This window comes from Curvibacter sp. GW821-FHT09D12, assembly GCF_059416245.1.
In genome coordinates this window covers 57,672-113,706 of the sequence record NZ_JBWKOU010000005.1, presented here as the reverse complement: position 1 = coordinate 113,706, position 56,035 = coordinate 57,672, and the positions used below count along the sequence as shown (strand labels likewise).

At 65.4% G+C, this 56,035-nt stretch carries 54 protein-coding genes and 1 riboswitch (2 of these 55 only partly in view); of the genes, 33 read left to right on the top strand and 21 right to left on the bottom strand.

The window, feature by feature from the left end; genetic code table 11:
- Positions 1-1,213 carry the 3' portion of a chaperonin GroEL gene (groL, locus tag AC07PT_RS09955; protein WP_492347346.1) on the top strand. It extends 428 nt beyond the left edge of the window, so the window shows 1,213 of its 1,641 coding nt (coding positions 429-1,641); the start codon falls outside the window, past its left edge; its stop codon occupies positions 1,211-1,213.
- A gap of 90 nt (positions 1,214-1,303) precedes the next feature.
- Here groL and gloA2 read toward each other — a convergent pair whose 3' ends face one another.
- The 6 genes from gloA2 to AC07PT_RS09925 form a co-directional block, all read right to left on the bottom strand.
- A complete protein-coding gene (gloA2, locus tag AC07PT_RS09950) occupies positions 1,304-1,714 on the bottom strand; it encodes an SMU1112c/YaeR family gloxylase I-like metalloprotein (RefSeq protein ID WP_494656588.1) in 411 nt (136 codons plus the stop codon).
- 1 nt (position 1,715) lies between these two features.
- Complete coding sequence (locus tag AC07PT_RS09945; protein ID WP_494656587.1) at positions 1,716-2,789, bottom strand: ABC transporter ATP-binding protein; 1,074 nt, start codon at positions 2,787-2,789, stop codon at positions 1,716-1,718.
- A 12-nt stretch (positions 2,790-2,801) separates the two neighbouring features.
- A complete protein-coding gene (locus AC07PT_RS09940) occupies positions 2,802-3,659 on the bottom strand; it encodes a carbohydrate ABC transporter permease (RefSeq protein ID WP_494656586.1) in 858 nt (285 codons plus the stop codon).
- Positions 3,649-4,527, bottom strand: coding sequence for a carbohydrate ABC transporter permease (locus AC07PT_RS09935; RefSeq protein ID WP_492347350.1), 879 nt, complete (start codon positions 4,525-4,527; stop codon positions 3,649-3,651). The genes AC07PT_RS09940 and AC07PT_RS09935 overlap by 11 nt, the downstream gene beginning before the upstream one ends.
- Before the next feature lie 142 nt (positions 4,528-4,669).
- Entirely contained in the window at positions 4,670-5,935 is a 1,266-nt protein-coding gene (locus AC07PT_RS09930; RefSeq protein ID WP_494656585.1) for a carbohydrate porin, read from the bottom strand.
- Between the two features lie 133 nt (positions 5,936-6,068).
- Complete coding sequence (locus AC07PT_RS09925; RefSeq protein WP_492347352.1) at positions 6,069-7,319, bottom strand: ABC transporter substrate-binding protein; 1,251 nt, start codon at positions 7,317-7,319, stop codon at positions 6,069-6,071.
- A 211-nt stretch (positions 7,320-7,530) separates the two neighbouring features.
- Here AC07PT_RS09925 and AC07PT_RS09920 point away from each other — a divergent pair, with 211 nt between their 5' ends.
- A complete protein-coding gene (locus AC07PT_RS09920; RefSeq protein ID WP_492347353.1) occupies positions 7,531-8,253 on the top strand; it encodes a response regulator transcription factor in 723 nt (240 codons plus the stop codon).
- A 10-nt stretch (positions 8,254-8,263) separates the two neighbouring features.
- The gene (locus AC07PT_RS09915; protein ID WP_492347354.1) at positions 8,264-9,670 is read left to right on the top strand and encodes a sensor histidine kinase; all 1,407 of its coding nucleotides are present in this window, start codon (positions 8,264-8,266) and stop codon (positions 9,668-9,670) included.
- 22 nt (positions 9,671-9,692) lie between these two features.
- Here the strand turns inward: AC07PT_RS09915 and pgi are convergent, their stop codons facing one another.
- Positions 9,693-11,279: a glucose-6-phosphate isomerase gene (gene pgi, locus AC07PT_RS09910; protein ID WP_494656583.1), complete on the bottom strand. Its 1,587-nt coding sequence runs from the start codon at positions 11,277-11,279 to the stop codon at positions 9,693-9,695.
- 65 nt (positions 11,280-11,344) lie between these two features.
- Positions 11,345-12,292, bottom strand: coding sequence for a transaldolase (gene tal, locus AC07PT_RS09905; protein WP_494656582.1), 948 nt, complete (start codon positions 12,290-12,292; stop codon positions 11,345-11,347).
- 158 nt (positions 12,293-12,450) lie between these two features.
- Here tal and zwf point away from each other — a divergent pair, with 158 nt between their 5' ends.
- From zwf to AC07PT_RS09860, 9 genes are all read left to right on the top strand, one after another.
- Positions 12,451-13,956 (top strand): glucose-6-phosphate dehydrogenase, encoded by a 1,506-nt coding sequence (gene zwf / locus AC07PT_RS09900; protein ID WP_492347357.1) that lies wholly within the window; start codon positions 12,451-12,453, stop codon positions 13,954-13,956.
- A 135-nt stretch (positions 13,957-14,091) separates the two neighbouring features.
- Positions 14,092-14,937 carry a MurR/RpiR family transcriptional regulator gene (locus tag AC07PT_RS09895; protein WP_019576476.1) on the top strand — a complete coding sequence of 282 codons (846 nt, stop codon included), beginning with the start codon at positions 14,092-14,094 and terminating at the stop codon, positions 14,935-14,937.
- A 168-nt stretch (positions 14,938-15,105) separates the two neighbouring features.
- Positions 15,106-15,873 (top strand): DUF3047 domain-containing protein, encoded by a 768-nt coding sequence (locus AC07PT_RS09890; RefSeq protein ID WP_494656581.1) that lies wholly within the window; start codon positions 15,106-15,108, stop codon positions 15,871-15,873.
- Positions 15,874-16,039: 166 nt separating this feature from the next.
- Positions 16,040-17,020 carry an ABC transporter permease gene (locus AC07PT_RS09885; protein ID WP_492347359.1) on the top strand — a complete coding sequence of 327 codons (981 nt, stop codon included), beginning with the start codon at positions 16,040-16,042 and terminating at the stop codon, positions 17,018-17,020.
- A complete protein-coding gene (locus tag AC07PT_RS09880; RefSeq protein WP_492347360.1) occupies positions 17,020-18,252 on the top strand; it encodes a M20 aminoacylase family protein in 1,233 nt (410 codons plus the stop codon). Before AC07PT_RS09885 ends, AC07PT_RS09880 begins: the two co-directional genes overlap by 1 nt.
- A 64-nt stretch (positions 18,253-18,316) precedes the next feature.
- Complete coding sequence (locus tag AC07PT_RS09875) at positions 18,317-19,897, top strand: ABC transporter substrate-binding protein (protein ID WP_494656580.1); 1,581 nt, start codon at positions 18,317-18,319, stop codon at positions 19,895-19,897.
- A gap of 68 nt (positions 19,898-19,965) precedes the next feature.
- Positions 19,966-20,877 carry an ABC transporter permease gene (locus AC07PT_RS09870; protein WP_492347362.1) on the top strand — a complete coding sequence of 304 codons (912 nt, stop codon included), beginning with the start codon at positions 19,966-19,968 and terminating at the stop codon, positions 20,875-20,877.
- 22 nt (positions 20,878-20,899) lie between these two features.
- Entirely contained in the window at positions 20,900-21,883 is a 984-nt protein-coding gene (locus AC07PT_RS09865; RefSeq protein ID WP_494656579.1) for an ABC transporter ATP-binding protein, read from the top strand.
- Positions 21,880-22,908 (top strand): ABC transporter ATP-binding protein, encoded by a 1,029-nt coding sequence (locus AC07PT_RS09860; protein WP_492347364.1) that lies wholly within the window; start codon positions 21,880-21,882, stop codon positions 22,906-22,908. The genes AC07PT_RS09865 and AC07PT_RS09860 overlap by 4 nt, the downstream gene beginning before the upstream one ends.
- A gap of 274 nt (positions 22,909-23,182) precedes the next feature.
- On the opposite strand, the gene AC07PT_RS09855 is transcribed toward AC07PT_RS09860, so the two are convergent.
- Positions 23,183-24,322, bottom strand: a complete 1,140-nt coding sequence (locus tag AC07PT_RS09855; RefSeq protein WP_494656576.1) for a porin — start codon at positions 24,320-24,322, stop codon at positions 23,183-23,185.
- Positions 24,323-24,637: 315 nt separating this feature from the next.
- On the opposite strand from AC07PT_RS09855, the gene coq7 reads away from it, so the two are divergent.
- Positions 24,638-25,255 (top strand): 2-polyprenyl-3-methyl-6-methoxy-1,4-benzoquinone monooxygenase, encoded by a 618-nt coding sequence (gene coq7 / locus AC07PT_RS09850; protein WP_027478459.1) that lies wholly within the window; start codon positions 24,638-24,640, stop codon positions 25,253-25,255.
- A gap of 19 nt (positions 25,256-25,274) precedes the next feature.
- On the opposite strand, the gene AC07PT_RS09845 is transcribed toward coq7, so the two are convergent.
- Complete coding sequence (locus AC07PT_RS09845; RefSeq protein WP_492347366.1) at positions 25,275-25,724, bottom strand: OsmC family protein; 450 nt, start codon at positions 25,722-25,724, stop codon at positions 25,275-25,277.
- A gap of 305 nt (positions 25,725-26,029) precedes the next feature.
- Between AC07PT_RS09845 and ilvA the strand changes: the two genes are divergently transcribed.
- Genes ilvA through AC07PT_RS09830 form a run of 3 tightly spaced genes read left to right on the top strand, consistent with a single transcriptional unit; the run spans position 26,030 to position 29,017 of the window.
- Positions 26,030-27,589 (top strand): threonine ammonia-lyase, biosynthetic, encoded by a 1,560-nt coding sequence (ilvA, locus tag AC07PT_RS09840; protein ID WP_492347367.1) that lies wholly within the window; start codon positions 26,030-26,032, stop codon positions 27,587-27,589.
- 22 nt (positions 27,590-27,611) lie between these two features.
- Positions 27,612-28,427 (top strand): adenosylcobinamide-GDP ribazoletransferase, encoded by an 816-nt coding sequence (locus AC07PT_RS09835; RefSeq protein WP_494656575.1) that lies wholly within the window; start codon positions 27,612-27,614, stop codon positions 28,425-28,427.
- Positions 28,424-29,017 carry a histidine phosphatase family protein gene (locus tag AC07PT_RS09830; protein ID WP_494656574.1) on the top strand — a complete coding sequence of 198 codons (594 nt, stop codon included), beginning with the start codon at positions 28,424-28,426 and terminating at the stop codon, positions 29,015-29,017. Before AC07PT_RS09835 ends, AC07PT_RS09830 begins: the two co-directional genes overlap by 4 nt.
- Here AC07PT_RS09830 and AC07PT_RS09825 read toward each other — a convergent pair.
- A complete protein-coding gene (locus AC07PT_RS09825; RefSeq protein ID WP_494656573.1) occupies positions 29,004-29,468 on the bottom strand; it encodes a type II secretion system protein N in 465 nt (154 codons plus the stop codon). The genes AC07PT_RS09830 and AC07PT_RS09825 overlap by 14 nt on opposite strands.
- A 72-nt stretch (positions 29,469-29,540) precedes the next feature.
- Here AC07PT_RS09825 and gspG point away from each other — a divergent pair, with 72 nt between their 5' ends.
- The 16 genes from gspG (at position 29,541) to AC07PT_RS09745 (ending at position 44,133) form a co-directional block, all read left to right on the top strand.
- Positions 29,541-29,981 (top strand): type II secretion system major pseudopilin GspG, encoded by a 441-nt coding sequence (gspG, locus tag AC07PT_RS09820; protein WP_492347371.1) that lies wholly within the window; start codon positions 29,541-29,543, stop codon positions 29,979-29,981.
- A 40-nt stretch (positions 29,982-30,021) separates the two neighbouring features.
- The gene (locus AC07PT_RS09815) at positions 30,022-30,468 is read left to right on the top strand and encodes a pilus assembly FimT family protein (protein WP_494656572.1); all 447 of its coding nucleotides are present in this window, start codon (positions 30,022-30,024) and stop codon (positions 30,466-30,468) included.
- Positions 30,465-30,842, top strand: coding sequence for a type II secretion system minor pseudopilin GspI (gene gspI / locus AC07PT_RS09810; protein WP_494656571.1), 378 nt, complete (start codon positions 30,465-30,467; stop codon positions 30,840-30,842). The genes AC07PT_RS09815 and gspI overlap by 4 nt, the downstream gene beginning before the upstream one ends.
- A 1-nt stretch (position 30,843) precedes the next feature.
- Entirely contained in the window at positions 30,844-31,560 is a 717-nt protein-coding gene (locus AC07PT_RS09805; protein WP_492347374.1) for a PulJ/GspJ family protein, read from the top strand.
- Positions 31,557-32,549: a type II secretion system minor pseudopilin GspK gene (gene gspK, locus AC07PT_RS09800; protein WP_492347375.1), complete on the top strand. Its 993-nt coding sequence runs from the start codon at positions 31,557-31,559 to the stop codon at positions 32,547-32,549. The genes AC07PT_RS09805 and gspK overlap by 4 nt, the downstream gene beginning before the upstream one ends.
- A 73-nt stretch (positions 32,550-32,622) precedes the next feature.
- Complete coding sequence (gene gspL / locus AC07PT_RS09795; RefSeq protein WP_494656570.1) at positions 32,623-33,870, top strand: type II secretion system protein GspL; 1,248 nt, start codon at positions 32,623-32,625, stop codon at positions 33,868-33,870.
- Positions 33,867-34,424: a type II secretion system protein M gene (locus AC07PT_RS09790; protein ID WP_494656569.1), complete on the top strand. Its 558-nt coding sequence runs from the start codon at positions 33,867-33,869 to the stop codon at positions 34,422-34,424. Before gspL ends, AC07PT_RS09790 begins: the two co-directional genes overlap by 4 nt.
- A gap of 18 nt (positions 34,425-34,442) precedes the next feature.
- Positions 34,443-35,282, top strand: coding sequence for a type II secretion system protein N (gspN, locus tag AC07PT_RS09785; protein WP_494656568.1), 840 nt, complete (start codon positions 34,443-34,445; stop codon positions 35,280-35,282).
- Position 35,283: 1 nt separating this feature from the next.
- Entirely contained in the window at positions 35,284-37,497 is a 2,214-nt protein-coding gene (gspD, locus tag AC07PT_RS09780; RefSeq protein WP_494656567.1) for a type II secretion system secretin GspD, read from the top strand.
- 8 nt (positions 37,498-37,505) lie between these two features.
- Positions 37,506-38,894: a GspE/PulE family protein gene (locus tag AC07PT_RS09775; RefSeq protein WP_494656566.1), complete on the top strand. Its 1,389-nt coding sequence runs from the start codon at positions 37,506-37,508 to the stop codon at positions 38,892-38,894.
- 55 nt (positions 38,895-38,949) lie between these two features.
- The gene (locus AC07PT_RS09770) at positions 38,950-39,174 is read left to right on the top strand and encodes an AbrB/MazE/SpoVT family DNA-binding domain-containing protein (RefSeq protein WP_494656565.1); all 225 of its coding nucleotides are present in this window, start codon (positions 38,950-38,952) and stop codon (positions 39,172-39,174) included.
- 9 nt (positions 39,175-39,183) lie between these two features.
- Positions 39,184-39,576 carry a type II toxin-antitoxin system death-on-curing family toxin gene (locus AC07PT_RS09765; protein ID WP_494656564.1) on the top strand — a complete coding sequence of 131 codons (393 nt, stop codon included), beginning with the start codon at positions 39,184-39,186 and terminating at the stop codon, positions 39,574-39,576.
- Positions 39,577-39,632: 56 nt separating this feature from the next.
- On the top strand, positions 39,633-40,859 hold the full coding sequence (gene gspF, locus AC07PT_RS09760) for a type II secretion system inner membrane protein GspF (protein WP_494656563.1): 1,227 nt from the start codon (positions 39,633-39,635) through the stop codon (positions 40,857-40,859).
- A 9-nt stretch (positions 40,860-40,868) separates the two neighbouring features.
- Positions 40,869-41,777, top strand: coding sequence for a 5'-nucleotidase (locus tag AC07PT_RS09755; RefSeq protein ID WP_494656562.1), 909 nt, complete (start codon positions 40,869-40,871; stop codon positions 41,775-41,777).
- 132 nt (positions 41,778-41,909) lie between these two features.
- Entirely contained in the window at positions 41,910-42,305 is a 396-nt protein-coding gene (locus AC07PT_RS09750; RefSeq protein ID WP_494656561.1) for an EF-hand domain-containing protein, read from the top strand.
- 46 nt (positions 42,306-42,351) lie between these two features.
- Positions 42,352-44,133 carry an ABC transporter ATP-binding protein/permease gene (locus AC07PT_RS09745; RefSeq protein WP_494656560.1) on the top strand — a complete coding sequence of 594 codons (1,782 nt, stop codon included), beginning with the start codon at positions 42,352-42,354 and terminating at the stop codon, positions 44,131-44,133.
- 56 nt (positions 44,134-44,189) lie between these two features.
- On the opposite strand, the gene AC07PT_RS09740 is transcribed toward AC07PT_RS09745, so the two are convergent.
- Both AC07PT_RS09740 and AC07PT_RS09735 read right to left on the bottom strand, forming a co-directional pair.
- A complete protein-coding gene (locus AC07PT_RS09740; RefSeq protein WP_492347385.1) occupies positions 44,190-45,218 on the bottom strand; it encodes a porin in 1,029 nt (342 codons plus the stop codon).
- Between the two features lie 345 nt (positions 45,219-45,563).
- Positions 45,564-47,294, bottom strand: a complete 1,731-nt coding sequence (locus tag AC07PT_RS09735; RefSeq protein WP_494656559.1) for a serine/threonine protein kinase — start codon at positions 47,292-47,294, stop codon at positions 45,564-45,566.
- Between the two features lie 241 nt (positions 47,295-47,535).
- Here AC07PT_RS09735 and AC07PT_RS09730 point away from each other — a divergent pair, with 241 nt between their 5' ends.
- Entirely contained in the window at positions 47,536-48,462 is a 927-nt protein-coding gene (locus tag AC07PT_RS09730) for a 23S rRNA (adenine(2030)-N(6))-methyltransferase RlmJ (RefSeq protein ID WP_494656558.1), read from the top strand.
- A gap of 31 nt (positions 48,463-48,493) precedes the next feature.
- Here AC07PT_RS09730 and AC07PT_RS09725 read toward each other — a convergent pair whose 3' ends face one another.
- From AC07PT_RS09725 to AC07PT_RS09690, 8 genes are all read right to left on the bottom strand, one after another.
- Positions 48,494-49,036, bottom strand: coding sequence for a septal ring lytic transglycosylase RlpA family protein (locus AC07PT_RS09725; RefSeq protein WP_494656557.1), 543 nt, complete (start codon positions 49,034-49,036; stop codon positions 48,494-48,496).
- Between the two features lie 4 nt (positions 49,037-49,040).
- A complete protein-coding gene (gene metF, locus AC07PT_RS09720) occupies positions 49,041-49,928 on the bottom strand; it encodes a methylenetetrahydrofolate reductase [NAD(P)H] (RefSeq protein ID WP_492347389.1) in 888 nt (295 codons plus the stop codon).
- On the bottom strand, positions 49,925-50,713 hold the full coding sequence (locus AC07PT_RS09715) for a TlyA family RNA methyltransferase (RefSeq protein ID WP_492347390.1): 789 nt from the start codon (positions 50,711-50,713) through the stop codon (positions 49,925-49,927). Before AC07PT_RS09715 ends, metF begins: the two co-directional genes overlap by 4 nt.
- Positions 50,714-50,880: 167 nt before the next feature.
- Positions 50,881-52,314 carry an adenosylhomocysteinase gene (ahcY, locus tag AC07PT_RS09710; RefSeq protein WP_492347391.1) on the bottom strand — a complete coding sequence of 478 codons (1,434 nt, stop codon included), beginning with the start codon at positions 52,312-52,314 and terminating at the stop codon, positions 50,881-50,883.
- Between the two features lie 64 nt (positions 52,315-52,378).
- Positions 52,379-52,457: riboswitch (S-adenosyl-L-homocysteine riboswitch) on the bottom strand.
- Positions 52,458-52,809: 352 nt separating this feature from the next.
- The gene (locus AC07PT_RS09705) at positions 52,810-53,757 is read right to left on the bottom strand and encodes a sugar kinase (protein WP_494656556.1); all 948 of its coding nucleotides are present in this window, start codon (positions 53,755-53,757) and stop codon (positions 52,810-52,812) included.
- A gap of 16 nt (positions 53,758-53,773) precedes the next feature.
- Positions 53,774-54,157, bottom strand: a complete 384-nt coding sequence (locus AC07PT_RS09700) for a RidA family protein (RefSeq protein WP_492347447.1) — start codon at positions 54,155-54,157, stop codon at positions 53,774-53,776.
- An 81-nt stretch (positions 54,158-54,238) separates the two neighbouring features.
- Complete coding sequence (locus AC07PT_RS09695) at positions 54,239-55,735, bottom strand: N-acyl-D-amino-acid deacylase family protein (RefSeq protein WP_494656555.1); 1,497 nt, start codon at positions 55,733-55,735, stop codon at positions 54,239-54,241.
- Positions 55,735-56,035 carry the 3' portion of a GntT/GntP/DsdX family permease gene (locus AC07PT_RS09690; protein WP_492347394.1) on the bottom strand. The gene runs 1,052 nt beyond the window's last position, so 301 of the gene's 1,353 nt are visible here — the last part of the coding sequence; its start codon lies beyond the right edge, outside the window — the gene reads right to left on this strand; the stop codon is at positions 55,735-55,737. Before AC07PT_RS09690 ends, AC07PT_RS09695 begins: the two co-directional genes overlap by 1 nt.

Sequence of the window (56,035 nt, the reverse complement as noted above, 5' to 3'; positions counted from 1 at the left end):
AATCGCTCAAGTCGGCTCGATCTCGGCCAACAGCGATTCGTCCATCGGCCAGATCATCGCTGACGCGATGGACAAGGTCGGCAAGGAAGGCGTGATCACCGTGGAAGACGGCAAGTCGCTGAACAACGAACTCGACGTCGTTGAAGGCATGCAGTTCGACCGCGGCTACCTGTCGCCCTACTTCATCAACAACCCGGAAAAGCAAGCCGCTTTGCTGGACAACCCCTTCGTGCTGCTGTTCGACAAGAAGATCAGCAACATCCGCGACCTGCTGCCGACCCTGGAGCAAGTGGCCAAGTCGGGCCGTCCGCTGCTGATCATCGCTGAAGAAGTCGATGGCGAAGCCCTGGCGACCCTGGTGGTGAACACCATCCGTGGCATCCTGAAGGTGGTGGCCGTGAAGGCTCCTGGCTTCGGCGACCGTCGCAAGGCCATGCTGGAAGACATCGCCATCCTGACCGGCGGCAAGGTCATCGCTGAAGAAGTTGGCCTGTCGCTCGAAAAGGTGACCCTGGCTGACCTGGGCCAAGCCAAGCGCATCGAAGTGGGCAAGGAAAACACCACCATCATCGACGGCGCCGGCGCTGCTGCTGACATCGAAGCCCGCGTGAAGCAAATCCGCGTGCAGATCGAAGAAGCCACCAGCGACTACGACCGCGAAAAGCTGCAAGAACGCGTGGCCAAGCTGGCCGGCGGCGTGGCCGTGATCAAGGTGGGTGCTGCCACCGAAGTCGAAATGAAGGAAAAGAAGGCCCGCGTTGAAGACGCCCTGCACGCCACCCGCGCTGCTGTGGAAGAAGGCATCGTGGCCGGTGGTGGCGTGGCTCTGCTGCGCGCCAAGCAAGCTGCTGGCGAGATCAAGGGCGACAACGCCGATCAAGACGCCGGCATCAAGCTGATCCTGAAGGCCATCGAAGCCCCCCTGCGCGAAATCGTGTACAACGCCGGCGGCGAGCCGAGCGTGGTCGTGAACGCCGTGCTGAATGGCAAGGGCAACTACGGCTTCAATGCTGCCAACGACACCTATGGCGACATGATCGAAATGGGTATCCTGGATCCGACCAAGGTGACCCGCACCGCGCTGCAAAACGCCGCATCGGTGGCTTCGCTGCTGTTGACCACCGAGTGCATGGTGGCCGAAGCTCCGAAGGACGAGTCCGCAGCTCCGGCCATGCCGGGCGGCATGGGCGGCATGGGCGACATGGGCATGTAATGCCTGCCTGAGCCTTCCAGCTCCAAACAAAAAGGGCCGCAGCGATGCGGCCCTTTTTTTGTGCCTGATCGATCAGGCTTGTTCCGATGATCAGACCGGCTGCACCAACTCGATCGGCAGGCCGTCGGGGTCGGCGAAAAAGGTGAAGGTGGCACCCGTCACTTCGTCGGTGCGCAGCGGCTCGACCGGCACGCCCTGGGCCTGCAGATGGGCCACCCAGGCGGCCAGGTCGGCCACGCGCAAGGCCAGGTGGCGCAGGCCACAGGCTTCGGGCCGCGAAGGCCGCGCCGGCGGTGAGGGAAACGAGAACAGCTCCAGTTGGGTGCCATCGGGCAGGGCCAGGTCGATCTTGTGCGACTGGCGCTCGGCCCGGTACTGCTCGTGCAGCACGGGCAGGCCCAGCACCCGGGTGTAGAAGTCGCGTGACCGCCGCACATCGCTGCAGATCAGCGCGATGTGGTGCGGGCCCAGCAGCGGGGGCACCGTCGGATCGGGCCCCATGTCAGGCCCGACGCATTTCGCTGGCCCCATCAAACCAGTGGGCGTGGCCGGGCGCCACCGAGATGCCCACGCGATCGCCCGGGCGCACCCGGGTCTGGGCGCCGGTGCGCAGGGTCAGGGTACCCGACGAGGTGTCGACCACCACATAGGTGTCGGGGCCGGTGGGCTCGACCACGCTGACCTCACCACGCCAGGGCGAGGCGTCGTCCAGCAGCAGGTGCTCGGGCCGCACGCCCAGCAGCAGCTCCTGCCCGGCAAGCGCAGCCTCAGCGGGGCCTGCCAGGGACAGCGACTGGCCCAGCATCTCGAAACTGCCACCGTGTTGCCTGCCGCGCACCAGGTTCATGGTGGGCGAGCCGATGAAGGTGGCCACATAGGTGTTGGCCGGGTGGTTGTAGATCTCGTCGGGGGTGCCCAGTTGCTGCACCACGCCACCCTTCATCACCGCGATGCGCGAGCCCAGCGTCATGGCCTCGACCTGATCGTGGGTGACGTAGACGCTGGTGATGCCGCTGGTCTGATGCAGGCGCTTGATCTCGGCCCGCATTTCGACGCGCAGCTTGGCGTCCAGGTTGGACAGGGGTTCGTCAAACAGGAACAACTGGGGCTGCCGGGCCAGGGCACGCCCCATGGCCACGCGCTGGCGCTGCCCGCCCGAGAGCTGGCTGGGCCGGCGGTCCAGCAGGTGTTCGATCTGCAGCATGGCGGCCACCTGGGCAATGCGGGCCTGACGCTCGGCCTTGGGGATCTTGCGCATTTCCAGGGCAAAGCCGATGTTGTCGGCCACGCTGAGCGTGGGGTAGAGCGCATAGCTCTGGAACACCATGGCGATGTCGCGGTCGCGCGGGGGCATGCCCACCACGTTGCGGTCGCCGATGCGGATCTCGCCTTCGCTGGGGTCGTCCAGCCCGGCAATGATGTTGAGCAGGGTGGATTTGCCACAGCCCGAGGGGCCCACCAGGATCAGGAACTCGCCGGGCTCGACATGGATGTCGATGCGCTTGAGCACCTCGACACTGTTGTCGCCACGACCGTAGCGCTTGTTGATGCCCGAAATTTGCAACGATGAAGCCATTTGCCTTACCTCTCAACCCTTGACTGCGCCGGCCGTGAGCCCGCGCACAAAAAATTTGCCTGCCAGCACGTAGATGGCCATGGTCGGCAGGCCCGCGATGATGGCGGCCGCCATGTCCACGTTGTAGGCCTTGACGCTGCTGGACGTGTTGGCCAGGTTGTTCAGGCCCACGGTGATGGGCTTGGAGTCGGTGCCCGAGAACGTGACACCGAACAGAAAGTCGTTCCAGATGTTGGTGAACTGCCAGATCAGCGTGACCATCACGATCGGGGTGGACAGCGGCAGCACGATGCGCCAGAAGATCTGCCAGAAGCTGGCCCCGTCGATGCGCGCTGCATTGACCAGTTCACGTGGAATGGCGCTGTAGTAGTTGCGGAAGAACAGCGTGGTGCCGGCCAGCCCCGCCAGGCAGTGCACCAGGATCAGGCCGCCGATCGAGCTAGAGATGCCCAGCCAGCCCAGCACCTGGCTCATGGGCAGCAGCACCACCTGGAAGGGCATGAACACGCCGAACAGCAGCAGGCCGAACAAGGTGTCGCTGCCACGGAACTTCCACAGGCTGAGCACATAGCCGTTCAGGGCGCCCCACACGGTAGAGATCATCACGGCCGGCACGGCCATGCTGACCGAGTTCCAGAAGAAGGGCCGCAGGCCGTTGCAGTCCACCCCGGTGCAGGCCTGAGACCAGGCGATGGACCAGGACGCCCAGTTCAGCGACTGGGGCAGGGCCAGCAGGTCGCCGGCCCGGATCTCTTCGGCCGTCTTGAGCGAGGTCACCAGCATGGCGTACAGCGGCAACAAAAAGAACACGGCGGCAGCCAGCAAGGTCAGGTAGACCGGCAGCCGCGCCAGCAAGGATTTAGCGCTCATGGGGCTTGCTCCGCAATTCGCTGTAGAGGTAGGGAACCACCAGGGCGGCCACGGTGGCCAGCATCATGGTGGCGCTGGCGGCACCCAGGCCGATCTGCCCGCGTGAGAAGGACATGGTGTACATGAAGGTGGCCGGCACATCGCTGGCGTAACCGGGCCCACCGGCGGTCAGGGCCATGACCAGGTCGAAGCTCTTGATGGCCAGGTGCGACAGCACCATCAGGGTGCTGAAGAACACCGGACGAAGCGCCGGCAGCACGATGCGCCAGTAGATGCGGGGCAGCGAGGCGCCGTCCACCTGGGCGGCCTTGATGATGCTGTCGTCCACCCCACGCAGGCCGGCCAGGAACAAGGCCATGGCAAAGCCCGCGCTCTGCCAGATGCCGGCGATCACCACACAGTAGATGGCGTGATCGGTGCTGACCAGCCAGTCGAAGGTGAAATGCTCGAAACCCCAGCCGCGCACCAGTTGCTGCAGACCTTGTTCGGGGTTGAGCAGCCACTTCCAGGCCGTGCCCGTCACGATGAAGGACAGCGCCATGGGGTAGAGGTAGATGGTGCGCAAGGCGCCTTCGGCGCGGATCTTCTGATCCAGCAGCACGGCCAGCACCACGCCGATGGCCAGCGAGCCCAGCACGTAGCCGCCGCCGAAGATGGCCAGGTTCTGCAGGGCCAGCCACCAGCGGTCCATGGCCCAGAGTTTGTCGTACTGCATCAGGCCCACCCATTCGTAGTTGGGCAGCATGCGCGAGGCCGACAGGCTGAGCAGGCCGTTCCAGGCCATCAGGCCATAGATGAAGGCAAAGCCCAGCACGAAGGCGGGGGCCACCACCAGGCGGGGCAGCCAGTTTTCAAAGGAATTTTTCATGACTCACGGGGCATCGACATGCCAAAGGCCCTTCAAGCAAAAAAGGCGGGAGCACCAGGCGCTCCCGCATCAAAAGGCGGATCACGCCTTGGAGAACCAACCCGCAGACCGGGGGCAGTCGCCCTGCCCCCGGCATACCCGATTACCACCAGTACTCGACCTGTGCCCCCACCGTGGTGGCACTGCTGCGGCCACCCGCACCGAAGGTGGCGGCGTTGGCGGCGCCTGCGGCCGTGTTCCAGTTGAAGCGGCTCAGGTAGACGCGAAATTCAGGACGAGTCCAGAACTTGTTGTCGGGCGAGAAGGCCACGGCCAGGGTGCCCTTGTTGAGGTGCTGGGTGGCTTGCCCATCGATGGCCCGCGAGGTGATGCCCACGTCGAGCAGTACTTTCACATTGCGCGCCACACCGTAAGACATGCGCCCCCCGATCGAGGTGTCCTTGTACTTGGCGGCGTTGTCCGGTTCGACCGTCTGGTAGCTGGCCAGCGCCTGGCCACCGAAGGCACCCAGTTGCCAGTCGATGACCTCGGCAATGCGGGTTTGCTTGGCGCCGGCCTGGGCTACCCCAGCGTTGTCCAGGCCGTAAAACTTGCCATCCAGGCCTGCGTGGCCCGAGGAGGTCTGGACAAACAGCGAGTTGTTCAGGCCCGGCAGCAGAAAGTCGGCCTGGTTGTGCAACAGGCCCAGGGCACCACCGTTCTGGCCGATGCCGAAGCGCCCGTTGATCGTGGCGCCGGTCAAGGTCAGACGACCGCCTGGGTTGACCGGCAGGTCGCGCAGCTGAAAGTTGGCGCGGCGCGCATTGTTGCTGCTGGCGTTGCTGTTGTCTGACGAGCCCTGGGTGTAGACCGCCAGATTGAGGCGGGCCTTGCTGCCCACGCGGATGCCATCCACACCGGCGCCGTAGTTGTCACCGTCCTGCATCAGCCAGTTGTCCAGGATGTGGATGTCCTGGATACGGTGGTAGCGCTGGCCGGCCCACAGGGTCAGGTCAGGGGCGAACTCCAGGCCGGTGATGTCGGCGTACACCTGGGCCGTGCCGGTGTTGCCGTTGTACACCTTGGGCATGTAGTAGGTGCCCCACTTCAGGCCGCCACCGAGGTCCCATTTCTTGCCGATGCCGAACTCGATGTAGTTGTCACCCTCATTGCCCAGGCGGTAATGCTGCAGGTCGCCACCGAGCTGGTATTGGCCTTTTTGCTGATTGCCCGAAGCCGAGTAGAAGCCGCCACGGCCGTAGCCGAACAGCTGCACGCCGTTGTCGTCCAGGGTCTTTTTGACCACAGCCTCGATCTGCTGGGTGGTGGCTTCTGACAGGGGAGCCGGGTCAGCCGCCTGAGCGCTCACGCTGCAGGCCAGCAAGGCCGCAGGGGCCAGTTGCCACAGGGAGGGGGAATGTTTGTTCATGTCTAGGTCTCCGAATTCAAGAGGTGTTCTGGCCGTGCCCGGGCATGGCTTCGCCCGACCGGTCGGCCTGGGCCGCCGGGTCTGCCGGGGAACGGTTGTGCAAAAGGGGATGGGGCGGAACGTGCCCCGGGGCTTACCGCGTCTTGGCGGCCTGAGCGATCTTCTTCATGGCGTCGGCCACGCTGACCTTGTCGTCATTCCAGAACTGGCTGACCACATCCTTGAGGGCACCTTCGGCCGCTGGGGCCACGGCCATGCCGTGCGCGATGCTGGGCACCAACCCGCCACCCTTGGCAGATTCGACGAAGTCTTTCGAGGACAGCTTGGCGCAGTCATCAAACTTGTCCATCTTCATGCCCAGGCGCACCGGGATCGAGCCCTTGTTGAGGTTGAACACCTCCTGGAACTCCGGGCTCATGATGGCCGCAGCCAGATCGCTCTGAGCCTTCTGGGCACTGGCCTCCTTGAGTTTGAACAGGATGAACGAGTCCACATTGAAGGTGAAGCTGCTGGCCGTGCCCGGGGCTGCGGCACACATGAAGTCCTTGCCAGGCACCTTGCCCGCGGCCACGAATTCGCCCTTGGCCCAGTCGCCCATCAACTGGAAGCCCGCCTTGCCCTGGATCAGCATGGCGGTGGCCAGGTTCCAGTCACGCCCCGGCGAGCCGGGGTCGACGTACGACTTGACGCGGCGGAAGGTTTCGAGCGACTTCTTCATGGTGTCGCTGCCCAAGGCCTTGTCGTCGAGCTTGACCAGGGCGTCCTGGTAGAACTTGGCACCCCCAACGCCCAGCACCACCGACTCGAAGGTGGTGAAGTCCTGCCAGTTCTGGCCCCCGTGGGCCACCGGGACCAGGCCAGCCGCCTTGAGCTTGTCGGCCGCGGCAAAGAACTCGTCCCAGGTCTTGGGCATGGCGGCCACGCCGGCCTTCTTGAGGGCGTCGGAACTGGCCCACAGCCAATTCACGCGGTGCACGTTGACCGGTGCGGCCACATAGCTGCCCTTGTACTTCATCACGTCGGCCACGACCTTGGGCAGCGACTCGTCCCACTTCTCGGCCTTGGCCACGCTGTCCATGTTGGCCAGCACGCCTTCGGCGGCCCATTCCTGGATGGCCGGGCCCTTGACCTGGGCGGCCGAAGGCGGGTTGCCCGACACGACGCGGCTCTTGAGCACCGTCATCGCGCTGTCACCACCACCGCCGGCCACGGCGAAGTCGCGCCAGGTGTGGCCCTTGGCCTGCATCATCTTCTTGAGTTCGGCAGCCGATTTGGCTTCGCCACCTGAAGTCCAGTAATGCAGGACTTCCACCTCACCGGCTTGCACCGACAGCGCGGCGCCGGCAGCCACCGCCAGTGCGGCAAGTTTCGACAACTTGAACATGCCCTCATCTCCTTTGTAGTGTTGGATCATCTCTCACACGTGGGCGTGTCACTCGCCGCATCGCGTTCATTAATTTAATTAAAATAATGAATGCCCCCATCAGGACTTACCCCTAAGAGACCGGCCCACCGCGTCGCCCCCTGCGCTCAGCCCGCGCAAAGCAGGCCAGAAAGCCACCAGCTCAGGCCATGGCCTTTGATATGCTCAAACGATGATCACGATCCTGATCGTTGAAGACGACGAACTCCTGCTCGATGCCCTGACCGGGCAACTCCTGCAATTGGGCTATGCGGTGCGCAGCGCGGGCAGCGTGGCCGAAGCCCAGGCCGTGCTCGGGCGCGAGGGCATCGACGGCATGATTCTCGATCTGGGCCTGCCCGGACAAGACGGGTTGACCCTGCTGCCCTGGGCGCGCAAGAAGCTGAGCGGCCTGCCGGTGCTGATCCTGACGGCACGCGACGGTCTGGACGACCGCGTGCAGGGGCTGAACGCCGGGGCCGACGACTACATGACCAAGCCTTTCAACATGGTCGAACTGCAGGCCCGGCTGCAAGCCATGCTGCGGCGCGCCCGACTGCCCGCCTTTTCGCAGGCCACGGCGGGAGCCACCGGCCACTGGAGCACCGTGGGGCCGCTGCGCATCGACCCCCAGACCCGCGAGGCCACCCTGGCCGACGAAGCCCTCGAGCTGACCCAGCGCGAATGGGAACTGCTGGAGCTGCTGGTCAACCGCTGCGGCGAAGTGGTGACCCGTGACGACGTGCTGGCCGCCTGGCGCGCGGTGCCGCCCGAGCCGGGTCAGGCTGCGGCGCCCTTGAACTCGAATGCACTTGAGGTGTATGTGCATCGGCTGCGCAAGAAGCTGGACCCCTCGAACCTGAACATCCGCAACATCCGGGGCCTGGGCTACATGCTTGAAAAGCCCCCGGCCTGAGGCGCCCCCCATGGCCCGCCCGCCGCCCCTGCCCGGGGTCTCCCTCAAACGGCAGTTGCTGCTGTGGCTGTTGCTGCCGCAACTGGTGCTGTGGTTGACTGGGGGCGTGCTGGCCTGGCGCGTGGCCCTTGAAAACGGCGAGCGCGGCATCGATCAGAGCCTGACCCAGTCGGTCAAGGCCCTGGCGCGGCAGATCAAGCCGATCGGCGATGGGCTGCTGGTGGACTTTCCCAAGGCGGCCCAGGACATCCTGGAGCAAGACCCGGCCGACCGCATCAGCTACATGGTGTCCTCGCCCCCGGGTCGTTTCCTGCTGGGCAATGCCCAGTTGCCGCCGCCCCCGGCCGACAAGGCCCAGGCCGAGCCCGGCGAAGCCGTGCTCTACGCGGGGGTGGTGGATGAACGCCCGGTGCGCGTGGTGTCCCTGGAGGTGGATTACGGCTCGCCGGGCAGCAAGCAGCGCCTGCGCGTGCAGGTGGCCCAGAGCCTGACGGTGCGCGAGCGCATCGCCCACGAGTTGCTGGAAAAGATCCTGCTGCCCATGGGGCTGATGGGTCTGGTGCTGAGTGCACTGGTCTATGCCGGGGTACTGCGGGGCCTGCGCCCGCTGAAGCGGCTGGAGGCCGAGATCGAACTGATCGGCGCCAGCCCGCAACCCGGCCACGAGCCCCTGCCCAGCGTGGCCCTGAGCACCGCACCGCAAGAGGTGCATTCGCTGGCCAGCACCATCAACCGCCTGCTGGCGGCGGTGGCCAAGGGGCAGGTCAAGGAAAAGCAGTTTCTCAACGACGCCGCCCACCAGCTGCGCACCCCCCTGGCCGGCCTGATCGGGCAAACCGACCTGGCCCTGCACGAGATGCAGGACTCGCCGGCCCGAGAGCGCCTGATCAAGGTGCGTGCCGCGGCCCAGCGCAGTGCCCACCTGGTGCACCAGTTGCTGCAACTGGCCCGTTCAGAGACGACAGTGGAGCTGCAACCGCTGGACCTGCCCAACCTGGCCCGCGAGGTGGCCCGTGACTGGACCGCCCGGGCCCTGGCCGCTGGCGTGGACCTGGGCTACGAGGGGGAAGAGCATCTGAGCCTGCCAGGCAACCCATTGCTGCTGCGCGAGGCCTTGAGCAATCTGCTGGACAACGCCTTGCACTATGCCGGCCCCGGCAGTGTGGTGACCGTGCGGGTGCGTCCGCAGGGCCCGGCTCAGGTCGAACTGTCCGTCGAGGACAACGGGCCTGGTGTGCCCGAGGAGCAACTGCCCCATCTGTTCCAGCGCTTCTGGCGGGGCAGTGAGAAGGCGGGCGGTTGCGGCCTGGGGCTGGCCATCGTCGAAGAGATTGCCCAACGCCACCGCGGCCAGGTCTTTGCCCAAACGCTGCAGCCGCACGGGCTGCAGGTGGGCCTGCGCCTGCCGGTGGGCTGAAGCCAGCGTTTTTCTGAAGGCGTCAGAAACGCGGACGGAACTGGCGCAGCAGACCGGCCGTGGACGCGTCCAGCCCGCGCACATCACCCGTGGCCAGGCGGGGCTGGATGTCTTGGGCCAATTGCTTGCCCAGCTCGACCCCCCATTGGTCAAAGCTGTTGATGCCCCACACCGAACCACTGACGAAGACACGGTGCTCGTAAAGCGCCACCAGCGCGCCCAGGGTGGCCGGGTCCATGCGCTCCAGCACAAAGAAGGTGCTGGGTCGGTTGCCCGGAAAGTGCCGGTGTCCGCCGGCATCACTGCGCCCCTGCAACAGGGCCTGGGCCTGGGCCAGGGCGTTGGCCACCAGCTGGGCATGGTGGCCCGGCAGGTCATGCGCCGGCTCGCGCACGGCGATGAACTCGACGGGCACGACGTCGGTGCCCTGATGGATCATCTGGAAGAAAGCATGTTGGCCATTGGTGCCGGGCTCGCCCCAGACCACGGGCGAGGTGCTGAAGCCCAGGCTGCGCCCCTGCAGGTCGACCCGCTTGCCGTTGCTCTCCATCTCAAGCTGCTGCAGGTAGGCGGGCAGACGGCGCAGGCCGTGGTGATAAGGCGCCACGCTGCGGCTGGCAAAGCCATGAAAGTTGCGGTACCAGACATCGAGCAGGCCCAGGCGCACCGGCAGGTTGCGCTCCAGTGGCGTCTGGGCAAAGTGCAGGTCCATGGCGTGGGCACCGCCCAGCAGGGCCTGGAAGCCGGAGGCCCCGATGGCGATGGCCAGCGGCAGGCCAATGGCCGACCACATCGAATAGCGCCCCCCCACCCAGTCCCGAAAGCCGAAGGTGGTGCGGATACCAAAGGCCTGGGCGGCCTCCAGGTTGGTGGTCAGTGCCACGAAGTGGCGTGCCAGATCTGCCCCGCCCTGCTCAAGAAACCAACGCCGCGCACTGTGGGCGTTGGTCATGGTCTCGCGGGTGGTGAAGGTCTTGGAGGCCACCAGGAACAGGGTGTGCGCCGGGTCGATCTGCTCCAGCACCTCGCCCAGCTCATCGCCATCGACATTCGAGACAAAGTGGAATCGCTTGCCCGGCAGCGCATGCGCTTGCAGGGCCACCACGGCCATCTGCGGCCCCAGGTCGGAGCCACCAATGCCGATGTTCACGATGTCGGTGATCTGGGTGTCGGCCCGTACGCTCTCGGCAAAGGCCAGCATGTCGCGCAAGGTGCTGTTGACGTCGGGCATGGCCGCATCGGCCACGGTCCCCTGGAACACCGGCAGCACCGCCCCATCCGGATCCGTGCAGTGCTGATTGCGCAGCAGGTGGTGCATGACCGCCCGGCCCTCCGTGCTGTTGATGGCCTCACCTGCCAGCATCGCATCGCGGTGCGCCTCCAGCCCGGTCTCACGCGCCAGCTGCATCAGCAAGGCCTCGGCCTGGGCGTCGATTCGGTTCTTCGAGAGATCGGCAAAAACATGCGGCGCGCTCAGGCTGAAGCGTGAAAAACGCGCCGGATCGCGTTCGAAATCGGCACGCACGTCAAAGTGACGCCCGTGCTGCTCGAAGTACGACAGCAGTTGGGGCCAGGCAGGGGTCTCGTCGCAGCGAAGTCGCTGTTTCATACAGTCCTTGAGTGGGTCGGGTCGAACATCGGATGGCCCGGCGCAAGACCGGGCCCGGGGAGGCCTCAAACCGCGAGCATCAGCTTTTCGAGCTTGATGGCGTCAGCCGCAAAGGCCCGGATGCCTTCGGCCAGCTTTTCGGTGGCCATGGCATCTTCGTTGAGGGCAAAACGGAAACTGGCTTCGTCGTACTGGATCGGGTTCAGCGGCAGCGATTTGGCGGCCTCGGCGTCGAGCGAGCGGACAAGCGGCGCATCACTGGCCGCCAACTGGGCCAGCAGATCGGGCGCGATGGTGAGCAAGTCACAACCAGCCAATGCGGTGATCTGGCCCAGGTTGCGGAAGCTGGCGCCCATCACTTCGGTGGCAATGCCGAAATGCTTGTAGTACTCGTAGATCTTGCGAACCGACTGCACGCCCGGGTCATTGGCCCCCGAAGAAGCCGCTTCGTCCCACTGCGCGCCCGCCGACTTCTTGTACCAGTCGTAGATGCGGCCCACAAAGGGAGAGATCAATTGCACCCGCGCCTGGCCGCAAGCCACGGCCTGGCAGAACGAGAACAACAGGGTGAGGTTGGTGTGGATGCCCTTGCGCTCCAACTGGGCCGCCGCCTGGATGCCTTCCCAGGTGGCTGCGATCTTGATCAGCACCCGGTCGGTGGGCAGGCCAGCGGCCTGGTAGAGCTCGATCAGGCGTTCGGCCCGGGCCACGGTGGCCGCCGTGTCAAAGCTCAGGCGGGCATCGACTTCGGTGGAGACCCGCCCCGGGATCAGCGCCAGGATTTCGCGGCCGAAGGCCACCAGCAGGCGGTCCATGATCTCGTCCAGGGGACGGTCACGGAAATGCTGCACGGTCTGGGCCAGCAGCGGCTGATACTCAGGCTTTTGCACGGCCTTGAGGATCAGGGAAGGATTGGTTGTGGCATCTTGCGGGCGGAAAGCGCCCAGTTGCTTGAAGTCACCGGTATCGGCCACCACCGTGGTGAACTGGCGAAGTGCGTCGAGTTGGTTCATGGCATCCTGAAAAAATAATCTTGTTCATGCCCGCAAAGCCGAAATGGTAACTTGATTACATCGACATCTCAATACAAAATACAAGAACTGCAAATTTCCTGGCGTTTTCAGGAAAAACCAAGAAACTCAGTTACGAAACCAAATTACATTACCGAGCCATGCAAAGCACCCCTGACATTGTGAAGCCTGCGAGCTTCGACCTGATCCTGTTTGGCGGCACCGGCGACCTGGCTTGGCGCAAGCTGATGCCTGCCCTGTTCCAGGCGTTCCGACATGGTTCGCTGCCAGATGGCGGTCGGATCATAGGCGTCGCTCGTGACAAACTCACAGACGAACAATATCGCAGTCTGATCGAGACACGCTTTCGCGAAGTTGACGGCCCGAAGCAGCCCAACCCCGAAGAGTTCGCGCGTTTTGCGGCCTTGCTGCACTACGTGCGCATGGACCTGTCCCAACCCGAGGACTACCAGGCACTGGCCAGCACACTGGCCGAGCGCGATGCCGCCACGGTGGTGATGTACGTGGCCACGGCGCCCGCCCTGTTCACCACCGTGGTCGAGCAGTTGGCTGCAGCGGGCCTGAACACCCCGCGCACCCGGGTGGTGCTCGAAAAACCCCTGGGCCACGACCTGGCCTCCAACCGCGCGATCAATGCGGCCGTGGGGCGTGCCTTTGGCGAGCGGCAGATCTTCCGCATCGACCATTACCTGGGCAAGCCCGCGGTGCAGAACCTGTTTGCGCTGCGTTTTGGCAACGCCTTGTTCGAGCCGCTGTGGCGGCGCGAGAACATCGCCAACATCCAGATCACGATCGCCGAAGACCTGGGGGTGGAAAAGCGCGGCCAGTTCTATGACAGCACGGGCGCCCTGCGCGACATGGTGCAGAACCACGCTTTGCAGTTGCTGTGCGCGATCGCCATGGAGCCGCCGATCAATGCCCACGCCGATGCGATCCGCGACGAAAAGCTGAAAGTGCTGCGCTCACTCAAGGCCTGGACGCCCGAGACCCTGACACAACACGTGATCCGGGGCCAGTACAGCGCCGGCTCACGCCACGGCAAGGCCGTTCCAGGCTACCTGGACGAGGCCGGCGTACCGACCGACAGCGACACCGAGACTTACGTGGCCTTGCGCACCGAGATCGAGAACTGGCGCTGGGCCGGCGTGCCTTTCTACATCCGCACCGGCAAGCGGCTGGCGGCGCGGGAGGCCCACATCACGGTCAACTTCCGCCCCACACCGCACCCGATCTTCAAGGCCCCGATCGGTGCCGCCAACAAGCTGGTGATCAACCTGCAGCCGCGCGACGGGCTGGAGCTGCACCTGCTGGCCGAAGGGCGAACCCAGCGCAACACCACGGCCTCGAGCACCGGGGCCACGCAGACGCTGGCACCGGTGCAGTTGGATCTGGATTTCGACAAGCGCTTCGGCAACGAGCGGGTCGGTGCTTACGAGCGCCTGCTGCTTGACGTGATTGACGGCCGGCTGAACCTGTTCGTGCGCAGCGACGAGCAGGAAGAGGCCTGGCAATGGGTACAACCGATCCTGGAGCACTGGCAGGCCGGCCAGATGCCCCCCCGCCCCTACGCCGCAGGCACCTGGGGACCCAGTGCCGCCAGCGCCATGATCGCGCGTGACGGCCATTGCTGGAGCGAAGAGGCCTGAGAAGAAGCTGTTCTGAGCCGCCGCGATCACGCGCAAAAGCCGACCCAGGCCTGGATGGAAGGCGGATTCTTGTTGTACCCTGAATGGTTGACGACATGAATCCGCTGTTTTTTTGCTCACTGAAAGTCCACTGCCATGCTAGACCGCATCAAAGCCTCCATGTCCTCTCTGGCGCCGGCAGAGCAGCGGGTGGCCCAGTTGGTTCTGAGCGACCCCCGGGCCTTTGCCAACCTGCCTGTCAGTGAGTTGTCGTACCGGGCCCACGTCAGCAAACCGACGGTGGTGCGCTTTTGCCGCAGCATGGGTTACGACGGACTGTCTGATTTCAAGCTCAAGCTGGCCGGCAGCGTGAGCGAGGGCGTGCCCTTCATCCACCGCAGCGTGGATGCCGACGACAAGACCAGCGATGTGCTGGTGAAGGTGATCGACAACACCGTGGCGGCCTTCCTGAAGTACCGCAACGACGCCAGCACCACAGCCCTCGAGCGCGCCGCCGAAGCGATTGCCGGCACCTACAAGACGGGGCGCCGCATTGAATTTTTCGGCGTAGGCAACTCGGGCATCGTGGCGCAGGACGCGCAGCACAAGTTCTTCCGCCTGGGCATCACCTCGATTGCCTACAGCGATGGCCACATGCAGGTGATGAGCGCCTCGCTGCTGGGCCCGGGCGATTGCGTGGTGATCATCTCCAACTCGGGCCGCACCCGCGACCTGATGGACGCGGCCGACATTGCGCGCAAGAACGGCGCCACCACCATCGTGATCACCGCCAGTGGCTCGCCGCTGGCTTCGGCCGGGCACATCCACCTGGCCGCCGACCACCCTGAAGGCTATGACCGCTACAGCCCCATGGTGTCGCGCCTGTTGCACCTGATGATCATCGACGTGGTTGCCACCTGCGTAGCATTGCGCATCGGCAGCCCCTTGCAGCCCCTGCTCAAGGAAATGAAGAACAATCTGCGCAACAAGCGATACGCCTGAGCGCAGAACCCGGAACGCGGTCGGAGGCCGTCACACGGTCTTCAAGCTGCAGGCATCAACTGGAGCTGCTGGATGGCCCTCCAGCTCAACGGAGTGTGTGGCGTGGACAACAAATCTCTTCGGTGCATCAGGTCTGGAGCCCTCCCTGGCCTCCGCTGGAAGTCAGTCATGGTGTGGGGCGCGACCGCATTGGTCAGCGCGCTGACCGGCTGCAGCCTGGCACCCACCCAGACCGGGCATGAGCACGATTACCCGGCCGAGGCGGTCACCCAATCCCCTTGGGCCCAGGCCTCGCAGCCCGAGGGCCTGGCGCCGCTGCCCTGGCGCAACCACCACTTCCCGGGCAAGCAGATCACCCACTTCCAGTACCAGCGCCTGGACGGACGCGACGCAGTGGAGGCCCAGGCTGACTCCTCGGCCAGCCTGCTGCGCCAGGTGTTGCGGGTGGAACCCGAGCGACTGGGCGCCTTGAAGTTTTCCTGGAAGGTGCCGGCCCTGATCACCGATGCCGACATGACACAGCGTGATGCCGACGACTCGCCGGTGCGCGTGATGCTGGCCTTTGACGGCGACCGCAGCAAGCTGTCCACGCGCAACGCGATGATGTCCGAACTGGCGCGTGCCCTGACGGGCGAAGATTTGCCCTATGCCACGCTGGTCTATGTGTGGAGCAACAAATTGCCTCAGGACAGCACCTTGAACAGCCCGCGATCGGACCGGATCCGCAAGATCGTGCTCGAATCGGGCCCGACCCACCTGGGACAGTGGTTGAACTATGAGCGTGACATCCGGGCGGACTACCAACGCTGCTTCGGCGAGCCCCCCGGCCCCTTGATCGGGGTGGCCATCATGACCGACACCGACAACACCCGCTCCCACAGCCAGGCCTGGTATGGGCCGGTGCAGTTGCAGTTGAAGCCCACCGCCAAGCCCTGAAAACCACCGCCACTGAACACTTCATTCAGTGAGCGCTCCATGGTTCGGGGGGCGGCATCATAAAGGGCAACAGGGGCCCACTCGCGTGATGGGATTCCCTGTATCGGCACAGGAATTGCTCTGCTAGCATGTTCATTCAATACCTGCTGGTTGTTACCAATTTCTGATGTTCGCCTTCATTCTGCGTCGACTGGCCCAGGCCGTACTGGTGATGATCACCGTGGCCCTGATCGCCTTCATGCTGTTCCAGTTCGTCGGGGATCCGGTGGTGTTCCTGCTGGGGCAGGACGCGACGCCTGACCAGATCCGGGAATTGCGCACATCTCTGGGGCTGGACCAATCCTTTGTGGTGCAGTTCTGGCGTTTTCTGCTCAACGCAGCCCAGGGCGAGTTCGGCCTGAGCCTGCGCCAGGGCGCCAAGGTGTCGCGCCTGATTGGCGAGCGCTTTCCGGCCACGCTCGAGCTGGCCCTGGTGGCCGCGGTGCTGGCCGTGGCGATCGGGGTGCCGATGGGGGTTTACGCCGCACTGCGCCGGGGCAGCTTCGGCAGCCAGTTGCTGATGACGGTCTCGCTGCTGGGCGTGTCACTGCCCACCTTTCTGATCGGCATCTTGCTGATCCTGGGCTTTTCGGTGGGCTTGGGCTGGTTTCCGAGCTTCGGACGCGGCGAGACAGTCAGCCTGGGCTGGTGGAGCACCGGCCTGCTGACGGTGGATGGCTGGCACCACCTGGTGTTGCCGTCGATCACGCTGGCGATCTTCCAGCTGACACTGATCATGCGCCTGGTGCGCGCCGAGATGCTGGAGGTGCTGCGCACCGACTACATCAAATTTGCACGGGCCCGCGGCCTGTCCAACCGCACCATCCACTTCGGCCACGCGCTGAAAAACACCCTGGTACCGGTGATCACCATCACAGGCCTTCAACTGGGCTCGCTGATTGCGTTTTCCATCATCACCGAGACGGTCTTCCAGTGGCCCGGCATGGGCTTGCTGTTCATCCAGGCCGTGACGTTTGCCGACATCCCGGTGATGGCGGCCTACCTGTGCCTGATTGCCCTGATCTTTGTGGTGATCAACCTGGTGGTGGATTTGTTGTATTTCCTGGTTGATCCGCGCCTGCGGACCGGCCGCTCCGGAGGTCATTGATGAAAACCGACACCGGCGTACCTCGTCTGCGTGCCACCGGCCGCGCGTTTGAGCACATTGCCCGCTTCCACCCCGAGCTGACTGCCTTTCGCCGTGACCTGCATGCCCACCCTGAGCTGGGCTTTGAAGAGGTGTACACCAGCGCCCGCGTGCGCGAGGCCCTGAAGCTGTGCGGGGTCGACGAGATCCATGAAGGCCTGGGCAAGACCGGCGTGGTGGCCGTGATCCATGGTCAGCGCCGCGACAGCGGGCGGCTGATGGGCCTGCGCGCCGACATGGATGCCCTGCCCATGGCCGAGCACAACGACTTTGCCTGGCGCTCCACCAAGAGCGGGCTGATGCACGGTTGCGGGCACGACGGACACACCGCCATGCTGATCGGCGCCGCCCGCTACCTGGCCGAAACCCGGCGCTTCAATGGTTCTGCCGTCCTGATCTTTCAACCGGGTGAAGAAGGCTACGCGGGCGCCAAGGCCATGATCGACGACGGGTTGTTCGAGCGCTTTCCGGTCGAGTCGGTGTACGGCATGCACAACTGGCCGGGCATGGCGGCAGGCACCATCGGCATCAACCCAGGCCCCATGATGGCCGCCGCCGACCGCATCACCATTGAGGTCAATGGGCGCGGCGGGCATGGGGCCCATGCCTACCAGACGATCGATCCGGTGCTGGTGGCCGGCCACATCATCACGTCGGTGCAAAGCATCGTGTCGCGCAATGTGCGTGGCATTGACAGCGCGGTGATCAGCCTTTGCGCGCTGCAAGCGGGCGATCTGGGTGCCATGAGCGTGATCCCTTCCAAAGCGACGCTGGTGGGCACGGTGCGCACCTTCTCACCCGAGGTGCAAGACCTGGTGGAGCGCCGCCTGAACGAGCTTTGCAGCGGCATCGCCATGGGTTTTGGCGCCACGGCCAGCGTGAACTACGAGCGCATCTACCCCGCCACCATCAACAGTGAGGCCGAAGCCCGCTTTGCCGGTGACGTCGCCCAGCACCTGGTGGGCAAGGACCACGTGGTGCGGGACCTGGAGCCGAGCATGGGGGCCGAAGACTTCTCCTTCATGTTGCAGGTCAAACCCGGTGCCTACTTTCGCATCGGGCAGGGCACCTCGCACAGCAGCGGCTACCTGCACAACAACCGCTACGACTTCAATGACGAGATCCTGCCGTTGGGTTCGGCCCTGCACGCGGGACTGATCGAACAAGGCATGCCCTTGACCGCGGCCGTTTGATGGCCTTCACCTGATTTTTCACCCCGCAACTGCGTTCAAAGACTCTCTATCCGAGGAGCTTCCGATGAAATTCAATCTTCAAGTCCTGTCGCTGGCTGCCGCCCTGGCCCTGGGGGCAAGCTCTGTGGCCGCCCAGAGCGTGACCATCCGAGTCGCCAACCAGGGGGATTCGCTGTCAATGGACCCGCACTCGCTCAACGAGTCGCTGCAGTTGAGCGTGACCGGTAACGTCTACGAGCCCTTGGTGGGGCGCAACAAGGACCTGAGCCTGGCACCGATGCTGGCCACGGCCTGGAAGCAGACCTCCCCCACCGTGTGGCGTTTTGAATTGCGCCAGGGGGTTCAGTTTCACGATGGCTCGCCCTTCACGGCCGATGACGTGCTGTTCTCGTTCAAGCGCACCCAGATGGACGGCTCGGACATGAAGAGCTACACGAACGACTTCAAAGAGGTGCGCAAGATCAATGACCATGTGGTCGAGATCGAAACCAAGACGCCCTTCCCCATCCTGCCCGATGTGGTGTCGCTGGTGTACATCATGAGCAAGAAATGGTGCGAGGCGAACCAGGCCGTGGGCCCGGTGGACCGCCGCAAGGGCATTGAAAACGCGGCGTCGTTCCGCGCCAATGGCACAGGTCCTTGGCGCCTGCGTGAGCGCCAACCCAATGTGCGCACCACCTTCTCGCGCAATGGCAGCTACTGGGGCAAGAACGAGAGCAATGCCACCGACATCATCTACACCCCCATCGGCAACGATGCCACGCGCGTGGCCGCCTTGCTGTCTGGCGAGGTCGATGTGATGGAACCCGTGCCGGTGCAAGACATCGAACGCGTGAACAGCAGCCCCAACACCCGCGCCATCACCGGCCCCGAACTGCGCACCATCTTCCTGGGCATGGACCAGAAGCGCGACGAACTGCTGTACTCCAACGTCAAGGGCAAAAACCCGTTCAAGGACAAGCGCGTGCGCCAGGCCTTCTACCAGGCCATCGACATCGACGGCATCAAGAAGACCGTGATGCGCGGCGCCTCGAATCCTTCGGCCCTGCTGGTGGGCCCGGGCATCAATGGCTTTCAGCCTGACATGAAGCGCCTGCCGTATGACGTGGAAGCCGCCAAGAAGCTGATGGCCGAAGCGGGTTACCCCAGTGGCTTTGAAGTGTCGATGAACTGCCCCAACGACCGGTATGTGAACGACGCCCGCATCTGCCAGGCCGTGGCCGCCAACCTGGCCCGCATCAACGTGAAGATCAACCTGCAGGCCGAGACCAAGGGCACCTACTTCCCGAAGATCCTGCGCCGAGACACCTCGTTCTACATGCTGGGCTGGACGCCCTCCACTTACGATTCGCACAACGCGCTCAATGCGTTGGTGGCCTGCGTGGACGACAAGGGGGCCGGTCAGTTCAATCTGGGCGCGTATTGCAACCCCAAGGTCGACGACCTGACCAAGAAGATCCAGGCCGAGACCGACAAAGCCAAGCGCAACGCGATGATCCGCGAGGCTTTTGAAATCCACAACGCCGACGTGGGCCACATCCCGCTACACCAGCAATCGCTGGCCTGGGGCGTGAGCAAGAAGGTGCAACTGGTGCAATTGGCCGACAACTTCATGCCCTTCAAGTGGATGAGCATTGCCAAGTAAGCAGGCAGTCCAACGGTCATCCGCACCACCCCAGCCCCTGCACGGGCTGGGGCTCTGAGCGTCAGAACATGAAAAATCCCCTGGTACGCTGGCTTGACAGCGACGTCGGCCACAGCTTCCGGAGCTCTCCGGTGGCCGTGGTGGCGGCGCTGATCGCCTTCGTCTGCGTCTTCTGTGCCGCCTTTGCCGGCTGGGTGTCGCCACACAACCCCTTTGACCTGAGCGCACTGGAACTCAGTGATGCACGGTTGCCGCCCAGTTGGCGCCCCGACGGGGTCTCCAAGTACCTGCTGGGCACCGATGACCAGGGGCGGGACATTCTGTCGGCCGTCATTTATGGCGCCCGGATTTCGCTGGTGGTAGGCATTGCCTCGGTTTTTCTGTCGATGGCCCTGGGCGTGGCCCTGGGACTGTTGTCAGGATTTCGCGGTGGCTGGATCGACGCCTTGCTGATGCGTTTGTGTGACGTGATGCTGTCGTTTCCGCCCATCCTCGTGGCCCTGCTGATTGCCGGGGTGGGCCGGGCGCTGTTTCCCAATGCCCACGAATCGCTGGCGTTCGGGGTACTGATCCTGTCGATCTCGCTCACCGGCTGGGTGCAATATGCGCGAACCGTGCGCGGCTCGACCCTGGTCGAGCGAAACAAGGAATACGTGCAGGCGGCGCGGGTGACGGGGGTGTCGCCCTGGCGCATCATGGTCCGCCACGTGCTGCCCAACGTGCTGGGACCGGTGCTGGTGCTGGCCACCATCCAGGTGGCCACGGCCATCATCACCGAAGCCACGCTGTCGTTTCTGGGGGTGGGCGCCCCGCCCACCTCCCCCTCACTGGGCACCTTGATCCGCGTCGGCAACGACTATCTTTTCTCTGGCGAATGGTGGATTACCGTCTTTCCCGGTCTGATGCTGGTGCTGATTGCACTGAGCGTGAACCTGCTGGGCGATTGGTTGCGCGACGCGCTGAACCCGCGCCTGCGATGAGCTGGCCAAGGCCGAGGCAAACATGAGTCTTCTACAAGTCAAAGACCTGGTGGTGGAATTCCCCGGGCGGCGCGGTACGCTGCGCGCACTGGACCACGTGTCCTTCGAGATCGCCCCAGGCGAGATCCTGGGTGTGGTGGGTGAATCGGGGGCCGGCAAGTCATTGACGGGCGCCTCCATCATCGGGCTGCTGGAGCCCCCAGGTCGCATTGCATCGGGCGAGATCATCCTGCAGGGCGAACGCATCGACAATCTCAACTTTGAACAGATGCGCAGCATCCGGGGGCGCCGCATCGGGGCCATCTTTCAGGACCCCCTGACGTCCCTGAACCCACTCTATACCGTGGGCCACCAGCTGATGGAAACCATCCAGACGCACCTCCCGGTCAACCATGCAGAGGCCCGCAAGCGAGCCATCGAGTTGCTCAAGGACACAGGCATTCCGGCGGCCGAGCAACGCATCGAACACTATCCCCACCAATTCAGCGGTGGCATGCGGCAACGTGTGGTGATCGCGCTGGCATTGGCGGCCCAACCGCAGCTGATCGTGGCGGACGAACCCACCACCGCGCTGGATGTGTCGATCCAGGCCCAGATCATCACCTTGCTCAAGAATATTTGCCACGAACGCGGTGCCGCCGTCATGCTGATCACCCATGACATGGGCGTGATCGCCGAAACCTGCGACCGGGTGGCGGTGATGTACGCCGGCCGCATTGTCGAGACCGGCCCCGTGCACGAGGTCATCAACCACCCGAATCACCCTTACACCGCAGGCCTGATGGCCTCGATCCCGGACATGGCCGTCGATCGCGAGCGACTCAACCAGATCGACGGTGCCATGCCCCGCCTGAACGCGATCCCCACCGGCTGTGCCTACAACCCCCGCTGCCCGCAAGTGTTCGCCCGCTGCCGCACCGAACGCCCCGAACTGATGTCCACCTCAGGCACCCAGGCCGCCTGCTGGCTGCACGCACCGCAAGCGCCCCATGGAGACCCGGCATGAGCAGCCCCGCCCCCAACACGTCCAGAACCTCCGCACCGCTGGTACAGGCCCACGATCTGGCCAAGACCTTTGATGTCTCAGCGCCCTGGCTGAATCGGGTGCTGGAAGGCAAACCCAGGCAATTGCTGAATGCAGTCGACGGCGTGAGTTTTGACATCGAGCGCGGACGCACCCTGGCCCTGGTGGGTGAGTCCGGCTGCGGCAAAAGCACGGTGGCCCGCCTGCTGGTGGGCCTGTATGAACCCACCCGGGGCCACATGAGCTTCGACGGGCAAGATGCCCATGCCGAGTTCAAGAAGCCCTCCGGGCGCCTGCTGCGTCGTCGCATCCAGATGATCTTTCAGGATCCCTACGCCAGCCTCAACCCACGCTGGACGGTCGAGGCCATCATTGGTGAGCCGCTGAGGGAACATGGCTTGGTCACTGGTGAAGCCGAACTGCGCGAGCGCGTTGGAGGCCTGCTGAAGTCTGTTGGACTCAGCGCCCTGGACATGCCCAAATACCCGCACCAATTCTCCGGCGGGCAACGCCAGCGGATCTCGATCGCCCGCGCGTTGGCCACCGAACCTGAGTTTCTGGTGTGTGACGAACCCACCTCTGCCCTGGACGTGAGCGTGCAGGCCCAGGTGTTGAACATCATGAAAGACCTGCAGCGAGAGCGTGGTCTGACCTATCTGTTCATCTCCCACAACCTGGCCGTGGTGCGACACGTCAGTGATGAAGTGGGGGTCATGTACCTGGGTCGTCTGGTGGAACGGGCTGACAAACACACCTTGTTTGCAGCCCCGCGTCACCCTTACACCCGCATGCTGCTCGACGCCATTCCCGAAATGCGCCAAACCGGGCGAGCGCGTACGCCTGTGCAGGGTGAGGTGCCCAATCCGCTCAACCCTCCGGGTGGCTGCACCTTCCACCCGCGCTGCCCCCATGCCAATGAGCGCTGCAAGAGCGAACGGCCGGCGTGGCAAGTTCTGGGCGAGGGCCATTGGGTGGCCTGCCACGCGGTAGCGGAAAACCGGCTTTAACAGCCTAACTGACAAGCTATCGCCATTTCGTTTTGGCAAGCGTTCTCTCGCTGTCTTGAAACGAGACACGTCAGGCCTGATCACCCCCCAATTGCGCCCCCACATCACAGCGCCACCGGACCGCCCATGATGTCCTGTCTGAGCTCCGGGTGTCAGCTCATCCCTCTTGCCTTGACTCCGGCATCCGACACTGGCTTCAGAAAGCAAAAAACCCCGCCGCGTTGCCGCAGCAGGGTTGATCTCTGATCAGAAGCTGGCTTACGCCAGCCACCAATTAGAAGGAGGTACGCAGACCCACGCCGAAGCCGGTCGACGATTGGTTGGCGTTCACAGCACCCGAAACGGCGCTCAGCGAACCCGAGCTGAACGAGCCAGCGGTGGTGACAGCGCCACCAGAGTTGCCGACGCGAGCGAAGATACCGTACACGGCAGTGCGCTTGCTCAGGTTGTAGGTGTAGCCGAAGGACCACTTGTCAGACTTGCCGCCGTCCAGCTTGATCGCGCTGTACTGAGCCAGCACGTTGCCAGCGCCCACGGGAGCGTTAGCACCGATGGACCAACCCTTGACCGACTTGTCGCCAGTGGCGGTAGCGATCTTTTGGTTGGTGATGGTGCCCATGGCCTTGGCAACGCCGAAGTCATAGGAGCCGCCGAAGTTCACGTCGGTGAAATCGCCAGCAGTGGTGGTAGCGAAGCCCAGGCCAGTGTCAACGGTACGGCCAGGAGCGTACTTGGTCTTGGCGTAAGCAACAGCCACATCGATCGGGCCTTGAGCGTAGCCAACGCGGCCACCGGTGTAGGTGCCGTTCTTGGAGGTGTCCAGACCGCCGGTGACTTCGTTGTCAGCGCGGTTGCCGAAAGCGTACATGCCTTGGCCGTAGAAACCGCCCAGGTTGCCCGGCAGGAAGTAGCCGATGGAGTTCGAAGCGCGAACGAAGGTCGGGCCCAGGCCGTTGCCAGAGTAGTTGGCCAGGGTGGCGCCAACGCTGTTAGCACCGAACGGGTCGAACACAGCGGTGTTCCAGAACGACGGGGTGTAGTCGCGGCCGATACGCAGTTCACCGAAGTTGCCCGACAGGCTCAGGGTGGAACGACGGTTGAAGGTCAGGCCACCAGCGGCAACATCAGCGCCTTGGTTCTTGGTGGAGGTGCCCGACGAACCGATGCCCGACGAAGGGTTCAGAGCGGCTTCCAGGTGGAAGGAAGCGGCCAGGCCGCCACCCAGATCTTCGGTGCCCTTGAAGCCCAGACGGCTGGAGCTGTTAGCCGAAGGAGAGATGCCGGAAACGCGGCCAGCTTGGGTCTTGACGTTTTCGTAGCCCAGGTCCAGAACGCCGAACAGGGTCACAGAAGATTGAGCCATAGCGGCGCCGGAAGCAGCCAGCACTGCCAGTGCAATCAGGGATTTTTTCATTGCGAGTTTCTCCAAGGTTAAACATAGGGCGCCGGTTCGAAGAACCGCAGGGTGCTGCCACAACTGCGATCCGCCGGTTCCCCGGGCCAACCTCCTTGATGGAAGTTCTCGCTATTGCAACAGACGTGCGGCATCCACGCAAAGGAAATAACCCCCAAACCGGACCTGTCTGGCGATTTCGTTGCACCTGTGCAACAAAACGACGAAGCCCATTCCTGCTCAGGATCAAACACCGAGATCCCCCAACGGACTAAACTTCAAGCCCAATTTGCCGACAACACTGGAACGGACTGACATCTCAGCCCGACACTAGCCATGGATCGCTTCCTCAGCACCGCTGATGCGGTATTGCGCACGCTGTACGCCAAACATCACAGCGCGACCCCCCACCCGGCCCGTGCAGAGGACCGCAGCCCTGAACGCCCGGAGGACAAGGCGCTGTCTGCCGCCCTGATGCGGGTGAATCATGTCGGAGAGGTCTGTGCCCAGGCCCTTTACACGGCCCAGGCAGCGTCCACACGCAACCCTGCACTGAAGGCCCATTTCGAGCGCGCAGCTCACGAAGAAACCGACCACCTGGCTTGGACGCGACAGCGCCTTGACGAGTTGGGCGACCGGGTGAGTATTCTGAATCCGCTCTGGTATGCCGGCGCTTTCACCCTGGGACTGGTGGCCGGACGCATCAGTGATGCAGTCAGCCTGGGTTTCGTGGTTGAAACCGAAAAACAGGTGGCAGAACACCTGCAAAGTCACCTGGACCGCCTGCCCGCAGATGACGAAGCCTCACGCGCCATCGTGGCGCAGATGAAGGTGGATGAAGAGCGCCACGCCCACGAGGCCCAAATGGCAGGCGCAGTGGAACTGCCGCCGCCAGCGAAAGCACTGATGCGCCTGGCCGCCAAGGTGATGACCCGCACCGCCCACTACATCTGAGCGGCTGCAGGGCCAGGGCTCAGACCTCGACGAGGTCGAACCCGGTGGTGATTTCGGCCGTCTTGCCCAGCATGATGCTGGCCGAGCAGTATTTGTCGTGGCTCATGGCGATGGCGCGCTCGATCGCAGCCGACGGAATGCCTCGCCCGGTCACTGTGAACTGCATGTGGATCTTGGTGAACACCTTGGGATCGGTGTCGGCGCGCTCGCTGCTGAGCTTGACCGAACACCCCCGCACATCGTGACGTCCCCGCTTGAGGATCAGCACCACGTCGTAAGCCGTGCACCCCCCCGTGCCCGCCAGCACCATTTCCATGGGCCTAGGGGCCAGGTTCTGGCCCCCGTTTTCAGGCTTGGCAGCATCTGGCGCGCCATCCATCATCACCGCGTGACCGCTGCCGGTTTCCGCCACAAAGCCCATGCCCGAACGCGTGCCTGCCGCGCCAGTCCAACTCACTGTGCATTCCATGCCATCACCTCATCAAATCAGCTAATAGTGGATCAATCTCGCTACTAGTTCTGAGCCAGCAGCAAGTTGATACAAATTCCTTGTTGCATCGCAACAAATTATCGCTACACTTCCTACATCGCGTAACGAACTCTGTTCTTCACGCACCGATTGTCTCCTCCACCTCCTCCTTTGGTGGATTTAGCCCCGAGTCTCACGACTCGGGGCTTTTTTCTTGGTGCCCTATGATCTGGGCCCGCCCGGGGCTTTCCTGACGTCTGATGCGGCCAGTCTGAGGCCCCGCGCGATCTACACTCTTTAGCGCAATGACCGTCAAAGCACTCAAACCGGCCGATTACCTCAAAAAAATCCTCACCGCACGCGTCTATGACGTGGCCGTCGAGTCCGCGCTGGAGCCCGCGCGCAACCTCAGCAAGCGTTTGCACAACACCGTGCTGCTCAAGCGAGAAGACCAGCAGCCGGTCTTCAGCTTCAAGCTGCGCGGGGCCTACAACAAGATGGCCCACCTCACGCCCGAGCAACTCAAGCGCGGTGTGATTTGCGCCTCTGCGGGCAACCATGCCCAAGGCGTGGCGATGAGCGCTCGCAAACTGGGCACCCGGGCCGTGATTGTGATGCCCACCACCACCCCTCAACTCAAGATCGACGCCGTGCGCGGTCTGGGCGGTGAAGTGGTTTTGTTCGGCGACAGCTACTCCGACGCCTACGGCCACTCCGTCGAACTGGAGAAAAAGCAGGGCCTCACCTTCGTCCACCCTTTTGACGATCCCGACGTGATCGCTGGCCAGGGCACCATCGCGATGGAGATCCTGCGCCAGTTGCAAGGGCTGGGCTCGCGGCGCCTGGATGCGGTGTTCGTGGCCATCGGCGGTGGCGGCCTGATCTCGGGCGTGGCCAACTACATCAAGGCGGTGCGTCCCGAGATCAAGGTGATCGGCGTTCAGATGAACGATTCAGACGCCATGATGCAGTCGGTGAGCGCCAAGAAACGCGTCACGTTGCCTGACGTGGGCCTGTTCTCGGATGGCACGGCCGTCAAGCTGGTCGGCGAAGAGACCTACCGCGTGGCCAAGAGCCTGGTGGACGACTACATCGCCGTCGACACCGACGCCGTGTGCGCCGCCATCAAGGACATCTTCGTCGACACCCGCAGCATTGTCGAACCGGCCGGCGCCCTGGCCGTGGCCGCGATCAAGCAGTACGTCGCCACCCACAAGACCAAGGGCGAGACCTACGCCGCCATCCTTTGCGGCGCCAACATGAACTTCGACCGCCTGCGCTTCGTGGCCGAGCGAGCCGAAGTGGGTGAGGAGCGTGAGGCCCTGTTCGCCGTCACCATCCCCGAAGAACGCGGCAGCTTCCGCCGCTTCTGCGAAACCGTGGGCAACCTGCCCGGCGGCCCGCGCAATGTCACCGAATTCAACTACCGCATCAGCGACTCGGCCCGTGCCCACGTGTTTGTGGGCCTGACCACCACCGGCCCGGGCGAATCGACCAAGATTGCCAAGAACTTCAAAAAGCAGGGTTTTGAAGCCCTGGACCTGACGCACGACGAACTGGCCAAGGAGCACATCCGCCACATGGTGGGCGGCCACTCGGCCCTGGCGCAGGATGAACGCCTGCTGCGCTTCGTGTTCCCCGAGCGCCCGGGCGCGCTGCTGAAGTTCCTGAGCCTCATGAAGCCCAACTGGAACATCAGCCTGTTCCACTACCGCAACCAGGGCGCCGACTATGGCCGCATTCTGGTCGGTCTGCAGGTGCCTGCGGCCGATCACAAGGCGTTCGACCGCTTCCTGGCCAGCCTGGGCTACCCCTGCATCGAGGAAACCCAGAACCCGGTCTACCGCATGTTCCTGCAGCAATGACGATGCTGGCACGGCACCCGGTATGAAGGGATTGCGCCACTGGCTGCTGGCCGTCCAGTTCTTCACCCGCATTCCGGTCACGGGCCGGCTGGCCAACTGGGTGGGCTACAGCCCGGCCATGCTGCGCGCCAGCGCAGCCCATTTTCCGTCCATCGGCTGGCTGGCGGCCGGCTTGGCTGCAGCCGTCTGGTGGGCCCTGAGCAGCGTGTTGGGCGCCCAGGCCGGCACCCCGCTGGTGGCCGCCGTGGGCGCCACCCTGGCCACCATCCTGATGACCGGCGGCTTCCACGAAGATGGTCTGGCCGATGTCGCCGACGGCCTGGGCGGCAGCTACGACCGGGAGCGGGCCCTGGACATCATGAAAGACTCGCGCGTTGGGGCCTTCGGTGCCATGGCGCTGCAACTGGCCCTGCTGGCCAAGGTGGCCCTGCTGGCCTGGCTGGGGCACTCCGGCCTGGCCAACACCCTCGCCGCCCTGCTGCTGGGGCATGTGCTGTCACGCTTCTGGCCCCTGATCCTGGTGCGCCGACTGCCCCATGTGGGTGACACCGCCCGATCCAAAAGCAAGCCGCTGGCCGATCAGATCAGCGCCGGCGCCCTGGGAGTGGCCGGGCTGTGGTGTCTGCCCCCCTTGGCCTTGTGCGCCTGGGCTTTCGGCCCGGTGTTCGTGGGGGCCGCCCTGCTGGGCAGTGTGCTGGCCCTGGGCTGGATGTGGCGCCTGTTCGCCCGCCGCCTGCAAGGCTTTACCGGCGACTGCCTGGGCGCCACGCAGCAGGTGTGTGAACTGGCCTGCTACCTGGCGCTGGCCTGCACCCTGGCGCAGCCCAGCCTGACATGAAGCTCTGGCTGGTGCGCCACGCCCGCCCCATGGCAGCCGACTCGCTGTGTTACGGTCGCCTCGACGTCGAGGTCGACCCGGCCCAGACCGCTGAGTTGGCCATCAACCTGGCTCGCCAACTGCCACCGGGCGCCCATTTGCGCGTATCGCCGCGGCAAAGATGCGAAAAGCTGGCGCAACAACTGTGCAAAGCCCGCCCGGATCTGATAGCCCGCACCGACCTCGACCTGGCCGAGATGGACTTTGGCTCGTGGGAAGGGCAGCGCTGGGACACCCTGGGCGCCCCCGCGCTCGATGCCTGGGTGCAAGACTTCGGCCACCACCGGCCGGGCGGTGGGGAAAGCGTCAACGACGTGATGCGCCGGGTGGCCCAGGCTTTGCACAACACCCGAGCCCAAACCGCTGCCAGCGGTCATGCCGTCTGGCTCACCCACGCCGGGGTGATCCGGGCCGTGCACCTGCTGCGCCAGGGCATCCAGACGCTGCACGAAGCCCGGGATTGGCCCAGCCACAGCATCGGCTACGGCCAGATCGAATGCCTGGATCTGGGCCCGTCCGGCCCAACGCAGAGGCCGTTCAGGGCTTCTTGAGCGCCGGCAGCTCCAGCGTCAGCGTGGGTTCGGCATCGCGTGAAGGGCCCAGCAAGGCACGCCGACGCTCCACCGCCAGCAGCACCACACCGTCTTCCAGCGCCGTGCCCACGCGGTAAGGATGGGCAGGCTTGCCGTCCACCGAAATCAGGGCCGCGCCCCATTGATGACCATCTGCCACCACGCCGATCAGGCTCAGGCGACTGGCCAGGGCGGGGGCCCCGGGCAGCGCGGCAGCAGGCCCCTGGGTGGCACCAAGGAAACGCGCCACCGCGGCCGGGTCAGCCTCCAGGGCGGCCCCCGCCGCCACCTCGACCGAGGGCACCGGCGCGGGTTGCGCGAGCCGCAGACCCCAGAACACGGCCGATGCCGCGGCCAGCGCCCAGACTGTAAAGGACGAGCCGCGGATCACCCAGCGCTGTGCCGGAGACAAGGTCGAAGATGTCATCATGTGCGGATTATGATTCAAGCGATTTCAAGTTCAGCTCTTCCAGACCTATCCGCTTTTTTGCCCACTTCGCCCATGAACCGCCCCCTCCATCACCTTCGCCGTCGCGTCCAGGCCGGCTTCACCCTCATTGAACTGATGGTCGTGCTGGTCATCATCGGCGTGCTGGCCGCCCTGATCGTGCCCAACGTGCTGGACCGGGCCGACGACGCCCGCGCCACCGCCGCGCGCACCGACGTGAACAACCTGGTCCAGGCCCTCAAGCTGTACCGCCTGGACAACCAGCGCTACCCCACCGCAGAACAAGGCCTGCGTGCCCTGATCGCCCGCCCCACCACCGCCCCGGTGCCCCCCAACTGGAAGCCTTACCTCGAAAAGCTGCCCAACGACCCCTGGGGCCGTCCTTACCAGTACCTGAACCCGGGCATCAAGGGCGAGATTGACGTGATGTCCTTTGGCGCCGATGGCCAATCCGGCGGCGAGGGCAAAGACGCCGACATCGGCAGTTGGCAGTGAACACCGCCAGGGCGCCCCAGCGCTCTTGCAGACCGCCCCCATGAGCACCCTGGCGACCGCGCCGCGCACGCCACGGGGCTTCACGCTGATCGAGTTGCTGATCGTCATCAGCATCATGGCCCTGGCCAGTGCCGGCGTGGCCATGGCCCTGCGCGACAACAGCCAGACCCAGTTGGAACGCGAAGCCCAGCGCCTGGCGGCCCTGCTGGACACCGCCCGGGCACGCTCGCGCGCCAGCGGCGTGGCCGTCCAGTGGGTGACCACCCCCCAAGGCTTCACCTTCACCGGTCTGCCCGAGGGCTCGATGCCGCAGCAATGGCTGTCGCCCAACACCCAGGCCTTGCCCACACCCTTGCGCCTGAACCTGGGCCCCGAACCCGTGATCGGCCCCCAACAGCTCACCCTGGTCAACAGCGAAGCCCCCGGACGCAGCCTGCGCCTGGCCACCGACGGTCTGCGCCCCTTCACCGTCAGCAGCACACCATGACCCGCCGCCAACGCCCCTGCAGCCCCCAGGGCTTCACCCTGATCGAAGTGATGGTGGCCCTGAGCATCGTGGCCATCGCCTTGCTGGCGGGTGCCCAGGCCAGTTCGGCCCTGACACGCAACGCCAGTCGCCAGGTCGACACCCTGCTGGGCCACCTGTGCGCCGAAAACGAATTGGTGAAAACACGCCTGTCGCGCCAGATGCCCAGCGTGGGCGACAGCGACCTGAGCTGCGAACAGGGCGGCCGCGCCCTGCCCGTGCACGTGACGGTGCGCGCCACCCCCAACCCAAGCTTCCGCCGCGTCGACGTGCAGACCTTCAACGAAGACGGCCAACCGGTGGTCCGACTTTCCACCGTGGTCGGACGCTATTGAGATGAAACACCCCCAGAACCGCTCACGGGGCTTCACCCTGGTCGAGCTGCTCATCGCGCTATCGGTGATGGCCATGATGGCCGTGCTGAGCTGGCAGGGCCTGGACGGCATGATGCGCACCCTGCGCCAGACCGACCAGCACAGCGAACAGACCCTGGCCCTGCAGTCGGGTCTGGGCCAGTGGCAAGCCGACCTGGAGGCCCTGGTCGATCTGCCCGACATCACCGCCATCGACTGGGACGGGCGGGTGCTGCGCCTCACCCGCCAGGGCCCGCCCAATCAACCCGAGGCCACCCTTGTGGTCGGCTGGACCCTGCGCAACCCCGGCGCCAACGGCCAATGGCTGCGCTGGCAGTCGCCGCCGCTCAGCACCCGGGGCGATTGGCAGAACGCCTGGCAGATGGCCGCCCTCTGGGGCCAGAACCCCGACCAGACCCAACGCCAACGCGAGGTGCTCATCACCCCCGCCAACGACTGGCAGATCTTCTATTACCGCCAGGACGCCTGGACCAACCCGATGTCCAGTGATGCCAGCAACAACCCGGGCGGCAACGCTGGCCCCCCTCCCGCCCCCGATGGCAAGACAGCTGACGGCAAAGCCGACAACAAGCTGCCCCAGGGTGTGCGCCTGCTCATCACCTTGCCCCCCGGTCAGGCCGTGTCCGGGCGCATCACGCGCGATTGGGTGCGCCCTATCCTGGGCGGAGACAAGTCATGAGCCTGCGCCACCGCCCCACCCAGTGCCCTGGCCCCCTTGCGGCGCAGCAGCGCGGCGCCGCCCTGCTGGCCGCCATGCTCACCGTCACCCTGGTGGCCACCCTGGCCGCCGGAGCGCTGTGGCAGCAATGGCGTGCTGTCGAGGTGGAAAGCGCCGAACGCGCCCGCGTGCAATCCAGCTGGATCCTGACCGGCGCCCTCGACTGGTCGCGCCTGATCCTGCGCGAAGACGCCCGCAGCGGCGGCCCCGATACCTTGTCAGAACCCTGGGCCATTCCCCTGCAAGAGGCCCGGCTTTCCAGCTTTCTGGCCGCCGACCAGAGCAACACGGCCAGTGACGACAAAGACCTCAGCGAGGCCTTTCTGTCGGGCGCCATCACCGACCAGCAAGGCCGCCTCAACCTGCAGAACCTGATCAACAACAAGCAACTCAGCGAATCGGCCCACCGGGCCACCAGCAAGTTGTTTGACCTGCTGGGCCTGCCCGAATCCCAACTCACCACCCTGGAGCAGAACCTGCTGCTGGCACAAAAAGCCCAGGACACCAGCGCCCCCCTGCCGGCCCAGCGGCTCGACCAATTGCTGACCTACGGCCTCAGCGCCAACACCCTGGCCCGCCTGCGCCCGTATGTCACCCTGTTGCCCGAGCGCACGCCGGTCAACCTCAACACCGCCCCCGCCGAGGTGATCTACGCCAGCGTACGCACCCTGGACATGGCCACCGCCCAACGCCTGGTCACGCAACGAACCCGCACCCCGTTCAAAGCCATCAGCGATGCGGGCGCCCTGATGGGCGACGCCGCCAGCCAACTCAGCGAAGCTGAGCACAGCATCAGCAGCCGCTATTTCGAGGTGCTGGGCCGCCTGCGCCTGGGCGACACCCGGGTGCAAGAGCGCTCTCTGGTGCGCCGCACCAACATGGAAGTTCAAACCCTGTGGCGCGAACGCGGCCAATTCGATACCGTGGCGCCCAACCCGACGCCGCCCTGAGCCCCCGAATGGCCCAAGCGGCTGCCGCCGAACCTTCACATCTCCTCTCTACAATGGGCCGCCACAATCTCCCATGAGCACCCTGATCGTCTACCTGCCCGATGGCGCCCCTGGCGCCAGCACCGAATGGGCCTACCTTCTCACGCCCGATGGCCGCACCGTGTTGCAGCAAGGCACGGCCACGGCTGCCCTGCTGCCGCAACCCACGCGGCCGGTCGAGGTGGTGGCCGTGGTGCCGTTGCACCAGCTCTCCTGGCAGCCCGTCGACCTGCCCCGTGGCACCGGTCCGGGCAGTGCGCGCCTTCAGGCCGTGCTGGAGGGCCTGTTGGAAGAACGCTTGCTGGATGAGCCCAACCAGTTGCATCTGGCGCTGGGCCCGGTGCCCGAAGCCGGTCGTCCGCAATGGGTGGCCGTGTGCAATCGGGCCTGGTTGAGCGCAGCCCTGCAAGCCCTGGAGGCCGCGGGTCGCAGCGTGACCCGCATCGTCCCCGAACTCTGGCCCGCCGCCCACGCCGAGGCCCAACCGGTGCTGCGCGCCGTGCAGGCGAGCAACCCCGACGAACAAGGCCCCCGCTGGGTACTGACCGGGCGGGATGCCACCAGCCCCGTCCTCAGTTGGCCCCTGCACGAGCACAACGAGAACCCCTTGCTCGACCTGCCGACGCTGCCCGAAGGCACCCGCCTGTGCGCCGAGCCGGCGCTGGCCCAGGCGGCCGAGGCGCTGCTGGGCCAGGCCGTGAGCCTGGAGCCACCAGCCACCCGCTGGCTTGAGGCGGCCGCCAGCCCCTGGGAACTGGCCCAGCAAAGCTTTGCCAGCACCCAGCGCAACCGACTCACCCGCCAGGGGGTGCGTGCCCTGCAGGCGGTCTGGCAGGCCCCCGCCTGGCGCCCGGTGCGCTGGGGCGTGGCCGCACTGCTGTTGGCCCAGTTGGCTGGCCTGAACGCCTGGGCCTGGAAGGAAAGCCAGAACCTGCGCCAGCGCGAAGCCGACATCCGCCAGACCCTGACCCGCACCTTCCCATCGGTCACCGTGGTGGTCGATGCCCCGGTGCAGATGGCCCGCGAGGTCAGCGCCTTGCGCCAGGCCGCGGGCCAGGCCGCCGGCAACGACTTTGAAACCCTGATGGGTGCCCTGGCGCTGGCCCTGCCGCCCGGGCGCCAGGCCAGCCACATCGACTACGCCAATGGCGAACTGCGCTTGCGCGGCCTCAACCTGAGTGCCGAAGAAACCGAGCAGACCCGTGAACGCCTGCGCCAACGTGGCTACGGTGGTCAGCCAGAAGGCGAACAATGGATCGTCCGCCAGGAGGCCCGCCCATGACACCCCAAGCCCTGCAAAAATCCCTGCAGCAACGCTGGCAGACCCTGGCCGCACGCGAGCGCCAGGCGCTGCTGCTGGCAACCCTGGTGCTGGCCCTGGCCCTGTTCTGGTGGGTGGGACTGGCCCCGGCCCTGCGCACCCTGCGCAGCACCGAAACCCGTCAGCACGCGCTGGACGCCCAATGGCAGCAGATGCAAAGCCTGCAAAGCCAGGCCCGCGAGCTGCAGCAGCAAACCCGGCTGTCGCGCCAGGAGGCCCTGCAAGCCCTGGAGGCCAGCGTGCGCCAGCGCCTGGGCGCGGGCGGCCAGCTCACGGTGCAGGGCGAACGCGCCACCCTGGTGCTCAAGGCCGTGCCCGCCACCGCCTTGGCGCAATGGCTGAGCCAGGCCCGGGCCAACGCCCGCGTGTTGCCTGCCGAGGTGCACCTGAGCCGCAGCAACGCCGCCCCTGGCGGCAACCCCAACAACCCGGGCGCCCCCGCCGGCCGGCCGGCCCCTGCGGTGGCCGAGCCCGCCTGGGATGGCAGCCTGGTGCTGGCACTGCCCCCGGCCTGAGGGGCCGCGTCCGTTCCCATGCGCCTGCGCCCCCTTCTGTCGCCCCCCTCTGCCCACCCCCGTCGGGCCCGGGCTCCGGCGCGCCCACGCTCGCCGGGCCGGCGTTGGGCCTGGGCAGGCGCTCTGTGCGGCGCGCTGCTCAGTGCCGTGCTGGGTGCTCCGGCCCGCTGGCTGGCGGATACCGTGCAACAACTCAGCCATGATCAGGTCCAGCTGCTGCTGCCCCGCGGCACAGTCTGGAACGGCTCGGCCCAACTGGTGCTGACGGGCGGCAGCGGCAGCCAGGACCGCAGCACCCTGCCGGGGCGTCTGCAATGGCAGCTGCAGCCCTCGCTGCAAGGGCTGGGCGTGAGCCTGAGCCTGCCGTGCTGCACCGAGCCCGCCCTGCAGATCCGGCTCAGCCCCAACTGGGCTGGCGCCACCGTGCAGGTGCAAGACCACCACTCGCACTGGCCGGCCGCCTTGCTCAACGGCCTGGGCACGCCATTCAACACCCTGCAGGTGCAAGGTCGGCTGGAGCTGGCCAGCCAGGGCCTGCAGCTGCAATGGATCGCAGGGCGCGCCCACCTCGACGGGCAGTTGCAGGTCGAGGCCCGCGATGTGTCCTCGCGCCTGTCCACCCTCAAGCCGATGGGCAGCTACCGCGTCACCCTGCAAGGCGGCGACAGCCCCACCCTGCAGCTGAAAACACTGGAAGGCAGCCTGCTGCTCGAAGGCCAGGGGCAATGGGTGGGCTCGCGCCTGCGCTTTGAAGGCGCAGCCCAGGCGGCCCCCGAACACGAAGCGGCGCTGGACAATCTGCTGAACATCATCGGGCGGCGCCGCGGCGCGCGCTCCATCATCACCTTGGGCTCTTGACATGACACACCCGACCCGCACCGTCGTTCGACTGGCCTGCCTCTCGCTGGCCACCAGCATCTTGCTGGGCGCCGTGCCCGCCGTGGCGCAAAACGCGGCCTCGCCCAAACCCGGCGAGCCCGTGACCCTGAACTTCACCAACGCCGAGATCGAAGGCGTGGCCCGGACCCTGGGCGTGATCACCGGACGCAACCTGGTGATTGACCCCCGCGTCAAGGGCACCCTGACCCTGACCAGCGAGAAGCCCGTCTCGCCCGCCGTGGCCTGGGACCAGTTCCTGGCCACGCTGCGCCTGCAGGGCTTCACCGTGGTCGAGGCCAGCGGCCTGTACAAGGTGGTGCCCGAGGCCGAGGCCAAACTGCAGGGTGGTCCGGTCACCGTCTCCAGCAGCGAGACCGACAAGCGCAGCCCGGCCGGCAGCCAGATCGTGACCCAGATCTTCCGGCTCAATTACGAGACCGCGAACAACCTGGTGCCCGTGCTGCGCCCCCTGATCAGCCCGAACAACACCATCAACGTCAACCCGGGCAACAACTCGGTCATCATCACCGACTACGCCGACAACCTGCAGCGCCTGGCCCGCATCATCGCCTCGATGGACGTGCCCAACGCCAGCGATGTCGACGTGATCCCGCTGCGTCACGCGCTGGCCAGCGATCTGGTGGTGCTGGTCAACCGTCTGATCGACCCGGGCAGCGGTGCCGCAGGCGCAGCCGCCCAGGGCCAGGCCGACACCTCGTTCAAGACCACGCTGCTGGCCGAGCCGCGCAGCAACAGCCTGATCCTGCGCGCGGCCAACCCGGCCCGGGCCGCGCTGGTGCGCTCACTGGTCGCCAAGCTGGACCAGCCCAATGCCAGCGGCGGCCCCTCGGGCAACATCCACGTGGTCTACCTGAAAAACGCCGATGCCACCAAGCTGGCCACCACCCTGCGCGCCGCCCTGGTGGCCGCCAGCGGGGGTGCCGGCAGCGCCAGCACGCTGACCGGCAGCACGGGCACCCCTCTGTCCACCAGCAACCTGGGCACACCGGGCAGCACCACAGGCAGCACGCCCACGGGCAGCACCAGTGGCCTGGGCAGCGGTGTCTCCAGCAGCTTCGGCAACAGCGCGCAACCCTCCACCGGCGGGCAGATCCAGGCCGACCCGGCCACCAACTCGCTGATCATCTCGGCCCCCGAACCACAGTACCGACAACTGCGCGAGGTCATCGACCGCCTCGACGGCCGCCGTGCCCAGGTGCTGGTGGAAAGCCTGATCGTCGAGGTCAACGCCAACAAGGTGGCCCAGTTCGGGGTGCAATGGCAGGGCCTGCTGGGCAGCGCCGGCGGCACCGTGGGCCTGCTGGGTACGAACTCCGGCGCGGCCGGCGCCAACATCCTGAGCCTCTCGACCCAGGCCCTGGGATCAGTGCTTCCGGGCAACGGCTTCAACTTCGGCATCGGCAGCAAGATCAACGGACAGTACGTGCTGGGCTTTCTGGCCCAGTTCCTGGAGAACAACGGCGACGGCAACGTGCTCTCCACCCCCAACCTGCTGACCCTGGACAACGAAGAAGCCAAGATCGTGATCGGCCAGAACGTGCCCTTTGTGACCGGCACCTACACCAGCACCAACAACAGCACCAGCACCGTCAACCCGTTCCAGACCGTGGAGCGCAAGGACGTGGGCCTGACACTGCGGGTGAAGCCCCAGATCAGCGAGAACGGCACGGTCAAGATGGCCATCTACCAGGAGGTGTCGAGCATCGACGCCTCCACCAAGAAAGACACCAACGGCCCCACCACCAACAAGCGCTCCATCGAATCGAATGTGCTGGTGGACGACGGCTCCATCGTGGTGCTGGGCGGCCTGATGCAGGACGAATACTCCGGCTCGGCCGACAAGGTGCCCCTGATGGGCGACCTGCCCGTGGTGGGCAACCTGTTCAGGAGCGAGAACCGCTCGCGCAAGAAGACCAACCTGATGGTCTTCCTGCGCCCGGTGGTGGTGCGTGATGCCGCCGATGCCGACGCCATCACGGCCGGCCGCTACGACAGCCTGCGGGGCGTGCAGCAGACCGTGCAGCCCGCCCCGAACGCGATGATGCCCAGCGTGAATGGTGCCCCGGTGCTGCCGGCCCTGCCCGCCAAGGAGGCCTCAAAGGACGCCACCAAGGAGGGCGTGCGCTCCGCACCCGCCGCCAGCGACGCGGCCACCCCCGACAAGAAGCCCTGACCCCCGCCATGCGCTACCCCTTGCCCTACGCCTTTGCGCGCACCTTCCAGTTGCTGCTGGAGGACGACGGCCAACGCTGCACCCTGGTGCGCTCCGGCAACTCCGATGAGGCGGCCTGCACCGAGGTCATGCGGCGCCATGCCGTGCACGCCCTGCAGCCACTGGAGGCCCACGCGCTGGCCCAGCGCATCTCGGCAGCCTATGCCCAAGGCGAATCGAGTGCGGCCAGCGTGGTCAGCGAGGTGGAGTCCGATGCCGATCTGTCGCGCATCATGCAAGAGCTGCCTGCGGTGGAAGACCTGCTGGAGACCTCAGACGACGCCCCCATCATCCGCATGCTCAATGCCTTGCTGACCCAGGCCGCACGCGACGGGGCCAGCGACATCCACATCGAGCCCTACGAGCGCCACTCCAGCGTGCGCTTCCGGGTGGACGGCACGCTGCGCGAGGTGGTCACGCCCAACCGGGCGCTGCACGCCGCCCTGATCTCACGCCTGAAGATCATGGCCGACCTCGACATCTCGGAAAAACGCCTGCCGCAAGACGGCCGCATCAGCCTGCGCCTGGGCACCCGCGCCATCGACGTGCGCGTGTCCACCCTGCCCAGCGCGCACGGCGAGCGCGCCGTGCTGCGTCTGCTCGACAAGAGTGAAAGCAAGCTCAGCCTCGAATCCGTGGGCATGCAGGGCGAAGTGCTGGCGCGCTTCGAGAAACTGATCGGCCAGCCGCACGGCATCATCCTGGTCACCGGGCCCACGGGTTCGGGCAAGACCACCACGCTGTACGCCGGCCTGCAGCGCCTGGACGCCACGCAGAGCAACATCATGACGGTGGAAGACCCCATCGAGTACGAACTGGCCGGCGTGGGCCAGACCCAGGTCAACGCCAAGATCGACCTGACCTTTGCCAAGGCCTTGCGCGCCATCCTGCGGCAAGACCCGGACGTGATCATGATCGGCGAAATCCGCGACTTCGAAACCGCCCAGATCGCCATCCAGGCCTCACTCACCGGCCACCTGGTGCTGGCCACCCTGCACACCAACGACGCCGCCAGCGCCATCAACCGCCTGACCGACATGGGGGTCGAGCCCTTCCTGCTGTCGTCCTCGCTGCTGGGCGTGCTGGCCCAGCGCCTGGTGCGCAAGTACTGCAGCCACTGCCATGGCGCCGGCTGCGAGCACTGCGGCCACACCGGCTATGCCGGCCGCACCGGCGTGTTCGAACTGCTGGTGACCGACGAGGCCATCCGCGCCCAGATCCACGGCCAGGCGGCCGAAGCCGACATCCGCGCCAGCGCCCTGGCCTCGGGCATGACCCTGATGCGCGACGACGGCGAACGCCTGATCGCCGCCGGCATCACCTCGCGCGAAGAGGTGTTGCGGGTGACACGGGATTGAGTTGACAAGCACAGGCCACCGAATAATATAACCAACGTTATAACAAGGGATTGCCATGCACACACTCAAACTCACCCAGGTCGGCAACTCAATCGGCGTCATCTTGCCCAAGGAGGTCTTGGCCAAGCTGGATCTGCAAAAAGGCGATGAAATCTACCTGACCGACTCGCCCGATGGGCTGCGCATCACCACGCACAACCCCGAATTCGAAGCCCAGATGAAGCTGGCACGCGAAATCATGCGTGACCGCCGCGCCGTGCTTCATGAACTGGCCAAGTAAGGGCCTGCCATGAAAGCGCCCATCTGGCTTGATCCAGAAGTCGTCGTGGCCATCCACGAAGCACAACTGAGAGAACACGGGGGCATGGCCGGAACCCGGGATGCTGGGCTGTTGACTTCGGCCTTGGCTCGCCCCGCCAACCTGATGGCCTATGGCACACCGGATGCCTGCGCGCTGGCCGCAGCCTATGGCTATGGCCTCTCCCGCAACCACCCCTTTCTCGACGGCAACAAGCGCACCGGCTTTGTGGCGACAGAACTGTTTCTGAGACTCAACGGTTACGACTTGATCGCCTCCGATGCCGACTGCGTGCTGACCATGCTGGCCGTGGCGGCAGGGGACATCACCGAAGACGAATTCGCGGCCTGGCTGCGCCAGCACGTGCAAACATCGTCTCGCTGAAAGTTGCAGCGGCCGCTTTTTCTGACTCTGCCTCCAGCCTCGCCCTCACACCCCCGATGCCCGCCTACTCCTTCGAAGCCGTCGACCCCCAAGGCCAGCCCCGCAAAGGCGTGATCGAGGCCGACACGGCCCGTGCCGCCCGCAGCCAGTTGCGCGCCCAATCGCTGGTGCCGCTGTCGGTCGAGCCCGTGAAGGGCAGCCAGGCCGATGCCGACGGCGTGCACCGCCGCGGCCTGTTCGGCCAACGCGTGTTCAGCGCCACCACCCTGGCCATCTGGACGCGCCAACTGGCCGGCCTGGTCAGCTCGGGCCTGCCGCTGGAGCGGGCCCTGACCGCCATGGCCGACGAGGCCGACAGCGAGTCGCAACACCACCTGGTGGCCAGCCTGCGCGCCGAGGTCAATGCCGGCGCCTCGTTCGCCCGGGCCCTGGCGCAGCACCCGGGCGAGTTCTCGGACATCTTCACCGCCGTGATCGCGGCCGGCGAGCAAAGCGGCCACCTGGGCATGGTGCTGGAGCGCCTGGCCGATGACCTGGAAGAACGCCAGGCCCTGCGCGGCAAGCTGATCGGCGCGGCCCTGTACCCGGCCATCGTCACCTGTGTGGCGGTGGTCATCGTGCTGTTCCTGGTGGGCTATGTGGTGCCGCAGGTGGCCAATGTGTTTGCCGGCACCAAGCGCGCCCTGCCCTTGCTGACCCAGATCATGCTGGGGGTGAGCGAGCTGGTGCGCCACTGGGGCTGGCTGATCGGACTGGTGCTGGTGTTGCTGGGCGGGCTGACGCGTTACCTGCTCACGATCGATGCCTGGCGCCTGCGCTTTGATGCCGCCTGGCTGGGCCTGCCCCTGGTGGGCAAGCTCAGCCGCGGCTACAACGCGGCGCGCTTTGCCAGCACCTTGGCCATGCTGGCCGCCGCTGGCGTGCCCATCCTGCGTGCCTTGCAGGCCGCCGCCGAGACCGTGTCCAACCGCGCCATGCGGGCCGACGCCCTGGACGCCCTGGTGCTGGTGCGCGAAGGGGCGCCCCTGGGCTCGGCCCTGGCGCAGAAAAAGCGCTTTCCGGGCCTGGTGGCCATGTTTGCCCGGCTGGGCGAGCAGACCGGGCAGCTGCCGGTGATGTTGCAACGCGCCGCGGTGCAGCTTTCGACCGAAGTGCAGCGCCGTGCCATGCAACTGGCCACCATCCTCGAGCCCTTGCTGATCGTGGGCATGGGCCTGATGGTGATGCTGATCGTGCTGGCCGTGCTGATGCCCATCATCCAGCTCAACCAATTCGTGAAGTGAGGATTCGGTATGCCGGTTTCACTAGAAGGGCAATTGGTCGTGGCGATTTCGTCGCGGGCGCTGTTCGACTTCGAGGAAGAGAACCGGATTTTTGAGCAGGGCGATGACCAGGCCTACATGCGGCTGCAGCTGGAGCGGCTGGAGCTGCCCGCCCGGCCGGGGGTCGCGTTTTCGCTGGTGCAGAAGCTGTTGGCCTTCAACCAACCGGGGCGCCAGTTGGTCGAGGTGGTGATGCTGTCGCGCAATGACCCGGTCAGCGGCATGCGGATCTTCCGTTCGGCACAGGCCGGGGGCATCCCGATGCAGCGCGGGGTGTTCACCCAGGGGCGTGATCCGTTCCGCTACCTTCGGCCCTTGGGGGCGCACCTGTTCCTGTCGGCCAACGAGAGCGATGTGCGCCAGGCGCTGGCCATGGGCTTCCCGGCGGCGCGGGTGCTGACCGAGTCGGTGCAGGCCAGCAACAGCCACCCGAGCGAGGTGCGCATCGCCTTCGACGGCGACGCAGTGCTGTTCTCGGACGAGGCCGAACGCGTCTACCAGAGCCAGGGCCTGGATGCCTTTCAACAGCACGAACGCAGCAAGGCCGGCCACCCACTGCCCGATGGCCCGTTCAAGCCCCTGCTGGCCGCACTGCATCACCTGCAGCAGGCGGGCACGGCCCACATGCGCATCCGCACGGCCCTGGTCACAGCCCGCAGCGCCCCAGCCCACGAGCGCGCGATCCGCACGCTGATGGACTGGAACATCGCGGTGGACGAGGCCATGTTCCTGGGTGGGCTCGAAAAAGGCGGCTTTCTGCGCGAGTTCGAGCCCGACTTCTTCTTTGATGACCAGACCGGCCACGTCAACTCGGCGGCCCGCCATGTGCCCGCAGGCCATGTCAACAGCGGGGTCTCCAACCCACCGCCCGCGGCCTGAGCAACGCCCCCCTCCGCGGTGAAGCCTTTGTAAAGGCAGCGTAACACTGCGAAAAACTGCCCGCCAGGGCCTGCCCTCAGGCGTTGAAGTCTTGGCCCTGTGCCACCATCTGTCCCCGACGAAAGGATCAGCATGAGCTCTACTGACCGTTTGCGCGCTTTGGCCGCAGCTTTGAAAACCCCCTGGGCCCCCGCTTGCCTGGGCTTGTTGTTGTGCCTGGGCCCGCTGGGCGCCAGCGCTGAAACCACCCCGGCCGCCACAGCCCAGCCCTCGGACGAACAGCCCAGCGAGGGCGAAGCCCTGGCGGCACGCCAGTTCCGCATGCTCGACTTCAATGGTGACGGCTACCTGTCGCGCGGCGAAGTGGCCCTGTTCCCCAAGCTGTCCAAGGCCTTTGACGCCGCCGACGCCAACCACGATGGCAAGGTGAGTTTCGAGGAGATCCGAGCCTATGCGCGCGAAGTCCGCGCCCAAAAGGACAAGGCAGAAGCCAGCAGCAAGGCCGACGCCAACGCCGCCAAGCCCTGACCCCCTCCCCAAGCCGGTTCTGCCCCGCTCTGCACAGCTCAGCCCCATGTTCCTCCAGCAACTGAAGTCTTTCGGTACCGTCACTGCCCGTGTCTGGGCCCTGTCCCTGCCGTATTTCAAGTCTGAGGAGCGCTGGAAGGCACGCGGCCTGCTGGCGGCGATCGTGGGCCTGAACCTGGCCGCCGTGTACATGCTGGTGCTGATCAACGACTGGAACCGGGTCTTCTACGACGCGCTGCAGAACAAGCAGGCCGACGTGTTCTGGCAGCAACTGGGGCGTTTTGCCTTGCTGGCGGCGGTGTACATCGTCATCGCGGTCTACAAGTTCTACCTCACCCAATGGCTGGAACTGCAGTGGCGCCGCTGGATGACGCGGCATTACCTGCAGCGCTGGCTCAGCCAGCACCTGTTCTACCGCCTGGAACTGAGCCGCTTTGCCCGCGCCCAGGCCCAGGGGGCCGCCTCGCCCGACAACCCCGATCAGCGCATCCAGGAGGACGTCAACCTGTTCACCTCGGCGTCGATCTCGCTCAGCATGGGCCTGCTCAATGCGGTGGTCACGCTGGCCAGCTTTGTGGGCATTCTGTGGGGGCTGTCGGGCAGTTTCGGGTTCTCTTGGCAAGGCAGCGACTACAGCATCCCGGGCTTCATGGTCTGGATGGCCGTGCTCTATTGCGTGGCCGGCAGCGTCGCCACCCACTACATCGGCCGGCCCCTGATCGCCCTGAACTTCGGGCAACAAAAGCTGGAGGCCGACTTCCGCAGCCACATGGGGCGGGTGCGTGAGTACAGCGAATCCATCGCACTGGACCGGGGCGCCGCGGTCGAAAACCAGCAACTGGACCTGCGCTTCTCGCACGTTCTGCGCAACACCCTGGACCTGATGCGGGCCCAGAAACGCCTGATCTGGTTCACCACCTTCTTCGGCCAGGCCGCCACGGTGTTTCCCTTCATCGTGGCAGCGCCGCGTTTCTTCAGCGGCGCCATCCAGTTGGGCGAGTTGATGCAGATAGCCTCGGCCTTTGACCGGGTTCAGGGCTCACTGAGTTGGCTGGTCGACAACTACGACGCCCTGGCCGGGTGGCGCGCCACCACCGAACGCCTGGCCAGCTTTGAAGAAAATCTGAATGCCCTGCAAGCCTCTCCTGACGGGCTGAACACCCACGCCGGCGACGCGCTGCGCATCGACCAACTGAGCCTGTCCTTGCCTGACGGGACCCCGCTGCTGGCCCCCAGTTCAGCCCGGATCTCGGCTGGCGAACAGGTGCTGATTCAGGGCCCTTCGGGCAGCGGCAAGTCCTCGCTGTTCCGCGCTCTGGCCGGTTTGTGGCCTTATGCCCAGGGCTCGATCACCCAGCCGGCGGATGTGATGTTCATCCCCCAGAAGCCCTATCTGCCCAACGGTCGCCTGCGCGAAGCCCTGGCCTACCCCGAATCGCCCAGCCGGTACGACGACGCCCAACTGCATGAGGCCCTGGAGCAGGCCCTGTTGCCGCACCTGAAAGAGGCCCTGGAGCAGGAAGACGCCTGGGGACAGAAGCTCTCCGGCGGCGAGCAACAGCGGCTGGCCCTGGCCCGGGTCTTCCTGAAACAGCCCGCCTGGGTGATGGCCGACGAGGCCACCAGTGCCCTGGACGAGGCCAGCGAAGGGCTGATCTATCAACGCCTGCGCGCACTCACCCAAAAGCGGGGCGGAGGCCTGGTGTCGATCGCGCACCGGCCGGCGCTGGCCGCTTTTCATCAACGCCGCTGGCAACTGGAGCCGCTGCCGGGGCCAGGCCGGGCATTCCGGCTGGTGAGTGATTCGGGCAGCCTGAGCACCCCATAAAAAAACGCAGCCCGGAGGCTGCGTTGAATTTGGAAGAAACTCGCTCGCTCAAACCATCAGAAAGAATGACGGATACCGACGCCGAAGCTGTTGCCAGTCGACTTGGCGGTGATCTTGTCGTTCATGTACACCGCATAGACGTCAGTGCGCTTGGACAGGAAGTAGTCGTAGCCAAAGCTGGCGGTCTTGCGCGATGCGCCACCGTCGATCTTGGTCTGCGCATAGGCCGCCAGGAACTTGCCGGCACCCACCGGAGCGGAAGCGCCGATGGAGGTCGTCTTGGCCTTGGGGGTCAGGTCATTGTTGGCCTGGCCATAGGTCAGAAAGGCCTTGGCCACCGAGAAGTCATACGAGCCACCCAGCATCCAATCGGTCTTGGTGTTGAGCGGAGAGAAGGTGGTGACGGTGGGATTGGTCAGCTGATCACGTTCGTAGAAGGCGGTCAGAGCCAGAGGGCCGTTGAAGTACAGGGCGTTGGCGCCGACGTTCTTCTTGCCCGAGTTGCCACCCGTGTCAGCCAGGTTGCTGAACTGGTAGTGCACATTGCCCGACAGACCACCGAACTTGGGTGTGCTGTAGATGATTTCGTTGGACCAACCCGTGTCCGACGGCGTGGTGGCCGTCCAGCCCGTGCCATTGAACAAGCCCACGTTGGCGTGCAACACCAGCGGCGAGAAGGTGAAGGAATCACCGAAGGGGTTGAAGATGACGGTGGGCAGGAAGTTGGGCGCCAGACCGCGACCAATGGTGACGGCACCGAAATCGCCCGACAGGCCCAGGTTGGCGTCACGCGAGAAGAAGTTGTCGCCCGAGAAACGGCCCGGGGTGCCCGAGTTGATGCGCATGAAAGAGGTCAGCGCAAAGTTGGCCTTGAGGCCACCGCCCAGGTCTTCGGTGCCCTTGAAACCGACCCACGAGGTGGTCATGCCACCACTGCCCACCTGCTTGGTGGCAGCAGAATCACCAGCCATGCGGATGGAACCTGCAAAGCCGTCCATCAGGCCCATGACCTGAACCGAGCTTTGCGCCTGCGCGCCACCGGCCACAGCCGCCAGCGCCAACATCGACAGAAGAGATTTTTTCAAGTTTTTCTCCAGAGGTTTAAAAAACAGCACGCCATGAAAATCAAACAGACCCGGTGCAAGCCGGGCATCCCCGAGCGACCGCAGCGGCTCCATGCTCCCCCGCTCGGTGGCCTGCCTGGGCCACCTGACGATCGCAATCCCAGGGATGAGGTCTGTTGACACTCCGTTGTCAGCACACGAATGAAACAGACCGTTTCAATTTAGTGACAAGCAATTGGCGGGCCATCCTGAAGGTCAGATAGTGACCATATGAAAACCGTTACACCCACTTGAACGGCTTTCAGCTAGGAACTGTATCCAAGTTCGGGCCCGCTTCAGGTCCCGAACGACCGCCGGCAGGCGGCGCTACAGCGTGTCAGGGCGCCGCGCACGCTCTTGCATGCCGCGGCGATAGTCCACGCAGGCCTGGGTCTCGGTGTTCTGTGGCTTGGCACATTCGCGGTGCATGCACAGCGTGCGCAGCAAAATACCCACGTCAGCACACAACGCCGCACCATTTTGGTGATTTTTATCACCTGCAACGTCGGCCGGAGGAGGCGCGGCGGCACTGGCCGCCGGTCGCGGGATGGGGTCGGGACGCCGATGACGTGCCACGGCTTGCGGAATGGAGGGGGCCGGAGTCGCTCGAGCTGGTGCCTGTGGCACCGGCGCGGCGGCAGGCGCCGGCACCGGAGGCGGCACGGCCTCTGGCGCGGGTAACACCGCTGGAGCTGTCTGCTTCGGTGCAGTCTCAGTGAAGATGGATTCCGTCGCTCGGGCCGGGTTTTGCCACCAGCGCCAGCCGGCCCCACCGACCAGCATCAAGGCCACGACCATCAGCGCCCAAACCAGGCGCGCCGACCGAACACCTGTTGGCCGAGCATCGGCCTTGGGCTCTGACGCCAGCGACAAATCCACCGTCGCATCAGACCACACGGGTGCGCCGACGACGGCTCCTTGCTCGGGCACAGCGGCGCGACGAAGACCTGGCGAGGCGCTCGTCAGGTCCACCGTCGCCTCGATTTCCGCCCCCCGCTCGGGCCACGGCTGGGTGGCCGCATCGGGCTCGGTTCGCGCCGACACGCCATGGGCCTGGGCCGCAGGCAGCCAAAGGTCGCCGAGTTCGGCGCGCCAGTCAAAACGGCTCAGGTTCTCGTCATCAGGCCTCAGTTGCATGCACTCCGCCAGGACTCGGGTGCTGGCGGGTCGCCGCTCGGGTCTGATTTCGAGCGCCTGCCCCAAGCCGTCCAGAAAAGGGGCCGAATAGCGCAGACCGAATTCGGTGGTCAACACGCGGGCCACTTCGTGGAAGGGCTGCATGCGGTCCTTGATGATGCGAAAGGTGGCCGGCGTCGGCGCCTGGCCACACAGGCAGTCATACACCACGGCCGCCAGAGAATACAGGTCGGACCAGGGCCCGGGTTGCATGTCTTCGGTGTCTGCATACTGCTCGATCGGGGCGTAATGCACCTTGAGGATGGCCGTGTGCTGATGCCCCCGACCGGCCAGGGCGCGACGCGCAGCCCCCAGATCAAGCAGCACAGGCGGGCCGATGTCCTGCAGGAAGATGTTGTCTGGTGACACATCACGGTGCAGGGTCTGGTGCTCATGCAAGCACTGCAAAGCCCCCAGCAGCCCTCCGATCACCTTGCGCAACCAGGCTTCGGGCGGCGGCCCCCGCATCTGGGTGCGCGCCTGCTGCAGGGTCATGCCCTGGTACAGCGGCATCACCATGTAGGCCGTGCCGTGGGTCTCCCAGAAGCGGAACACCTTGACCAGCGACGGGTGGTCGAACGAGGCCAGCAAACGCGCCTCGTTCAAAAAACCCTGCAGCCCGCGTTGGAAAGCCGCGGCCTCATGAGGCGAACGCAGCGCCACCGACAGGCCCGGCCCCCGCCCGACCAGAGCACCCGGCAGGTACTCCTTGATGGCCACCGAGCGCTGCAAAGAGCGGTCAAAAGCCTTGTAGACCAGCCCAAAACCACCGACGCCCAACAACCCCTCGATGTCGAACTCGGCCAGCCGCGTCCCCACCGGCAGGGCGTCGGCATGGCTGGGTGCCTGAGCGGCGCGTTCGGGCAGGACGGGAGAGGACATGGCAGGGAAGGGGCTGGGCGAGGCGCACACCGCGCACAAGAGGGCGGCATACTCCCTGCGTGGTCTGCGGCATTCACGAACATGCTCGCACCGCCAATTGTCCTTAATTTGACCGACGAACGGCTAAAACGGTCAAATTTCGCGCCGACCGTCGAAATTTTGCGCTTGGATTTTTCGGATACCCGGTGCGAAGGCGCGGATCAAGCCCCTGTGCCGGGTCGGGGCCGTTACCATTGGCGCCATGTTCAGTTACCGCCACGCCTTCCATGCGGGCAACCACGCCGATGTGCTCAAGCACACCGTGCTGGTGTCCGCGCTCCAATACATGACCGAGAAAGACGCGGCCCTGACGGTGATCGACACCCATGGGGGCGCGGGCCTTTACAGACTGGACGGTGATTACGCCAGCACCAGCGGAGAAGCCGATACCGGCATCCGCTGCCTTGTCGACGGCCCCTTCTCGGCCCAAAACACAGCCCTGGCTGTGAAGCAGCCCCCAGCCAAGCCGGCAGCGGATGCCGCCGTCAAACCCCTCACGCCGGCACTGCAAAGCTATCTGGACCAGATCCGCTCCTTCAACAGCGGCAACTCGCTCAAGGTGTACCCGGGCTCGCCCTTCATCATCCAGCGCCTGTTGCGCAGCCATGACCGCCTGAAGGTGTTTGAGCTGCACCCCACGGATGCCCGCTCGCTGGACGGCAACATCGCCCAGTTGGAAGCCGGCCGCCAGGTGGCAGTGCTGCGCGAAGACGGATTTGAGGGCGTGAAGAAGTTCCTGCCGCCGCCGGCACGGCGCGCCCTGCTGCTGTGCGATCCCAGCTACGAGATCAAGACCGACTACCTGCGGGTGCAGGATCTGATGGCGGATTGCCTGAAGCGTTTTGCCACCGGCACCTATGCGGTCTGGTACCCGATCATCCCGCGCCCCGAGGCTCACGATCTGCCCAAGCGCCTGAAGACCATGGCCAACAAAGCTGGCAAAGCCTGGCTCCACGCCACACTGACCGTGAAATCCGGCAAGGCCGGCACCGGACTGCCGGCCAGCGGCATGTTCCTGATCAACCCGCCGTTCACGCTCAAGGCCATTCTCAAAGAGGCCCTGCCGCAGATGGTGGAGCTGATGGGACAAGACCGCGGCGCGGGCTTCACGCTGGACAGCGGGGGCTGACACCCCGCGCTCCACCGGGGCCTGCAAGGCCTCAGTTGCCGCAGGGCAGGCCGGTCACCACCGGCAGCGACAAAGCCACTTCCTTGATGCCCACGCCCATCAAGTCGAGGGCCACGGCGGCGGCGCGGCTCACGTCGATGATGCGTCCCATGGTATGGGGCCCCCGATCATTGATGCGCACCAGCACCTCCTTGCCGTTGTTGAGGTTGCGCACACACACCCGGGTGCCGAAGGGCAAGGTGCGGTGCGCCGCGGTCATGGCGTTCATGTTGAAGCGCTCGCCACTGGCCGTGCGGCGGCGGTGCAACTCGATGCCATACCACGATGCGCCACCGCGCTCGAAGTACACCTCGTCAGGCGCCATCAAGGTGCTCAAGGGATCACCGGGTGGCTCCTCCTCGTCCTCAGCGGCCTTCTCAGCCCCACGGCCCATTTCACCGCCCAATTGATCGAGGCGGCTGGCCAGCGGCAACTCAACACCGGCAAAGCCGGGTTGGGCGGCCCAGGCAGGCCAGGGGTGAGCGACCAGCGCCACCACCAGCCACAGCACCCGGAGCCAACAAGGCACCGTCATGGGTTCAGGGTGCCGCAGGGGCCACATCTGCCTTCAGGCCCAGGCGATCCAGCAAGGCCAGGGTACTGACACTCTGGTTCATGGTGTAGAAGTGCAGCGCCGGCGCACCCCCCTGCCGCAGTTGCTCGCACAGTCGGGTGACGACGTCCAGGCCAAAGGCCTTGATTGACTCCACATCGTCGCCAAAACCTTGCAGGCGCAGCCGGATCCAACGCGGAATCTCGGCGCCGCAGGCGTCCGAAAAGCGCATCAGCTGGGTCGAACTGGTGATGGGCATGATGCCCGGCACCACCGGCACTTGCAGGCCCAGCTTGCGGCTGTCTTCGACAAAGCGAAAGTAGGCATCGGGGCTATAGAAGTATTGGGTGATGGCCGAATCGGCACCGGCGCGCACCTTGGCGGCATAGGCCTGCAGGTCGGCCTCAGGCGAGCGGGCCTGGGGGTGTACCTCAGGGTAGGCGGCCACTTCGATGTGGAAGTCGTGCCCGGTCTCAGCGCGGATGAAGGCCACCAGGTCGCTGGCGTATTGAAACTCGCCACCGGCGCCATAGCCACTGGGCAGATCCCCCCGCAGCGCCACCAGGCGCTTCACGCCCATGGCCTTCAGGGTGCCGAGCTGCTCGCGTACCGACGCGCGCGTGGCACCGATGCACGAGAAGTGCGAGGCGGCGCTGCAGCCTTCAGACAAGATCTCGCGCACCGTGGCGAAGGTGCCCTCTTGTGTGGAACCACCCGCACCGTAGGTGACCGAGCAGAACTCGGGACGCCGACTGTAGAGCGCCTGGCGCACGTTGCGCAGCTTGGCGGCCCCCTCGGGCGTCTTGGGTGGGAAGAACTCGAAACTGACGGGCAGCAGAGCCGAGCCTGCTGCGCGGGATATGGACGCGCTCATGCCGCCCTCCTTGAGTGAATGAAGAATTCGCGGTTGCCATCGCCGCCGCTGATCGGGCTGTCGAACCAGGCCAGCACCTGCAGCCCCAGTTCCTGGCAGGCATCACGCAACCGCTTCTCGACCACGCCGAACAAGGCCGGCTCGCGCACGATACCGCCTTTGCCGACCTGGCCGGGTTGCAGCTCGAACTGCGGCTTGACCAGCATGAGCAAGTCGCCGCCCACGCCCAACATGGGCATCAGCGCCGGCAACACCAGGGTCAGCGAGATGAAAGACAAGTCGCCCGTGATGAAATCGAACTGGCCATCAAACGGGCCGCGCGGGCTCTCCAGCCCCTCGCAATGCTCCATCAGCTCCAGCGTGGTCAAGTGGCGTGCGTTGACCTGCTCGATGCAGGTGACGCGCTCGTCGAAACGCAGGCGTTCATACAACTGGCCCTGCCCCACATCCACGCCCACCACATGGGCAGCGCCGGCCTGGAGCAGGCAATCGGTGAAGCCACCGGTGGACTGCCCGACGTCCAGGCACAGCTTGTCCGCCACCGACAGGCCCGTGGCTTGCAGGGCCCCTTCCAGCTTCAGACCGCCGCGTGACACGTAACGCGCCTCGGCGGCATCGACCAGTTCGATCAGCGCACTGTCGGGCAACTCCTGGCCGTTCTTCAGCACCGCCACCCAAGGCGAGGCCTCGCTGGGGCGCCATTGAACGCCTGCCGCGATGAGGCGCGAGGCCTGCGACCGGGACACAGCCAGGCCGCGCTCCACCAACAACTGATCAGCTCGCATGAAATCCTTAAAAATGAAACACCTTGGGCCCAAGAACCTGCCCGCCCCGCCGGGCCCGACCAAGGCGATGCCGCCGCCCAGGCAAGAGCCCGTGTCTGGCGACATGCTTCGGACAAAGACCGGTCAGAAACCGGTCACAGACGGATCGGCGACCGATCAGAACCCCATCAATAGCGGTAGGTATCAGGCTTGTAAGGGCCTTGCTTGGGCACACCGATGTAAGCGGCCTGCTCGTCGGTCAGCTCGGACAGCATGGCACCGACCTTCTTCAGGTGCAGGCGAGCCACCTTTTCGTCGAGGTGCTTGGGCAGCACATAGACCTTGCCGCTTTCGTAGAAATCGCTGTGCGTGAAGAGTTCGATCTGGGCGATGGTCTGGTTGGCAAAGCTGGAGCTCATCACGAAGCTGGGGTGGCCGGTGGCGCAGCCCAGGTTCACGAGGCGCCCCTTGGCCAGCATGATGATCTTCTTGCCGTCCGGGAAGATGATGTGATCGACCTGCGGCTTGATCTCTTCCCATTGGTACTTCTCGACCGAGGCGATGTCGATCTCGTTGTCGAAGTGACCGATGTTGCAGACGATGGCCTGATCCTTCATCTTGGCCATGTGGTCGTGGGTGATGACGTGCTTGTTGCCGGTGCAGGTGACGAAGATGTCGCACTTGTCGGCGGCATAGTCCATGGTCACGACCTTGTAGCCTTCCATCGCGGCCTGCAACGCATTGATGGGGTCGATTTCAGTGACCCACACCTGGGCCGACAGGGCACGCAGGGCCTGCGCACTGCCCTTGCCCACATCGCCGTAGCCGGCCACGCAGGCCACCTTGCCCGCGATCATCACGTCGGTGGCGCGCTTGATGCCGTCCACCAGCGACTCGCGGCAGCCGTACAGGTTGTCGAACTTGCTCTTGGTCACCGAATCGTTCACGTTGATGGCACGGAACATCAGGCTGCCCTTGGCCGACATTTCCTTCAGGCGGTGCACGCCGGTGGTGGTTTCTTCGGTCACGCCGATGATGTGGGCGCTCTTGCGGCTGTACCAGGTCGGGTCTTGGGCCAGCTTGGCCTTGATGGCGGCGAACAGGCAGGTTTCCTCTTCGCTGGTCGGGTTGGCCAGCAGCGACAGGTCATTCTCGGCGCGCTTGCCCAGGTGCATCAGCAGCGTGGCATCACCGCCGTCATCCAGAATCATGTTGGGACCTTCGCCTTCGGTGCCGGCCGGGCCGAAATCGAAGATGCGGTGGGTGTAATCCCAGTAGTCAGTCAGGCTCTCACCCTTGACGGCGAACACCGGCGTGCCCGAGGCAGCAATCGCCGCAGCAGCGTGGTCTTGGGTCGAGAAGATGTTGCACGATGCCCAGCGCACGGTGGCGCCCAGGGCCTGCAGGGTTTCGATCAGCACCGCGGTCTGGATCGTCATGTGCAGCGAGCCGGTGATGCGTGCACCCTTGAGCGGCTGCTGGGCCTTGAACTCCTCGCGAATGGCCATCAAGCCGGGCATTTCGGTCTCGGCGATCTTGATTTCCTTGCGGCCCCAATCGGCCAGGCCGATGTCGGTGATCGCGCAATCGGCGTTCAGGGCGGGGGTGTTGCGTGCATTCATGGTTTGCTCCAAAACGTGTTTGAAAAAACCACTTGCCGGGGCGAAAAAAACTCATCGCACGGGAAGTGGATGAGCGTCGTTGCGTAGATGGTCCGAGCCTCACGCCCCGCTGTGCTGGGGGCGCTGCAACGCTCCTCGGATGACGGTATTTTAGTTGCAAAACGCCGTTTGTCACCCAATGCCCTCTGATCGACCTCTAAGAGCCTGTTCACGATCTCGCATGGGCCGCGTTGGAGCGCAATCGGGATGAGTGGGTGGCCCGGGTGCGCCGCATGGGCTCGTGCCCATGCAAGCAGCTGGGGCGCCCAATCGCCCGATTTCGCTTCAACCCTTCGGGCAGTGGCCTTTTCGGGCGGTCTGCGGCGTCGCGGCGCTTGTCGATAGCCGAGCTATCGACGGCGCACCGCGCCTTGCATCCCATCCCGAAAAGACCGCTGCGCGACCCGTGGGAGATCGTGAACAGGCTCTCAGTAGGCGATCTGCACCTCGCCCAGCCTAGGGCGCCGGCGTGGCCTCACGCGGGATGATGGCCCCGGGCCAGCCGATCACGGCGCCCGAAACCCGGTGCGCCAGCGCAGCGGCCTCCGGGATCGAGGCCCCTCGCAAGCGCCCCGCCAGATAGCCGGCGGCGAAAGAATCACCCGCTGCACTGGTGTCAACCACCCGTGCCACCGGCTGGGTCGGCACATGCCATTGGCCCGCATCGGTGGCGATCACGCAGGGGCGGGCCCCCTGCTTGACCACCACCTCCCGGCAGCCCAGCGCCAGGCTGCGTTGCACCGTCTGCTGGGCCTGGTGGGGCCCATACAGCAGGGATTCGTCGTCCAGCGTCAGCAAGGCCACATCGGCCAGGGCCAGCACGCGCTCATGGGCCTCACGCGCCTGATCCGCGCGCCACAGCGCAGGCCGGAAGTTGTTGTCGAACCAGATCAGACCGCGGGCGCGCCGGAAGGCAGCCAGGGCTTCGAACAAGACTTCGCGCCGCTCCGGTGGAAACAGGGCCAGCGTGATGCCCGACAGGTACAGCACATCGATCTGGCCCGTGTTCAGCAGCGTCGCAAAATCAAGCCCGCCACTGAAATAGTGGCGGGCGGCGCTGTCGTTGCGCCAATAGAAAAACCGGCGCTCGCCAAGGGCATCGGTCTCGATCAGGTACAGGCCGGGCATGCGCCCGGGCAGGCGGGCCACCCGCTCGGTGTACAGGCCCTCTTCCTGCCACTGGCTCAGCAGCCCGTCACTCAGCGGGTCGTCGCCCAGCGCGGTGGCATAGTGCACCTCGGCAGGCCAGCCCTGCAACAGCCGCGCCATGTAGATCGCCGTGTTCAGGGTGTCCCCCCCGTAGCGACGCATCAGGGGCTGCCCTCCGATCTCGATCATGCATTCGCCCAGCGACACGATGTGGACGGGCCCGGCGCTCGCAGCCGCCGGAAAATGAGAACTCATGGCGCCAGACCCCTGCTCAGGCCGCCGTGGGCCGCCGGTAGGCCACGCAGTCCACTTCCACCCGGCAGTCGATGACCATGGGGGACACCACGCAGGCCCGCGCCGGCGGATGCTCGCCGAAATAGCTCATGAACACCCGGTTGAACGAGGCGAAGTCGCGCGGATCGTCCAGCCAGACGCCACAGCGCACCACATGCTCAGGGCCGTAGCCCGCCTCGGCCAGCACGGCCAGCACATTGCGGATGGCCTGGTGCGACTGGGCCACGATGCCGCCGTCGATCACCTCGCCGTCGCGCATCGGGGTCTGCCCCGAAACAAACAGCCAACCATCGGCCTGCGCCGCGCGTGCAAACGGCATCTTTTGGCCACCTGTGCCATCGGCCACGCCATAACGCTGGATATCGGACATGAGAAAACTCCTTCTTTCTTGAATTCAATGCCGCGCGGTGACGCGCGGGCTGCTGGGGTGCCTAGCGGCGGCTCAGGCCTGCGCCTCAAGTCGCTGCGGCGCGGCCGCAAAGCGGGCGGGCAGGTCGGGCGCGCGAGGCAGGAAGCGCCCGGCACGGGCCCCGGTGGCCTGCCCCTGGCGGTACGACAGCACACCGTTGACCCACACCGCCTCAATGCCCGCAGCACGCTGCTGGGGGTTGTCAAAGGTCGCGGTGTCACGCACCGTGCGGGGGTCGAACAACACCAGATCCGCCCAGTACCCGTCCACCAGGCGGCCCCGCTGCTCCAGGCCATAGCGGGCCGCCGACAGACCGGTCATTTTTCGAAGGGCTTCAGGCAGAGCAAACAGGCCCTCCTCGCGGGCATAGTGGCCCAGGACCCGCGGAAAGGCGCCCCACAAGCGCGGATGCGGATGGGGATCTTCAGGCAAGCCATCCGAGCCCACCATGGACATGGGATGGGACAGGATGCGGCGCACATCGCCCTCGTTCATGCCGTGGTAGACCGCGCCCGCAGGCTGCAGCAGGCGCGCCGCCTCCAGCAGGCTGGTCTGCCATTTCCGCGCGATCGCCGCCAGGGTCTGGCCGGCCATGTCGGGGTGGGGGGTGGACCAGGTGATAAAGATGTCGAATTCGTCGGTGACCTGTTTGAGGTCAAGCGTGGAGGAACTGGCAGCGTAGGGATAGCAGTCGCACCCCACGGGCTGCATGCGGGCGGCACCTTCCATGGCGGCCAGCACTTCGGTGCTGCGCCCCCAGTTGCGAGCACCTGCGCACTTGAGGTGCGACACGATCAGGGGGCTGGGCCCGTGGCGGGCCACGTCAAAGGCCTCATCGAGGGCCTCCAGAATGGGCTCGAACTCGCTGCGCAAATGGGTGGTGTAGAGGGCCCCGTGGGCCGCTACCTCGGCCACCAGGCGTTTGAGCTCATCGGTGCTGGCCGCAAAGGCCGAGGCATAGGCCAGACCGGTGCTCAAGCCCAGAGCACCCGCCACCAGGCTGTCGGCCAGCTCCAGCCGCATGGCCTCGATTTCAGCCGGGTGAGCGGCCCGGTCCAGGTCATCGAGGTGGTTGCTGCGCAAGGCCGTGTGCCCCACCAAAGCGGCCACGTTGACCGCCGGCTGCGCCGCCTCGATGGCCTGGCGGTAATCGGCAAAACGCGGGTACTTGAACGCCGAATCCGGCCCCAGCAGGTTCATGGGGTCGGGTGCGCCGCCGCGCAAGCGCACTGGCGATGCGCTGATGCCGCAATTGCCCACCACCACCGTGGTCACGCCCTGGCTGATCTTGGGCAGCATCTCGGGCTGGCGGATCACCACGGTGTCGTCATGCGTGTGCACATCGATGAAGCCGGGCGCCAGTGCCAATCCATGGGCATCGACCTCGACCCGGGCCGCCGGCCGGGGCGCGTCACCCTGAAACAGGCGCAGCCGCCCGACGGCGTCCACCCCCACATCGGCCAGGCAGCCAGCCTGGCCAGTACCGTCGTACACCGTGGCGTGGCGAATCAGCGTGTCAAGCGTGTCCATCACAGCACCCCGGCCAGGGCCCACACCAGGCCAAACGCCACCACCGAGATCAAGGTCTCGAGCACGGTCCAGGTTTTCAGCGTCTGCACCACGCTCATGTTGAAGTACTCTTTGATCAGCCAGAAGCCGCCGTCATTGACGTGCGACAGGATCAGCGAGCCCGCGCCGGTGGCCAGCACCAGCAATTCAGGGTGGGGATACTGCGTGGCCAGGGCGATCGGCGCCACGATGCCCGCCGAGGTGGTCATGGCCACGGTGGCCGAACCAGTCGCCACCCGCATCAGCGCAGCCAGCAGCCAG

Excerpts from the sequence above, each read along its gene's own strand:
- gloA2 (WP_494656588.1), bottom strand. The coding sequence starts at position 1,714 with ATGGGGCCCGATCCGACGGTGCCCCCGCTGCTGGGCCCGCACCACATC.
- AC07PT_RS09945 (WP_494656587.1), bottom strand. The coding sequence starts at position 2,789 with ATGGCTTCATCGTTGCAAATTTCGGGCATCAACAAGCGCTACGGTCGT.
- AC07PT_RS09940 (WP_494656586.1), bottom strand. The coding sequence starts at position 3,659 with ATGAGCGCTAAATCCTTGCTGGCGCGGCTGCCGGTCTACCTGACCTTG.
- AC07PT_RS09935 (WP_492347350.1), bottom strand. The coding sequence starts at position 4,527 with ATGAAAAATTCCTTTGAAAACTGGCTGCCCCGCCTGGTGGTGGCCCCC.
- AC07PT_RS09930 (WP_494656585.1), bottom strand. The coding sequence starts at position 5,935 with ATGAACAAACATTCCCCCTCCCTGTGGCAACTGGCCCCTGCGGCCTTG.
- AC07PT_RS09925 (WP_492347352.1), bottom strand. The coding sequence starts at position 7,319 with ATGTTCAAGTTGTCGAAACTTGCCGCACTGGCGGTGGCTGCCGGCGCC.
- AC07PT_RS09920 (WP_492347353.1), top strand. The coding sequence starts at position 7,531 with ATGATCACGATCCTGATCGTTGAAGACGACGAACTCCTGCTCGATGCC.
- AC07PT_RS09915 (WP_492347354.1), top strand. The coding sequence starts at position 8,264 with ATGGCCCGCCCGCCGCCCCTGCCCGGGGTCTCCCTCAAACGGCAGTTG.
- pgi (WP_494656583.1), bottom strand. The coding sequence starts at position 11,279 with ATGAAACAGCGACTTCGCTGCGACGAGACCCCTGCCTGGCCCCAACTG.
- tal (WP_494656582.1), bottom strand. The coding sequence starts at position 12,292 with ATGAACCAACTCGACGCACTTCGCCAGTTCACCACGGTGGTGGCCGAT.
- zwf (WP_492347357.1), top strand. The coding sequence starts at position 12,451 with ATGCAAAGCACCCCTGACATTGTGAAGCCTGCGAGCTTCGACCTGATC.
- AC07PT_RS09895 (WP_019576476.1), top strand. The coding sequence starts at position 14,092 with ATGCTAGACCGCATCAAAGCCTCCATGTCCTCTCTGGCGCCGGCAGAG.
- AC07PT_RS09890 (WP_494656581.1), top strand. The coding sequence starts at position 15,106 with ATGGTGTGGGGCGCGACCGCATTGGTCAGCGCGCTGACCGGCTGCAGC.
- AC07PT_RS09885 (WP_492347359.1), top strand. The coding sequence starts at position 16,040 with ATGTTCGCCTTCATTCTGCGTCGACTGGCCCAGGCCGTACTGGTGATG.
- AC07PT_RS09880 (WP_492347360.1), top strand. The coding sequence starts at position 17,020 with ATGAAAACCGACACCGGCGTACCTCGTCTGCGTGCCACCGGCCGCGCG.
- AC07PT_RS09875 (WP_494656580.1), top strand. The coding sequence starts at position 18,317 with ATGAAATTCAATCTTCAAGTCCTGTCGCTGGCTGCCGCCCTGGCCCTG.
- AC07PT_RS09870 (WP_492347362.1), top strand. The coding sequence starts at position 19,966 with ATGAAAAATCCCCTGGTACGCTGGCTTGACAGCGACGTCGGCCACAGC.
- AC07PT_RS09865 (WP_494656579.1), top strand. The coding sequence starts at position 20,900 with ATGAGTCTTCTACAAGTCAAAGACCTGGTGGTGGAATTCCCCGGGCGG.
- AC07PT_RS09860 (WP_492347364.1), top strand. The coding sequence starts at position 21,880 with ATGAGCAGCCCCGCCCCCAACACGTCCAGAACCTCCGCACCGCTGGTA.
- AC07PT_RS09855 (WP_494656576.1), bottom strand. The coding sequence starts at position 24,322 with ATGAAAAAATCCCTGATTGCACTGGCAGTGCTGGCTGCTTCCGGCGCC.
- coq7 (WP_027478459.1), top strand. The coding sequence starts at position 24,638 with ATGGATCGCTTCCTCAGCACCGCTGATGCGGTATTGCGCACGCTGTAC.
- AC07PT_RS09845 (WP_492347366.1), bottom strand. The coding sequence starts at position 25,724 with ATGGAATGCACAGTGAGTTGGACTGGCGCGGCAGGCACGCGTTCGGGC.
- ilvA (WP_492347367.1), top strand. The coding sequence starts at position 26,030 with ATGACCGTCAAAGCACTCAAACCGGCCGATTACCTCAAAAAAATCCTC.
- AC07PT_RS09835 (WP_494656575.1), top strand. The coding sequence starts at position 27,612 with ATGAAGGGATTGCGCCACTGGCTGCTGGCCGTCCAGTTCTTCACCCGC.
- AC07PT_RS09830 (WP_494656574.1), top strand. The coding sequence starts at position 28,424 with ATGAAGCTCTGGCTGGTGCGCCACGCCCGCCCCATGGCAGCCGACTCG.
- AC07PT_RS09825 (WP_494656573.1), bottom strand. The coding sequence starts at position 29,468 with ATGATGACATCTTCGACCTTGTCTCCGGCACAGCGCTGGGTGATCCGC.
- gspG (WP_492347371.1), top strand. The coding sequence starts at position 29,541 with ATGAACCGCCCCCTCCATCACCTTCGCCGTCGCGTCCAGGCCGGCTTC.
- AC07PT_RS09815 (WP_494656572.1), top strand. The coding sequence starts at position 30,022 with ATGAGCACCCTGGCGACCGCGCCGCGCACGCCACGGGGCTTCACGCTG.
- gspI (WP_494656571.1), top strand. The coding sequence starts at position 30,465 with ATGACCCGCCGCCAACGCCCCTGCAGCCCCCAGGGCTTCACCCTGATC.
- AC07PT_RS09805 (WP_492347374.1), top strand. The coding sequence starts at position 30,844 with ATGAAACACCCCCAGAACCGCTCACGGGGCTTCACCCTGGTCGAGCTG.
- gspK (WP_492347375.1), top strand. The coding sequence starts at position 31,557 with ATGAGCCTGCGCCACCGCCCCACCCAGTGCCCTGGCCCCCTTGCGGCG.
- gspL (WP_494656570.1), top strand. The coding sequence starts at position 32,623 with ATGAGCACCCTGATCGTCTACCTGCCCGATGGCGCCCCTGGCGCCAGC.
- AC07PT_RS09790 (WP_494656569.1), top strand. The coding sequence starts at position 33,867 with ATGACACCCCAAGCCCTGCAAAAATCCCTGCAGCAACGCTGGCAGACC.
- gspN (WP_494656568.1), top strand. The coding sequence starts at position 34,443 with ATGCGCCTGCGCCCCCTTCTGTCGCCCCCCTCTGCCCACCCCCGTCGG.
- gspD (WP_494656567.1), top strand. The coding sequence starts at position 35,284 with ATGACACACCCGACCCGCACCGTCGTTCGACTGGCCTGCCTCTCGCTG.
- AC07PT_RS09775 (WP_494656566.1), top strand. The coding sequence starts at position 37,506 with ATGCGCTACCCCTTGCCCTACGCCTTTGCGCGCACCTTCCAGTTGCTG.
- AC07PT_RS09770 (WP_494656565.1), top strand. The coding sequence starts at position 38,950 with ATGCACACACTCAAACTCACCCAGGTCGGCAACTCAATCGGCGTCATC.
- AC07PT_RS09765 (WP_494656564.1), top strand. The coding sequence starts at position 39,184 with ATGAAAGCGCCCATCTGGCTTGATCCAGAAGTCGTCGTGGCCATCCAC.
- gspF (WP_494656563.1), top strand. The coding sequence starts at position 39,633 with ATGCCCGCCTACTCCTTCGAAGCCGTCGACCCCCAAGGCCAGCCCCGC.
- AC07PT_RS09755 (WP_494656562.1), top strand. The coding sequence starts at position 40,869 with ATGCCGGTTTCACTAGAAGGGCAATTGGTCGTGGCGATTTCGTCGCGG.
- AC07PT_RS09750 (WP_494656561.1), top strand. The coding sequence starts at position 41,910 with ATGAGCTCTACTGACCGTTTGCGCGCTTTGGCCGCAGCTTTGAAAACC.
- AC07PT_RS09745 (WP_494656560.1), top strand. The coding sequence starts at position 42,352 with ATGTTCCTCCAGCAACTGAAGTCTTTCGGTACCGTCACTGCCCGTGTC.
- AC07PT_RS09735 (WP_494656559.1), bottom strand. The coding sequence starts at position 47,294 with ATGTCCTCTCCCGTCCTGCCCGAACGCGCCGCTCAGGCACCCAGCCAT.
- AC07PT_RS09730 (WP_494656558.1), top strand. The coding sequence starts at position 47,536 with ATGTTCAGTTACCGCCACGCCTTCCATGCGGGCAACCACGCCGATGTG.
- AC07PT_RS09725 (WP_494656557.1), bottom strand. The coding sequence starts at position 49,036 with ATGACGGTGCCTTGTTGGCTCCGGGTGCTGTGGCTGGTGGTGGCGCTG.
- metF (WP_492347389.1), bottom strand. The coding sequence starts at position 49,928 with ATGAGCGCGTCCATATCCCGCGCAGCAGGCTCGGCTCTGCTGCCCGTC.
- AC07PT_RS09715 (WP_492347390.1), bottom strand. The coding sequence starts at position 50,713 with ATGCGAGCTGATCAGTTGTTGGTGGAGCGCGGCCTGGCTGTGTCCCGG.
- ahcY (WP_492347391.1), bottom strand. The coding sequence starts at position 52,314 with ATGAATGCACGCAACACCCCCGCCCTGAACGCCGATTGCGCGATCACC.
- AC07PT_RS09705 (WP_494656556.1), bottom strand. The coding sequence starts at position 53,757 with ATGAGTTCTCATTTTCCGGCGGCTGCGAGCGCCGGGCCCGTCCACATC.
- AC07PT_RS09695 (WP_494656555.1), bottom strand. The coding sequence starts at position 55,735 with ATGGACACGCTTGACACGCTGATTCGCCACGCCACGGTGTACGACGGT.